Consider the following 57,671-nt stretch of genomic DNA (forward strand, 5'->3'; position numbering starts at 1 on the left):
CACTCCAGCCTCGGCTACCAAAGCCCCGCCACCTACGAGGACAACACCAACCTCCGACCGCTGACCGCGCTCAAGGTAGCTTGACGATCAACACATAGACCCTGTCCGCCGAATCGGGTCAAGCCCAAACCGCGTGGGGAGCTGGGGCACGGAGCTCGCCACAACTCCCCGCAGCGCACAGCACCGCAAACCGCGTGGGAAGCATGGGCACGAAACGCGCCCCAACTTCCCGCAGTTATGTGAGAACTGAGATGCCGCGAACGCCGCACGCAACACGCATAAATGCATGCTGCAGCGCAATCGCCGCCCGATAACCCGCTCCGAGCCGAGCGGACCCGGGACCCAGGCCGAGCCGAGCCCAGCCGAGCCCAGCCCAGCCGAGCCCAGCCGAGCCCAGCCCAGCCCAGCCCAGCCCAGCCCAGCCGAGCCCAGCCGAGCCCAGCCGAGCCCAGCCGAGCCCAGCCGGGACCGCAGCTGAGGCGGGGCGAAAGCCGCAACGCAGCCACAGCCACAGCCACAGCCGTGACCGGAGCCGGAACGCAGCCGGAGCCGGAGCCGGAGCCGGAGCCGGAGCCGGGATTAGGGGGCGGGGGGCCCGGGACAAGGCCCCCCGCAGGGAAGGGACGGCAGGCCAACTCTGCCTACTGGTCGCGATATTCCGGGGAGAACCGATCGGCGCCCGGGACAAGGCAGCCAGATCGGCGGGCGACCCCTCGGTCTCGCGACCGTCATCCGTTCTGTCTTGGAAAACGATGACACATGTCGCCGGTTACGCGGTTAAAACATGCAGTATTGTGCATGATTTTTCACCACTCCGGCGCACCGCGGACGAAAGGGCCGCCGGCGCGCACGCCGACGGCCCCCGGGAAGACTCAGGCCAACTTGCGAGCCAGATTCTCGTCCAGCGCGGTCATGAACTCGTCCGTGGTGAGCCACGGCGCGTCCTTCGAGATCAGCAGCGCCAGGTCCTTGGTCATCTGGCCGCCCTCGACGGTCTCCACGCAGACTCGCTCCAGCGTCTCGGCGAACTCGGTCACCGCGGGCGTCTCGTCGAGCACGCCGCGGTGCTTGAGGCCACCGGTCCAGGCGAAGATCGAGGCGATCGGGTTGGTCGAGGTCTTCTCGCCCTTCTGCCACTGCCGGTAGTGCCGGGTGACCGTGCCGTGCGCGGCCTCCGCCTCGACGGTCCGGCCGTCCGGGGTCATCAGCACCGAGGTCATCAGGCCCAGCGAGCCGAAGCCCTGGGCCACCGTGTCGGACTGCACGTCACCGTCGTAGTTCTTGCACGCCCAGACGTAGCCGCCCTCCCACTTCATCGCGGCCGCGACCATGTCGTCGATCAGCCGGTGCTCGTAGGTCAGGCCGGCCGCCTTGAAGTCCTCGGCGAACTCGGTCTCGAAGATCTCCGCGAACAGGTCCTTGAAGCGACCGTCGTACGCCTTGAGGATGGTGTTCTTCGTCGACAGGTAGACCGGGTAGTTCCGGGCCAGGCCGTAGCGGAACGACGCGCGGGCGAAGTCCCGGATCGAGGAGTCGAAGTTGTACATGCCCATGCCGATGCCGCCGGCCGGGAAGTCCGCGACGTGGAACTCGATCGGCTCGGAACCGTCGGTGGGCGTGAAGGTCATGGTGAACGACCCGGCCTTGGGCGCGACGAAGTCGGTGGCCTTGTACTGGTCGCCGTGCGCGTGCCGGCCGATGATGATCGGCTTGGTCCAGCCGGGCACCAGGCGGGGCACGTTCGACATGATGATCGGCTCGCGGAAGACCACGCCGCCGAGGATGTTGCGGATGGTGCCGTTCGGCGAGCGCCACATCTTCTTCAGGCCGAACTCGTCGACCCGCGCCTCGTCCGGCGTGATGGTCGCGCACTTCACGCCGACGCCGTGCTGCTTGATGGCGTTGGCCGCGTCGACGGTGACCTGGTCGTCGGTCTCGTCGCGGTGCTGGATCGACAGGTCGTAGTACTCGAGGGGTACGTCGAGGTAGGGCAGGATCAGCTGCTCACGGATCTGCTTCCAGATGATCCGGGTCATCTCGTCGCCGTCGAGCTCCACGACCGGATTGTTGACCTTGATTTTCGCCATTCGGCCGGCGCTCCCTTCCGCAGGACACATGCGTTAGCAGTACGAGCGTACTGCCCACGGGTGGAAGATCGCTCGCCGACCCTGATCGGCGTCGGCATTAGGCTCGGGTGATGCTGCGGAGAGCCCTGGGACCGCTGACCGTCACCGCTGTCCAGGACGCCGAGGGACCGTTCTTCGAGCCCCGCGAGCGCGCGTTCCCGGACGCCACCCCGGCGCAGTGGGCGGCGGCGGACGCGTTCGACCCGGCCGCGCGGACCGCGGACGGCCGCTGGTGGTTGCGCTTCCGGAGCTTCGCGATCCGGTACGCGGACGGCCCGGTCACGCTGGTCGACGCGGGCATCGGGCCGGCCGGCGCGCCGGCGAAGTCCTGGGCGCCGGTGCCGGGACGGCTGCCCGACGCGCTGGCCGAGGCTGGCATCGCGCCGGGCGACGTGGCCGCGATCGTGCTGACCCACCTGCACACCGACCACATCGGCTGGGCGATGCCGGCCACCACGCCGTTCCCGCAGGCCCGGGTGGTGGTGCCGAAGGCCGACCTGGCGGCGTTCGCCGCGGTGCGGGAGGCGGACCTGTTCGGCCCGTTGCGCGCGGCCGGACGGCTCGAGGTGACCGACGGCGAACGGGAGATCGCTTCGGGGGTACGGGTGCTGCCGACTCCCGGGCACACGCCGGGCCACCAGTGCGTGGTGGTGTCCGGGCCGGAGGGCCGCCTGGTGGTCACCGGGGACCTGCTGGTGCACGCGATCCAGCTGCTGCACCCGGAGCTGGGGTACGCGCACGACATGGACGCCGGGCGGGCCCGGGTCAGCCGGGCGTCGGTGCTGGCCGCGGGCGGCGAGCTGGCGGTGTCGCACCTGGGCACGCCGTTCCTGCGTACCGGACGGTGAAAGGCCGGGGCGCACGGCCCCGGCCTTCCGTCAGTGTCTGGTTCAGAGGTCGGCGACGTCCGCCTGCTTGGCGCGCACCGCCTCGGCGGCCTCCTTCAGGCCGGCCAGCTCGGTGTCGGTGAGCTTGTCCTCGACCACCTTCTTGATGCCGGTGGCGCCGATCTCCGCCTCGACGCCCAGGTAGACGCCGCTGATGCCGTATTCGCCGTCGACCCAGGCGCACACCGGCATGACCGCGCCGGAGTCCTCCGCGACGGCCTTGGCCATCCGGGCCGCGGCGGCCGACGGGGCGTAGTAGGCCGAACCGGTCTTGAGCAGCGCAACCACCTCGGCGCCGCCGTTGCGGGTGCGGACCACCAGTTCCTCGATCTTCTCGGCCGGGAGCAGGTCGGCGAGCGGCTTGCCGTCGACCGTGCAGCGCGACGGGACCGGGACCATGGTGTCGCCGTGCGAGCCGAGGGTGAGCGCCTTGACGCTCTTCACCGGGACCTCGAGGGTCTCGGCGATGAAGTTCGTGAAGCGCGCGGTGTCGAGGACGCCGGCCTGGCCGAAGACCCGGTTGCGCGGGAACTGGGTGGCGATCTGCGCGAGCGCGGTCATCTCGTCGACCGGGTTGGAGACGACGATGACGACGGCGTTGGGCGCGTACTTCGCCACGTTCTCCGCCACCTGGCGGACGATCTTGGCGTTGACCTCGAGCAGGTCCATCCGGCTCATCCCCGGCTTACGCGGCAGGCCGGCCGTGATCACCACGACGTCGGAGCCCTCGATCTGCTCGTAACCCTCGCCGTTCGGACCGGTGGTGACGCCGACGACCTTGGTCTCGAAGCCCTCGACCGGACGCGACTGGTTCATGTCCAGCGCCAGGCCCGCCGGCTTGCCGTCGATGATGTCGGTGAGCACCACGGTCTCGAAGATGTCGTACTCGGCGAGCCGCTGTGCGGTCGTGGAACCGTAGAAGCCGGCGCCTACGACGGTGACCTTCTTGCCCATAGCTATCCACTCCCAGTCGGTCTTTTCCGGACCGTATCAGTCGGGTAACGGCTGCCTGCCGCGCAGGGGTTCTTAACGCGAACTAAGCCACTCGGCGCGTTCCACCACGTTCGTCAGCAACATCGCCCGGGTCATCGGGCCGACGCCGCCGGGCACCGGCACCACCGCGCCGGCCACCTCGCGCACGTCGAGCGCGACGTCACCGGTGTAGCGGCCCTTGCCGTCGTCGCCGACCACCCGGGTGATGCCGACATCGACCACGGTGGCGCCGGGCTTGACCATGTCCGCGGTGACCAGCCCGGGTACGCCCACGGCCGCCACCACGATGTCCGCGCGGCGCAGGTGGGCGGCCAGGTCCCGGGTGCCGGTGTGGCAGAGCGTCACGGTGGCGTTCTCGGTACGGCGGGTGAGCAGCAGCCCCAGCGGCCGGCCCACCGTGGTGCCCCGGCCGACCACCGTCACCTCGGCGCCGTCCAGCGGGATGTCGTGGCGCCGCAGCAGGTGCACGATGCCCCGCGGGGTGCACGGCAGCGGGCCCGGATAGCCCAGCACCAGCCGGCCCAGGTTCACCGGGTGCAGCCCGTCGGCGTCCTTGTCCGGGTCGATCAGTTCGAGGATCCGCCCGGTGTCCAGGTGCTTCGGCAGCGGCAGCTGGACGATGTACCCGTGGCAGGACTCGTCCGCGTTCAGCTCGGCGATCACCGCCTCCAGCTGCTCCTGGGAGACGTCGGCCGGCAGGTCGCGCCGGATCGAGGCGATGCCGACCTCGGCGCAGTCCCGGTGCTTGCCCTCCACGTAGGCGTGCGAACCCGGGTCGTCACCGACCAGCACGGTGCCGAGGCCGGGCACGACACCCCGCTCGCCCAGTGCCTTGACCCGCGTACGCAGGTCTTCCTTCACCGCGGCCGCCGCGGCCTTACCGTCCAGGATCTTCGCCGTCACAGCTTTCTACCCCTCAACCTTGGCCCCGTACGCGGCGGCGAACAGCACCGCCTGCGGCACGTCGATCTTCGTTCCGGTGATGTCGATGTCCTTGAGCTGCACGCCGCCCAGGTCGGCACCGCGCAGGTCGGTGCCCTTGAGCTTGGCGTCGGCGAGCCGGGCGCCGAACAGGTCCGCGTCGCGCAGATCGGCCCGGGACAGGTCGGCCCCGGTCAGATCCGCCTCCCGCAGGCGCAGCCCGGCGAGCTTGGCGCCGGTCAGGTTCTGGCCGCGCAACGACACGAACCCCCAGTCGCCGCCGTCGATCGTCAACGGCCGCAGTCCACAGTCGAGGAACTGGGTGCCGGTGAGCTTGCAGCCGGTCAGCGTCGCGTCGAAGAAGGACGAGCGCTCGACGACCGACTGCAGGATCGCGCAGTTGTTCAGTTCGGCCGCGTTGAACCGGACGTTGCCGAAGCGGCAGTGCGTGAACGTGCAGCCGGTCAGCCGGGCCTCCGACCAGTCGACGTCGTGGAACGCGCAGTCCTCGTAGTGGACGCGGCCGACCTCGGCGAGCGCCCAGTCCTTGCCGGAGAACGTCTCGTTGTGCACCACCTGGTCGGCATCCACCACGCCACCGCCCGTCCCGTCAGTGATAGAAGTGCCGGGTCCCGGTGAGGTAGACCGTCAGCCCGGCCTTCTCCGCCGCCTCGATGATCAGGTTGTCGCGGATCGAGCCGCCCGGCTGCACGACCGCCTTGACGCCGGCCTCGATCAGCACCTCCAGCCCGTCCGGGAACGGGAAGAACGCGTCCGAGGCCGCGACGCTGCCCCGGGCCCGGTCGGCACCGGCCCGGCTCACCGCGAGGTGCGCGGCGTCCACCCGGTTGACCTGGCCCATGCCCACGCCCACGGTAGCGCCGTCCGAGGCCAGCAGGATGGCGTTGCTCTTCACGCTGCGGATCGCCCGCCAGGCGAACGCCAGGTCCCGCAGGTCGTCCGCGGTGGCCGGCGCGCCGGTGGCCAGCGTCCAGTTCGCCGGGTCGTCGCCGTCCGCGTCGATCCGGTCCGCCATCTGCACCAGCACGCCGCCGCCGACCTGCTTGAACTCGGCCGGTGCCGGGTTCCACGGCGGGGCCACCAGCACCCGCAGGTTCTTCTTCTCGCGCAGCACGTCGACGGCGCCGCTCGCGTACGACGGCGCCACGATCACCTCGGTGAAGATGTCCGCCACCTGCTGGGCCAGCTCCACGGTGACCGGCCGGTTGACCGCGATCACGCCGCCGAACGCCGACGTCGGGTCGCACGCGTGGGCCTTGCGGTGGGCGTCGGCGACGTCCGCGCCGACCGCGATGCCGCACGGGTTGGCGTGCTTGATGATCGCCACGCACGGGTCGGTGAAGTCGTTCGCGCTGCGCCAGGCGGCGTCCGCGTCCACGTAGTTGTTGTAGGACATCTCCTTGCCGTGCAACTGCTCGGCCTGGGCCAGCCCGGCCGGCGCGTTCGGGTCGGCGTACAACGCCGCCTGCTGGTGCGGGTTCTCGCCGTAGCGCAGCGCGGCGTCCCGCTTGAGCGCCAGCCCGGCGAACTCCGGCCAATCAGACGGTGCGAGCGTGGTCGCGCACCAGTTGGCGACCGCCACGTCGTACTTGGCGATGTCCGCGAAGGCGCGGGCCGCGAGCAGCTTGCGCTGCGTCAGCGTGAAACCGCCGTCCGCCAGGGCGTCCACGATCAGCGGGTACGCCGCCACGGACGTCACCACGGCCACCGACGGGTGGTTCTTGGCCGCCGCCCGGACCATCGCCGGGCCACCGATGTCGATCTGCTCGACGCACTCGTCCACGCTCGCGCCCGAGGCAACCGTCTCGGTGAACGGGTACAGGTTGCTGACCAGCAGGTCGAACGGCGCCACACCGAGTTCGGCGAGCTGCTCGGCATGGGCCGGCAGCCGGAGGTCGGCGAGCAGCCCGGCGTGCACCTTCGGGTGCAACGTCTTCACCCGGCCGTCCAGGCACTCGGGGAAGCCGGTCAGCTCCTCGACCCGGGTCACCGGCACGCCGGCCCGTTCCACGGTCGCCGCGGTCGAGCCGGTGGAGACCACCTCGACGCCGGCCGCGTGCAGCGCCCCGGCCAGCTCGACGAGGCCCGTCTTGTCGTACACGCTGAGCAGCGCCCGCTTGATCGGACGGCGGCCCTCGGCCTCGGAGGTCATGGGATACGTACCTTTCTGTCCTGGATGGTCCAGCCCTCTCGGACCAGCCGGCCGACGTACTCGACCAGCTGGGCGCGCTCGGCCACTTTGATGCGCTCGGTCAGCGACTCCTCCGTGTCGTCGTCGAGCACGGGAACGGTGACCTGCGCGATGATCGGGCCGGTGTCCACGCCCGCGTCGACGAAGAACAGCGTCGCACCGGCCACCTTCACGCCGTACGCGAGCGCGTCCCGGGGGCCGTGGATGCCGGGGAAGGACGGCAGCAGCGCGTTGTGCGTGTTCACGTACCGGTCGCCGAAGGCCGTCAGGAAGGTGTCGCCGACCAGCTTCAGGAAGCCGGCCGAGATGACCAGGTCGGGCTTGTGCTCGGCGACGTGGGCGGTGAGCGCGGCGTCCCAGTCGGCCCGGGTCGGATAGGCCTTCACCCGGTCCACGAACGTGGGCACCCCGGCGGCGGCGGCGCGGTCCAGCCCGGCGATGCCGTCACGGTCGGCGCCGACCGCGACGACGCGGGCACCGTATCCGGGGTCGGCGGTGGCGTCGAGGAGAGCCTGCAGGTTGCTGCCGGACCCGGAGAGCAGGACGACCAGGCGGGCGGGCGCGGGGTCGGTCACCTGAGCACCCTAACGCCCGGCCCCCGGACCCCGGCCGACGGGTCGCGACCAGCGCGCCGATGGTCAGCGGAATCGGCTGATCATCGGTTACGCTGCCGGTCCTTTCTTCTACTCAACGATGTTCGGTAATCACACGGAGGTACCTGACGTGACGACGCCACCGCCTTACTACGGTCCGCCCGCCGGCGGGCCGAGCGCTCCCCAGAACACCCAGGGCCTCGTGGCGCTGATTCTCGGCATCGCGTCGATCCCGCTGGCCTGCTGCCCCTACCTGGGCGTCCCGGTCGGCATCGCCGGCGCGATCCTCGGCTACCTCGGCCGGCAGAAGGCCGCACAGGGCCTCGCCACCAACCGCAGCCAGGCGCAGACCGGCCTGATCTGCGGCATCATCGGCGTCGTGCTGGGCATCCTGATCGTCATCCTGTCGTTCAGCCTGAGCGCGTTCGACTGGCAGACCTACATCAACGAGAACAGCAACTGAGTCCGCCGGCACCGCGGGTCGGGCGGGCAGCCGTCCGGTCCGCGGGTGCTCAGCGGCGCGGCGTGGCGCGGAACGCCCGGGCCGCGGCCGCGCCGACCGTCGCCGACACCGCGACCACCACGGCACCGGCCAGCATCACCTGCCAGGCCACCGGGCCCACCTGAGCCATCCGCCCGTCGCCGAGCGGGCCGCCGGAGATCCGGGCCAGCGCACCCAGCACCAGGCCCGCGACCGGCCCGGCGAGCAGCGCCGAACCGAGCACCCGCGACCAGGCCGGCCCGGCCACGTCAGCCTGCTGGGTGACCAGCCGGCGGGTCAGCATCCACCCGGCGAACATCCCGGCCGCCACCGGCACCGCCAGCAGGGCCGCGCCGGTCGCACCCATCGGGCCGTCCGGGAGTCCGGCCAGCAGCGGCAGCGTGGGCAACGGCCCGACGGTCACCTCGGTGACCCGGATCGAGGTGTCGGCACCCAGCGAGAAGCCCGGCCCGAGCAGGTAGGCGGCGGCCCACACCGCGCCGTTCGCGCCGTATGCGAGGCTGACCAGCGTGATGCCGGCCTGACCGACCACGCCGGTGCGGAACGCGGCGAACATGTCGGCGGCCTGACCGGCGCCGACCGCCACGGACAGCCCGGTGAACGCGGCGCCGGCCGCCAGCACGAGCAGTGCGGCCACCATCCCGGTCCGCAGCCCGTGCCGCGCCACCGGCGGGATCCGGTGTGCCAGCACCATCAGCGTGTCGGTGCTGCGCAGCGAGCCGATCAGCGCCCCGCCGGTCCCGATGATCAGGAGGTACACGGCGGCCCGGGACGGAACGACGGTGTGGCCGGGTCCGTTCACCACCATCGCGGTGGCCGTGCCGAGGGCCGCGTACCAGAGTCCGACCGCGCCCGCGACCAGCAGCGCGTCGCGGAACGAACCGCTGTGCCGGGCCCCGATCGCGCGGGTGACATGCAGGCCGGCGCGGATCAGGCGCCAGCCGATGAGCAGGCTGAGCAGCAGCGGCGGCAGGCCGAGCGGCCCGAGTGAGGTGCCCAGGGGTACGCCGTGACCGAGCAGCCAGCCGGCCAGTCCGGCCTCCGCGGCTCCGCCCAGGCCGCCGTCGCCCTCGAGCGTGCGGGCCAGGCCGACCGCCGCGGTGACCGGCAGGTAGGACAGGAGCGCCGCCCACAGCGTGGCGAACCCGGCCGCCACCGCGAGCGGGGCACGCCCGGACCGGTCCGCCGGCCGGCGCGGGCGGGACAGCTTGACGGTCTCCCGGTTGCCGGCCTGCGGATCGATCCGCACGGTGGCCCGGTCCGCCACGTCGATCCCCTGGGTCCGGTGCCGGGACACGTCCACCGGCACGGTCTCGCGGACGTCGTCCACCAGCAGATCGTCGTCGGCGCCGCCCGGGGCGGCCGCGGGCTCACCGGACCGGGCCCGCGCCACCCGCACGGTCTCGCGCGTGTCGGCAAGCCCCGTCGCCTCGGCGACCTCGAAGAGGTCCTCCGAGCCGTCGGGGCCGTCGGGACGGTCGGGAGTGATCGGCATCGAGCCCTACTTTTCCACGCCGGACCCCCGACAGCGACGTAGAAACGACGGCGCGCCGCCGAACGGAGCGGTAAACCCCGATCTGCGGCGCCCATCCATCTACCTGGCTCCCGCCCTCAACCGGGCGGGAGCGTTCCCTCCGGCCTGCTCAGCTCATGACCTCACGCATGAGCCGGGCGGTCTCGCTCGGGGTCTTGCCCACCTTGACGCCGGCGGCCTCCAGGGCCTCCTTCTTGGCGTCGGCGGTGCCGGCCGAACCGGAGATGATCGCCCCGGCGTGGCCCATGGTCTTCCCCGGCGGCGCGGTGAAGCCGGCGATGTAGCCGACCACCGGCTTGGTCACGTGCGCCTTGATGAACTCGGCCGCGCGCTCCTCGGCGTCGCCGCCGATCTCACCGATCATCACGATCGCGTCGGTGTCCGGGTCGTCCTGGAACGCCCTCAGCGCGTCGATGTGGGTGGTGCCGATGACCGGGTCGCCGCCGATGCCGACGCAGGTGGAGAAGCCGATGTCGCGCAGCTCGTACATCAGCTGGTAGGTCAGCGTGCCGCTCTTGCTGACCAGGCCGATCCGGCCGGCCGGGGTGATGTCGGCCGGGATGATCCCGGCGTTGGACGCGCCGGGCGAGGCGATGCCCGGGCAGTTCGGGCCGATGATCCGGGTCCGCTCGCCCTTGACCACGTTGTGCGCCCAGAACGCGGCCGAGTCCTGCACCGGTACGCCCTCGGTGATCACCACGGCGAGCGGGATCTCGGCGTCGATCGCCTCGAGCACCGCGGCCTTGGTGAACTGCGGCGGCACGAAGATGACCGTGACGTCCGCGCCGGTCTCCTTGATCGCGTCCGCGACGCCGGCGAAGACCGGCAGCTCGGTGCCGTCGAAGTCCACGGTCGTGCCGGCCTTGCGCGGGTTCACGCCGCCGACCACGTTGGTGCCCGCGGCGAGCATCCGGCGGGTGTGCTTCGAGCCTTCCGAGCCGGTCATGCCCTGGACGATGACCTTGGAGTCCTTGGTGAGCCAGATAGCCATGTCGTCACTTCCCCGCAGCCGCGAGCTCGGCGGCGCGCTCGGCCGCTCCGTCCATCGTGTCCACCCGCTCGACCAGCGGGTTCTTCGCCTCGTCCAGGATGGCCCGGCCGGCCTCGGCGTTGTTGCCGTCGAGGCGGACCACGAGCGGCTTGGTGACCGCCTCGCCGCGCTGCTCGAGAAGCGCCAGGGCCTGGATGATGCCGTTGGCGACCTCGTCGCAGGCGGTGATGCCGCCGAAGACGTTCACGAAGACCGACTTCACGGACGGGTCGGAGAGCACGATCTCGAGGCCGTTCGCCATCACCGCGGCACTGGCGCCGCCGCCGATGTCGAGGAAGTTGGCCGGCTTGACGCCGCCGTGGCCCTCGCCCGCGTACGCCACCACGTCCAGCGTCGACATGACCAGGCCGGCGCCGTTGCCGATGATGCCGACCTCGCCGTCCAGCTTGACGTAGTTGAGGTCCTTCGCCTTGGCGGCCTGCTCCAGCGGGTCGACCGCGGACTGGTCCACCAGCGCCTCGTGGTCGGGGTGCCGGAAACCGGCGTTCTCGTCCAGGGTGACCTTGGCGTCCAGGCAGAGCACCCGGCCGTCACCGACCTTGGCCAGCGGGTTCACCTCGACCAGCGTGGCGTCCTCGGCGATGAAGGTCTGCCACAGCTTCACCGCGATGTCGGCGACCTGGTCGGCCACCTCGGCGGGGAACTGCCCGGCGGCCGCGATCTCGTGGGCCTTGGCCCGGTCGACGCCGACGTTCGCGTCGATCGCGATCTTCGCGACCTTGTCCGGCTGCTCCTCGGCGACCTGCTCGATCTCCATGCCGCCGGCCACGCTGGCGATGCAGAGGTAGGTGCGGTTGGCGCGGTCCAGCAGGTAGGAGAAGTAGTACTCCTCCACGATGTCCGCGGTCTCGGCCAGCATCACCTTGTGCACGGTGTGGCCCTTGATGTCCATGCCGAGGATGTCGGTCGCCCGGGCCTCGGCCTCGTCGGCGTCCGCCGCCAGCTTGACGCCGCCCGCCTTGCCGCGGCCACCGACCTTGACCTGGGCCTTCACCACGACCCGGCCAACGACCCGCTCGGCGATCGCGCGCGCCTCCTGCGGGGTCTCGGCGACGCCGCCGCCCAGCACGGGCAACCCGTGCCGTTCGAACAGGTCGCGCCCCTGATACTCGAACAGGTCCACGTGTCTCCTTTCGCTCGCGACGCCCGGATCCCTTGCGTCCCGACCTGTGTCCGCGGCGCGGCATCCCGGCGCCGCCGGCGTGAGAGGAATGTCCGGTCGCCGCGCATGCGGGACGACCTCCATCGGAAGACTATCCACCGGGTGGGCGGCCACGCTGGCGCGGGTGCACGGTGTGCAAGACGGCACATGTACGCGCCGGTTCGAAAGATCTGACCAACCGCGTAACCGGCTCACCAGGGCGTCGTTGAGTGTGATGTCGGAGCGCTGAGCGCCCGGTGGAAGCGGCCGATGCCCTGTCGGTCGAGGGGTGGCGGCGGGGCATCGTGCATAGAGAGGCCGGACGTGTGAGGGGTGCGTCCGGCCTCTCCCTAATCAGCCGACCGGGGTCGCCACATTGGCGCGTACCCATTCGATGATGGACGCGGTGGTGGCTCCCGGAGTGAAAATCCGGGCCACCCCGAGCGTTTCCAATTCGGCGATGTCGTCGGCCGGAATGATGCCGCCGCCGAATACCACGATGTCCGCGGCGTCACGCTCAGCCAACAGCTCGATTACTCGGCGAAACAATGTCATGTGGGCGCCGGAGAGCACCGAGAGCCCGATCGCGTCGGCGTCCTCCTGGATCGCCGTCTCTACGATCTGCTCCGGGGTCTGGTGCAGGCCGGTGTAGACGACTTCCATGCCGGCGTCGCGCAACGCCCGGGCCACCACCTTCGCACCGCGGTCGTGGCCGTCCAGCCCCGGCTTCGCCACGACGACCCTGATCCGAGCCTGCATCTCGACGACCCTCCTCGACTGAAGCACCTGAACGAACGGTAACCCCCGGACCGCGCGCCGGGTAGCCGACTCCCCGATCCGTGCCAACTCACCGGAAACCGCGGGCGCATAAAGCAAGCACCGTTTAACGTATTCCACGTCACATGACTTTGCGTTTCCCGGCCAGTAACGGAGAGCAATCAACGAACCTCCACGGAAAAGGTAACGAATTCGGACATTCGCGCTCCAATGCCCATACGGAACTGTCAGGGAATTGGCGCTCCGACTTGTGACGCGCGGTGCGTTTCGTTACCGTGGCCCACGGCTGTCAACGGGTTAACCCCAGGAGACGGCTCGGCACACCACCGCTCACCCGCTGTCGCGGACCCGGTGGACCGCCGCCCGGAATGCCACTGACGGAGGGTTGTTCGTGCGCCAGCGCTTGTCGTCTGAGCCCGATCGCTATCGCGGCCGACGTCGCGTGCCTACCCCTCCCCGCAGCCGCTATGCCGCAGTCGGAGCGGCCGCCTTCGTCGGGGCCGGAGTCGTCGCCATCGGCGCCGCGTCCAACCTCCCGGACGTCAAGGCGGTCAGCCCTCAGGTCCTGCAGGATCTGGAGAACGCCGCGGTCAGCGACAGCCTGGCGGAGCGCGAGGCCGACTCGGACCGCGCCTCCCGTGGCGAGGAACGCGGCACGGAGGCCACCACCAAGATCTCCGACGAGCAGGCCGAGGCCGAGGCCTGGCTGCTCCCGCTGGACGAGTTCACCTTCACCTCGCCGTACGGCGTGCGGGTCGGCAAGCTGCACGCCGGCATCGACCTGGTGGCGCCGGAGGGCACGACGTACCAGGCGATCCACGCGGGCGAGGTGACCGCCGCCGGCTACAACGGGGCGTACGGCTACTCGCTCACGATCCGCCAGGACGACGGCACCGAGATCATCTACGCGCACTCGCGGCGCCTGCTCGTGCAGAAGGGCGACCAGGTCAAGGCCGGTCAGCCGATCGGTCAGGTCGGGAACACCGGCCACTCACTCGGCACCCACCTGCACATCGAGATCCACAAGGACGGCGAGCCCACCGACCCGGTTCCGCTGCTCCGCCAGCACGGCGTCGACGTCAAGCTCAAGATCGAATCGGTGTACGGCAACCTCGCCGCTTCCTGATCGCAACTTTTCCTCCCCGCCCGGTTGCAACTCGGGTGGATGTCCCGCATCACGCCTGTCGTCCCTCAAGGTTCGCAGGGCCGTGCCGACTCCTCATGGTGTCGAGCACCCGCCCCGCAGCCCCGGAGGGATCACTCCACCGTGCAGCATCGAGCCAAGCCCGGCCGTCACCGCCGAACGGAAGCGCTGCACCGCCACCGCGCCCCGCGCCGCCGCCCGGCTGACCAGTCGGCAGCCTCGCGCCCGGAGGCACCGACCCCGCGCTCCGCGCGTCCGGAGAACCAGGCCGCGGCCCGTTTCCTGCGGCTGGAGGACCGGCCCGCCCCGGGCCGGCACCGGGCACCCACCAAGCCGCTGGCCCCCGCCCTGCTCGGCGAGCGCGGCCGCCACGCCGTGATGACCGCCGCGCTGGTCGCCGGCGTCGGCGTCGTCGGCATGTCCAGCGCCGCGGCCGGCGCCCAGGCGAGCGGCTCCGGCATGTCCGTCTACGCCGCGACCGGGGCCACCGGCACGCCGGCCGCCTCCTCCGCGTCCACCGCCGAGGTCACCGCGGCGCGCGCCGTCGACCTCACCGTGCCCTACGACGCCGTCGACCTCACGCCGACCGGCAACGCCACCGGCTACACCCCGACCGGCTCGGCCACCGGAACGACCGGCCTCGACCTGACCGGCACCGGCTACGCCGCCGACGGTGCGATGCGGAACGGCACCGAGCTGGCCGGCCACGACGTCGCCCTGCCGTTCGCCGGGGCCAACCGGGCCGGCGTACGGGGCGCCCGCAAGGTCAAGCCCCCGCCGCCGCCACCCCCGATCGTCGTGGAGTGGGTGCACCCGATGGCCGAGGGCGCGGTGACCTCCTGCTTCGGGCCGCGCTGGGGCCGCCTGCACGCCGGCGTCGACCTGGCCACCACCAGCGGCACCCCGATCCACGCGGCCGGGGCCGGCGTCGTGGTGCGGGCCGGCGAGGCCGGCGGGTACGGCAACGCGGTGCTGATCGACCACGGGAACGGGTTCCTCACCCACTACGGCCACATGTCCGTCATCGGCGTCACCGCGGGCCAGCAGGTCGCGGTCGGCCAGGAGATCGGCAAGGAAGGCTCCACCGGCCACTCGACCGGGCCGCACCTGCACTTCGAGGTGCACGAGGGCAGCTACAAGAACCCGATCGAGCCGACCGCGTGGATGGCCGAGCGCGGCGTGGACCTGAACGGCTGCGCCAGCGACGAAGCCGGCACCGACGACCCCGGCCACGCGCACGACGAGGAGGACGAGCAGAAGGACGGAGAGAAGGACGGGGAGAAGGCGGCGGGCTAGATCTTCTCCAGCGGGGCGTGCCGCAGGACGAGCCACATCACCTGGTCACCGAAGTCGATCTGGGCCCGTGCGCCCGGCCCGTGCCCCTCCACCGTGACCACCCGGCCCAGCCCGTACCGCTGATGGTTGACCCGGTCGCCGGCCGAGACCTTCGGGGCCTGGCGCATCTCGCTCGCCGTGGTGAGCTTGCTGGCGTCCACGCCGAGACGTTCCGCGAGGCGCTGCGCCTTGGGCGTACCCCCGGCGAAGCCTCCGCCGCGCCCACGGTCGCCGCCACCGCGACCACCCACGCCCCCGCCGGTGCCGGACCAGGACGTGTACGACCCGGCGGTGCGCTCCCACCGGACCAGCTCGACGGGCAACTCGTCGGTGAACCGGGACGGCGGGTTGTACTGCGGCTGCCCCCACGCCGACCGGGTCACCGCCCGGGACAGGTAGAGCCGCTGGCGGGCCCGGGTGATTCCGACGTAGGCGAGGCGGCGCTCCTCCTCCAGCTCGGTGTTGTCGCCGAGCGCGCGCATGTGCGGGAAGACGCCGTCCTCCAGCCCGGTGAGGAACACCACCGGGAACTCCAGGCCCTTCGCGGTGTGCAGCGTCATCAACGTGACCACGCCCTGGTGCTCGGGGTCGTCGCTGGGCACCTGGTCGGCGTCGGCCACCAGGGCGACCTGCTCCAGGAAGCCGGCCAGGGTGGCGCCCGGCGCGCCCTCGTCGGCGGCCGTCGCCTCCACCCGTTCGGTGTACTCCCGGGCGACGCTCACGAGTTCCTGCAGGTTCTCCACCCGGCCCTGGTCCTGCGGGTCGATGCTCTCCTCCAACTCGGACAGCAGACCGGACCGCTGCAGCACCGCCTCGAGCACCTCCTCGGGCGGCGCGGTGCGGGTCAGCTCGCGCAGGTCGTCGAGCAGCGCGACGAACTCGGCGATGCTGTTGACCGCGCGGGTGGAGATGCCGGGCGCGTCCTTGGCGCGACGCAGCGCCTGCCCGAAGGACAGGCGGTCCCGGGTGGACAGTGCCTCGACGCAGGCCTCGGCGCGGTCCCCGATGCCGCGGCGCGGCGTGTTCAGCACGCGGCGGATGCTCACCGTGTCGTCGTCGTTCACGATCGCCCGCAGGTACGCCAGCGCGTCGCGGACCTCCTTGCGCTCGTAGAAGCGCACCCCACCGACCACCTTGTAGGGCAGGCCGACCCGGATGAACACCTCCTCGAACACCCGGGACTGGGCGTTGGTGCGGTAGAAGACCGCCACGTCGCCGGGGCGGACCTCCTCGTGGTCGCAGAGCCGGTCGATCTCCCGCGCCACCCAGTCCGCCTCGGCGTGCTCGGTGTCGGCCACGTACCCGACGATCTGCTCGCCGGCGCCCTGGTCGCTCCACAGTCTTTTCGGCTTGCGCGACGAGTTGCGGTCGATCACCGCGTTGGCCGCGGACAGGATGGTCTGGGTGGAGCGGTAGTTCTGCTCCAGCAGGATGGTGCGCGCGTCCGGATAGTCGCGCTCGAACTCCAGGATGTTGCGGATGGTGGCGCCGCGGAACGCGTAGATCGACTGGTCCGCGTCGCCCACCACGCACAGCTCGGCCGGCGGCGGGTCCGCGTCGGCCGGGCCGACCAGTTCCCGGACCAGGGTGTACTGCGCGTGGTTGGTGTCCTGGTACTCGTCCACCAGGACGTGCCGGAACCGCCGCCGGTAGGCCTCGGCCACGTGCGGGTGCGACTGCAGCAGGTGCACGGTCGACATGATGATGTCGTCGAAGTCCAGCGCGTGCGCCTCGCGCAGCCGGCGCTGATACAGCACGTACGCCTCGGCGAGGGCCCGCTCGTTGGGGCCCTTGGCGCGGTCGGCGAACTCCTCCGGCTCGACCAGCTCGTTCTTCAGGTTGGACACCTGGGCGGCCAGGCCGCGCGCCGGGTACCGCTTCGGGTCGAGGTCGAGCTCGCGGGTGACCAGCTGCATCAGGCGCCGCGAGTCGTCCGCGTCGTAGATGGAGAACGTGCTCTTCAGGCCGGCGTGCTCGTGCTCGGCCCGGAGGATGCGCACGCAGGCCGAGTGGAACGTGGACACCCACATCAGCCGGGCCCGCGGGCCGACCAGCGCGGCCACCCGCTCCTTCATCTCGCCGGCGGCCTTGTTGGTGAACGTGATGGCGATGATCTCGCCGGGGTGGACGTTCCGCTCGGCCAGCAGGTAGGCGATCCGGTGGGTGAGCACCCGGGTCTTGCCGGAACCGGCGCCGGCCACGATCAGCAACGGCGAGCCGGCATGGGTCACCGCGTCACGCTGCGGCCCGTTGAGCCCGGTCAGCAGCGACTCCGCGTCGATCCGGCGGGCGGGCGGGCGCCGCGGCGTGTCCCGGGCGGGCGGTGGCTGCACGGGCGGGACGCCGAACAGGGGCTGGGGGTGTTCCGGAAGGGCTCGCATCTCGGCGGCAAGTCTATGCCGCACCACCGACAACAATCGCTCCCGCGGTCGGGTGTGACAAAAGCGGACCAGGGGGTACGACGGGGCCGCCGCAATCTAGTTGTCATCCGGAATCGGTAGCGCTGACCAGCGTCGATACACCAGGCTGGATCTCGTTGGCTGGTCCCAAGACCCGATCGGGAGACCGAAGTATGAACCACCCCCGCCCTCGTGGCCGGGCCGTGCTGCGCCACCTCGCGGTACCCGCCCTCGCCCTGGCCGTCGTCGCCACCCTGCCGATGACCAGATCCGAATCCCCGGCGGCCGAGGCCACCGGGCCCGCGCCGGGCATGGCACCGGCCAGCGTCTCCTACGGCCTTCCGGGCCGCGCGACCGTCAAGGGCCAGTTCCTCAGCTACAACGACTTCCACGGCGCGATCGACCCGCCGGCCGGCAGCGGCGCGGCGGTCAACGGCACCCCGGCCGGCGGCGTCGAATACCTGGCCACCTGGCTGAAGCGGCTGCGCGCCGAGGCGGCCGCCGAGAAGCGCACCACGCTGACCGTCGGTGCCGGCGACCTGATCGGCGCAACGCCGCTGGTCAGCGCCGCGTTCCACGACGAGCCGACGATCGAGCTGATGAACGAGATCGGGTTGCAGGTCAGCTCCGTCGGCAACCACGAGTTCGACGAGGGCGTGGACGAGCTGATCCGGATGCAGCGCGGCGGCTGCCACCCGACCGACGGCTGCCAGGACGGCGACGGTTTCGGCGGTGCCGACTTCCGCTACCTGGCGGCGAACACCGTGCACAAGCGGACCGGCCTGCCGATCCTGCCGCCCATCGACATCCGCTTCGTCGGCGGCGTCCCGGTCGGTTTCGTCGGCCTCACGCTGGAAGGCACCCCGGAGATCGTCAACCCGGCGGGCATCAAGAACGTGCGCTTCACCGACGAGGTGCGGACCGCCAACAAGTGGAGCAACGTGCTCAAGCTGCTCGGCGTCAAGGCGCAGGTGCTGCTGGTGCACGAGGGCGGCGCCCAGGCGGTGTCGCCGACCCCCGGGGTGGACGACTGCAACGGCTTCACCGGTCCCATCGTGCCGATCGTGGCCGGTCTGAACCCCGAGTTCAGCCTGGTCGTCTCCGGCCACACCCACCGCTTCTACACCTGCACGCTGCCGAACCGCGGCGGCACCTCGGTGGTCACCAGCGCCGGCAACAACGGGCAGATCATCACCGACGTCGCCTACACGCTGGACCGCCGCAGCGGCCGGTTCGCCGAGGTGGACGCGCGCAACGTGATCGTCGAGAACGGCGTCCGGAACCCGGACGGCACCTGGCAGTCGCAGGGCGGCGTCTTCGTGAAGAACCCGGACCTGGTCGACCCGGCCGCCAAGAAGGTCGCCGACAAGTACCGCACCGCGGTCGCCCCGATCGCCAACCGGGTGGTCGGCGCGATCACCGGCGACATCGTCCGGGACGCCCGGCCCAACGGCGAGAGCCCGCTCGGCGACGTGATCGCGGACGCGCAGCTGGCGTACACCCAGGCCAACGGCGCGCAGATCGCGCTGATGAACCCGGGCGGCATCCGGGCCTCGCTGTCCATGGCGAGCACCGGCGGCGAGGCACCCGGCCAGGTGACGTACGGCGAGGCGTTCACCGTCCAGCCGTTCAACAACCTGGTGGTCACCCAGACGCTCACCGGTGCGCAGCTCTCCGACGTGCTGGAACAGCAGTTCGTCGGCTTCGGCGGGCAGGGCACGCAGCGCATCCTGCAGGTGTCGGCGGGCTTCACGTACACCTTCGACAAGACCGCGGCGGCCGGCTCGCGGGTCAGCAACCTGGCGCTGAACGGCACGCCGATCGACCCCGCCGCGACGTACCGGGTGACGACCAACGACTTCCTGGCCAACGGCGGCGACGGCTTCACCAACCTGACGCTGGGCACGGACCGGGCCACCGCGCCGGGCTTCGACGTCGACGCGCTGATCGCGTACCTCGGCGGGCCGAACCCGGTCGCGCCCGGCCCGGCGAACCGGATCACCGGCGTGGCGTGATTCCCACCGTTCGGGCCGTTTCCTTGCGGAGCGGCCCGCGGCGGGTACATACTCGCTTCGTGATCCCGCAGACGCGATTTTTTTACTACGGCACCGGCAGTCCGGCGACCGTAGGCCGCGTCTGAACGACAGACCTACATCAAGCCCCGGGCTGCCCAGCCCGGGGCTTGATGCTGCCCGGGCCGGGTCGACCGAGGCCTCAGCACCTGAGGAGCACGACATGACCGCCGATGTGATGGACCAGCCGACCGGTGCCGGCGAGGCCCCCGCCGCGGACGAGATCCGCGCGATGCGCGAGCGGATCGACGAGATCGACCAGGCCATCATCGACCTGTGGCTGGAACGGGCACGCCTGTCCCAGCAGGTCGGCAAGACCAGGATGGCCTCCGGCGGGACCCGGCTGGTGCTGTCCCGGGAGCGCGAGATCGTGGAGCGCTTCCGCACCGCACTGGGCGCGGACGGCACCCAGGTCGCCCTGATGATCCTGCGCGCCGGGCGCGGTCCGCTCTGACGACGGCACCGGGCCCGACCGAGCCGGAGCCGGCTGCTATCCGCTGTGCAGCACGTCGCGCACCTCCGCGAAATGGCATGCGCTCGGGTGCGGTGACCGGTCCCTGATCTGCAACGCCGGCTCCTGCTCCGCGCACACCTCCCGGGCCTTCCAGCAGCGGGTCCGGAACCGGCACCCGGACGGCGGGTCGGCCGGCGAGGGCACGTCGCCGGAGAGCACGATCTGGTCCCGCCGGCCGCGCAGGCGCGGGTCCGGGACCGGCACCGCGGACAGCAGGGCCTGCGTGTACGGGTGGGTCGGCTGCTCGTAGATCTCCCGGTCGTCGCCGATCTCCACGATCTTGCCGAGGTACATCACCGCGACCCGGTCGGAGATGTGCCGGACCACCGACAGGTCGTGCGCGATGAAGACGTACGACAGCCCGAACTCGTCCTGCAGCTGCTCGAGCAGGTTGATCACCTGGGCCTGGATGGACACGTCCAGCGCGGACACCGGTTCGTCGCAGACGATGATCTCCGGTTTCAGGGCGAGCGCCCGGGCGATGCCGATGCGCTGGCGCTGGCCGCCGGAGAACTGGTGCGGGTACCGGTTCGCGTGGTCGGGACTGAGCCCGACCGTGTCGAGCAGGTCCTGCACGGCCCGGAGGCGGCCGCGGCGCGGGACTACGTCCGGGTGGATGGCGAACGGTTCACCGACGATGTCGCCGACCGTCATCCGGGGATTCAGCGAGGTGTACGGGTCCTGCAGCACCATCTGGATGTGCCGCCGGGCCCGGCGGAGCGCGCCACCGGTCAGCGCGGCCATGTTCTGGCCCCGGACTCCGATCTCCCCGGCCGTCGGTTTCTCCAGGCCCACCAGCAGCTTGGCCAGTGTCGACTTGCCGCAGCCGGACTCCCCCACCACGCCCAGCGTCTCGCCGCGCCGCAGGTGCAGGTCCACGCCGTCGACCGCGCGCACCGCCCCGACCTTGGACCGGAAGTGTTTGACCAGCCCTCGGGTCTCCAGTACGACGTCGGCGCGGTCACTCATCGCCGACCACCTCTCTCCAGAAGTGGCACCGAGCGGTGCGGCCGGGGGCCACCGCGTACGGCGGGGGCGGGTCGTGCCGGCAGGCATCCTGCGCGTAGTCGCACCGGGGGTGGAACGGGCAGCCGGCCGGGATCGCGTCGAGTGCCGGCGGCAACCCGCGGATCACGTTGAGCTGCCCGCCCTTGTGGTCCAGGCGCGGGATCGATTCGAGCAGGGCCCGGGTGTACGGGTGCGCGGGGCGGGCGTAGATGTCGTGGACCGGTGCCTCCTCGACGACCTTGCCGGCGTACATCACCGCGATCCGGTCGGCGACGTCGGCCACCACGCCCATGTCATGGGTGATCAGGATCAGGCCCATGTTGCGCTGCCGCTGCTGCTCGGCCAGCAGCCCCATGATCTGGGCCTGCACGGTCACGTCCAGGGCCGTGGTGGGCTCGTCGGCGATCAGCACCTCGGGGTCCAGCGCCAGCGCCATGGCGATCATGACGCGCTGCCGCATGCCGCCGGAGAACTGGTGCGGGTAGTCCCCGATCCGGGCCTTCGCGAGCGGGATCTGCACCTGGTCGAGCAGCTCGACGGCACGCTTCCGGGCGTCCCGCCGGGACATGCCGCGGTGCACCCGGAACAGCTCGCCGAGCTGGAACCCGACGGTGTAGACCGGGTTGAGCGCGGACAGCGCGTCCTGGAAGATCATCGCGATCCGGTTGGCGCGCACCCGCCGGCGCTGCTCCTCCGGCAGCGGCAGCAGGTCCAGGCCGCGGTACCGGACCTCGCCGCCGGTGACGTGGCCGGGCGGGCTGTCCAGGATGCCCATGACGGCCTGCGCGGTCACCGACTTGCCGCACCCGGACTCACCGAGGATGGCGAGTGTCTCGCCGGGCGACACCCGGAAGTTCACGCCGTTGACGGCGTGCGCGACGCCGTACCGGGTGCGGAACTCCACGTGCAGGTCGGTCACCTCGAGGAGCGGGGCCGCCCGGTCCACGCCGGGGAGCACGTCCGTCTCCGCCCTGATCTCGGTCATCGGACGGTCACCGCAGCTTCGGGTCGAAGGCGTCGCGGATGGCGTCGCCGAGCATGATCACGGCCAGCACGGTCAGGGCCAGGAACACCGAGGGCCAGACCAGCGGGGCGGCCGCCGAGCGGACGAACCGGCCGGACTCGTTGATCGCGATGCCCCAGCTGATCGCGTCGCCCTGCAGGCCGATGCCGAGGAACGACAGCGTCGCCTCGGTGGCGATGTTGGCGCCCAGCAGGACGGTCAGCACCACGATGAACGGCGCCACGGAGTTCGGCAGGATGTGCCGCATCATCAGCCGGGCCGGGCCGGCACCGAGCATCCGGGCGGCGGCCACGTAGTCCTGGTTCTTCGCCGAGATCACCGAGGACCGGACGACCCGGGCCGCGGTGGTCCAGCCGAGCAGGCCGAGCGTGAGGACCACCGCCAGGACGCCGTCGTCGCTCGCGTTCTGCGACAGCCGCCGGGCCAGCACGATCGCGCCGAGCAGGAACGGGATGCCCAGCACGACGTCGACGACCCGGGACAGCACGGCGTCCGCCCAGCCGCCGAGGTAGCCGGCGGCGAGCCCGACGACCAGGCCGATCACACCGGCGATCAGCGTCGCCAGGATGCCCACGGTGATCGAGTTGCGGGCGCCGTACACGGTGCGGGCGTAGGTGTCGCAGCCCTGGAAGTCGTACCCGAAGAACGCCGTGCCGCTGGGGCCGTCGTACTGCCGGTCCAGCGTGCAGGCGCGCGGGTCGGCCGGGGTGAACAGCGCCGGGAACGCGGCCATCACCAGGAACAGCGCGACGAGCACGGCGGCGATCCAGAAGGTACGGCTGCGACGCAGGTCCCGCCACGCGTCCCCGGCCAGGCCACGGGGCCGGTCCGCCGCGGGCGCCGGGCCGGCGACGCCGGTCACCACCCCCGGGTCACGCATAGCGGATCCGCGGGTCGAGGGCGGCGTACAGCAGGTCGACCACCAGGTTCACCACCAGGAAGACGATCACCAGGATGCTGACGAACCCGACCACCAGCGGGCCGTCCTCGGTGGTGATGCCGCGGAACAGGTTGAAGCCGACGCCCGGAATGTTGAAGACGCCCTCGGTGACGATCGCGCCCGACATCAGGTTGCCGATGTCGACGCCGACCAGCGTGACCACCGGGATGAGCGAGTTGCGCAGCACGTGCACGCCGATCACCCGCCGGCCGGACAGGCCCTTGGCGCGCGCGGTACGGACGTAGTCGGCCCGCAGGTTCTCCGCGACCGCGGACCGGGTCACCCGCAGCTGGGTGGCGACCACCAGGCTGCCCAGGACGATGGCGGGCAGCAGCAGCGCCCACCACGAGGCGTCCCGGCCGGCGGTGGGCGGGAACCAGCCGAGCTGGACGCCGAAGACGAGCCGGGCCAGCGGGGCCAGCACCACGATCGGCAGGCACAGGATGACCAGCGTGAGCACCAGGGTGACGTTGTCGAAGGTGCCGGCCCGGCGGATGCCCGAGACGACCCCGGCGGTGATCGCCACGGTCGCCGCGATCACGATGGCCAGCAGGGCCAGCTTGATCGTCACCGGCCAGGCGTCGGCCATCATGTCCGAGATCCGCCGCCCGGTCAGCGAGGTGCCGAAGTCACCGGTCAGCAGACCCTCCATGTAGTACCGGTACTGCTGGAGGAACGGCTCGTCCAGGTGGTAGCGCTCGGTGAGGATCTGGCGTTGGCTGTCCGTGATGGGCCGGTCGCCGGCCAGCGCCTGCACCGGGTCGTCCTGATTGGCGAACATCAGCGCGTACACGATGAAGGTGGCGCCGAAGAAGGTGAGCACCATCTGCAGCAGGCGCCGCAGGATGTAGCGGAACATGGGGAGCGGCCTCTTCCGCGAAAGGTGGCGCCACGGTGTCAGCTTGCCGTGACGCCACCATGTCGGACGGTGTCTGCTACTTACCGGCCACGAGTTCGATCTTGTAGATGTCGACCTTGCGGAACAGGTCGACCGAAACGTTGGCCACCCGGTCGGAGAATCCGTACACATTCTGGCCGAAGCGCAGCGGGATCACCGGCATGTCGTCGGCGAGGATGTCCTCGGCCTGCTGCCACTTCTTGATCGCCTCCTGCGGCGTGCGCGCCGCGGAGCCCTGGGCCAGCAGGTTGTCGAACGCCGTGCTGCTGTAGCCGTAGTAGTTCGACGAGCCGGTGGTGCTGTACAGCGGCCCGAGGTAGCTCTCCATCAGCGGGTAGTCCATCACCCAGGCGAGGCGGATCAGCCCGACCGGCTCCCGCGCCTTGACCTTGGTGAGCATGTCGGAGAACTTCGGCTCGCCCACGCCGATGCAGTTGACCCCGAGCGCCGCCTTGAGCTGGTTGCACATCGCGTCCACCCACGCCTTGTGCGGGCCGTCCGTGTTGTACGTGATCCGGATCTCGGACGGGCCGCCGGCCTTGGTGTACAGCTGCTTCGCCTTGGCCGGGTCGTGCACGCAGAACTCGCCGCACGAGTTCGGCCGGTACCCGGTCACCACCGGAGACACGAACGACGTCGCGGGCGTCTCCGAGTCGAGGAAGATCTGCTTGGTCATCTCCTCGCGGTCGATCGCCATGGAGATGGCCCGGCGGACGTCGCGGTTCTGGAACTCCTTGAGGAAGGTCGGGAAGCCCACGAACTGGAACGACGAGTTCGGGCTCCGCTGCAGCCGGTCACCGAGGTCACCGGAGGCGGACGCGAGACTCTCCAACGGGATCTGCGTCTGCACGTCCACGTTACCCGCCACCAGGTCGGCGTACTGTGCCTGCTGGTCCTGATAGATCTTCCAGGTGATGCCGTTGACCTTGGGAGCGGTGCCCTTGAAGTCGGCGTACCTCTCGACCTTGATCTCCGAATCGTGCTCCCACTTGCCCTTCATCTTGAACGGGCCGTTACCGACCGGCGCGTCCTCGAAGCCCTCGGCGAGCACGCCCGGGGCGGAGAACGCGGCCTTGGGCAGCGGGTAGAACGAGTTGTAGCCCATCACGGCCTTCCAGCCGGCGAACGGCGCCGACAGCGTGACCGTGAACGTGGTGTCGTCGACCTTCTTCAGGCCGGTGAGGGTCTTGGCCTTGGGCGCCGGGGCCTTCTGCGGGCCCTCCTCGCCGTCCGGGTCCTTGGCCTGCAGGTCGACGAAGCCGTCGATCCGCGAGTAGAAGTACGAACCGCCCTGCCCGTTCGGCGCGTAGGCACCGTAGTTCCACGCGTCGATGTAGTTGTCCGCGGTGACCGGCTCCCCGTTGTGGAACGTGAACCCGGGCTTGAGCTTGACCGTCCAGACCTTGTTGTCGTCGGAGGTGATGGACTCCGCGGCCGTCTCGACCGGCTGCTTCTTCGCGTCGAACGTCACCAGCGGGTAGTACAGCGACGCCAGCACCTGGGAGCCGGCCGTCTCGGTGGTGTTCGACGGCACCAGGTGCTGCGGCTCCACGATGCCGATGACGACGCTGTCCGCGGAATCTTCGCTGTCGTCGGAACCGCCTCCGGTGCATCCGGCGGCCAACAGGGCGATGGCGGCCGCGCCGGCCGCCATCTTCCATGGGCGTTTCCCAAGCATGGGGAATGCCTCCTTCAGGGGCGCTCACGCGGGGGGTATGTGAGTAGCTGCCACTCTGGCACACCCAAACTGCGCGTCGATGACGCCGTTATCAAGCCGATATTCGGCCCATACCCGCCCACCGCGCCACCTGAGGAGTCAGACCAGCCTGCGGTCCGCGGCCCATCGGGACAGCTCGTACCGGTTGCTCATCTGCAGTTTCCGCAGCACGTTCGACACGTGCGTCTCGACCGTCTTGATCGAGATGTACAGCTCCTTGGCGATCTCCTTGTAGGCGTAACCGCGGGCCAGCAGGCGCAGCACCTCCCGCTCCCGGTTGGTGAGCTGGTCCAGCTCGGGGTCGGCGACCGGCACGTCCGGACGGGACGCGAAGGCGTCCAGCACGAACCCGGCCAGCCGCGGGCTGAAGACCGCGTCCCCGTCGGCCACCCGCTTGATCGCGGCGGCCAGTTCGTCCGGCGAGATGGTCTTGGTCACGTACCCCCGGGCCCCCGCCCGGATCAGGCCGATCACGTCCTCCGCCGCGTCGGAGACGGACAGTGCGAGGAAACGGACCTGCGGATGGGTACGCCGCATCGCCTCCAGCACCGCCCGCCCGCCGCCGTCCGGCATGTGCACGTCCAGCAGGACCACGTCCGGGGTGGCCGCGGAGATCCGTGCGACGGCCTCCGCCACCGTGCTCGCCTCGCCGATCACATCCACGTGCGCGCCCAGTTCGGCACGCACCCCGGCGCGGAACATCGCATGGTCGTCGACCAGGAACACGGTGAGCCGGCTGCTCTGCTGCACGGGCTCGGTCATCTCGTCGTCTCCTTCACCGCGCCGACGCTCTCCCGCATGGATGCGGGGAGGGTGAGGCGCACTTCGGTACCGTCACCGACGGCACTGCGGATCTCCGCGCGGCCGCCGTGACGTTGCATGCGGCCGATGATCGACCCTCGGACGCCGTGCCGCGAGTCCGCCACCGAGTCGATGTCGAATCCCTCGCCCCGGTCCCGGATGAACACGCTCAGCTCGTCCGATTCCACCTCGGCGTAGAGCGACACGGTCTGCACACCGGCGTGCCGGGCCGCGTTGACCAGCGCCTCCCGGGCCGCGGCGACCAGCGCACCGACCCGCTCGTCACACTGGGTGTCGCCGACCACGACCGTCTCCACGGTGATCGCATAGGTGTCCTCGACCTCGGCGGCGGCCTGCTCCAGCGCCGCGGCGAACCGCTCGGTCGGCGAGGCGGTCGGCTTGTACAGCCAGTTCCGCAGGCTGCGCTCCTGACCACGGGCGAGGCGCTGCACCTCTTTGATGTCGGTCGAGTTGCGCTGGATCAGGGCGAGCGTGTGCAGCACCTGATCGTGGATCATGGCGGCCAGTTCGGCCCGCTCCTGCTCGCGGATGCGTCCCTCCCGCTCGGCGCGCAGCTGGTTGAACGTGCGCCAGAGCAGCGGCGCCACCACCAGGCCGACGCCGAGCAGGCCGACGACCGCGAAGATGACGCCGTTGAAGATCGAGGTGATGCCCACCCGGGTGGGCGCGTACACCGCCAGGACCCCGATGAAACCGGTGGCGACCAGGACCCCGCCGCCGACGAACCGGAACACGAACGACCGGCGGTCACTCTCCGCGACCACCGCGGCGAGCCACGGTGCCTGCGGGGCCTCGCCGGCCACCTGGCCCCGGCGGGCCGGATCGGACTGGTGCCAGATCACCCCGGCGCCGACCGCGATGATCGCGATCAGCCAGCCCACCTGGCTGGCCGGGCCGTCGCCGAAGACCAGGCTCTGCAGCAGCACGACACCCAGGCCGATGGCCGCGAACGGCAGCAGCGCGGTCAGGTCGCGCCGGGCCGGCGGCTCGTCCGTGGGCACCTGCTGCGGCAGGACCGCCCAGAAGGCGGAATAGAGCATCAGGCCCAGACCACTGAATCCCAGGAGTACGACCAGAGCGATCCGAACCGCGATCACCGGCACACCGAGGTGATGCGCCAGGCCGGAGGCGACCCCGGCAACGATCCGGTGATCGCGCGGCCGGTACAGGCGACGCGGTGGCGCGGGCGTGGCGGCGGTAGTGATCGCACACCTCCTTCTGGTGTCTGTTCGATCGTCACACGTACGGGGGTCGGTTAGCCACGGGGGACTCCCCCGGGTCTGCGGTGCACCGATCTCAGGGTGGCCTCAGGGTCGGCGCCTGAGGCGGTTGAGGCTCCTCGACCACCAGTATCGAAGACATGAACGACGAAGCTGCCGAGTCCCGCGGACCGGCCACGACGGGTACCGGTCCGTCGCAGGACCGACCGGCGTCTTCCGTATCTTCCTCCGACGGCGCAACGGCGCCGGCCACCGAGCCGCCCACCGCGGCCCTTGAGCCGGACCCGGAGCCGCCCACCGCGGCCCTCGAGCCGGACCCGGAGCCGCCCACCGCGGCCCTCGAACCGGACCCCGAACCGCCCACCGCGGCCCTCGAACCGGACCCTGGGCTGCGCGCGGAGGCCACCGAGCCGATTCCGCCGGCCACCGGGCCGGCGCCGGAGCCCCTGACGGCGGAGACCGAGCCGCCCGCGCCGGATGCGCAAGATGCGCCGGGTGCCGGTGCCGCGGACGGGCCTCCGCCGCCGCCTCCGCCCGGTGCGGGTCCGACGCCGCCCGGTGGTGCGGTGCCTCCGGGCGGCGGGCAGGTTCCGCCCACTCCGCCGCCGTGGTTCGGTGGCGCGGACGGCGGGCCGACCTTCGCCAAGGAGAACCTGATCCGCCCCACCCGGGGCCGCTACGTCGCGGGTGTCTGTGCCGCGCTCGGCCGGGCCACCAACACTGACCCGGTGCTGTGGCGGGTGCTGCTGGCCGTGATGGGCTTCTTCGGCGGCGTCGGCGTACTCATCTACCTGATCGGCTGGCTGGTCATCCCGGCCGAGAACGACACCGCGTCACCGATCGAGTCTCTGCTCGGCCGCGGCCGTTCCGCCATGGCGCCCTTCTCCATCGTGCTGCTGGCCGGCGCGGCGGTGCTGACCTTCGCGTTCGTGGTCAACGACGGCTTCCGCGCGGCACTGCTCGCCGCGGCCGTGCTGATCGGTGCCACGCTGCTGCTCAAGCGCAACGCCGGGTCGGCCAACGCCTACCCGCCGGGCGGCCCGACGACCCACCCGGCCGGGACGCCCACCGCCGGCACCTCCGGCTTCGCGGCGGCCGGCACCTCGGGCTTCCCCGCGGCCAGCACCTCGGGCTTCTCCGCGGCCGGCGCCTCCGCTGCTCCGCCAAGTGGGCCCTCCGCCTCCCCGGCCGACCGGACGCACCCGGCCCAGCCGTCGTCGTCCGCCGATCCGACGGCCGCGTTCGCCACGACCCCGGCCGATCCGGCAACTACGTTCGGCACGACGGCCACCCACCCGACGGCCGCGTTCGGCACGACCCCCGCCGACCCGACGGCTGCGTTCGGCACGACCCCCGCCGATCCGACGGCTGCGTTCGGCACGACCCCCGCCGATCCGACGGCCGGGTTCGGCACGACCGCCACCGATCCGACGGCCGCCACCGCGTCGGCCGGGAAGCCGGTCACCGCACCGCTGCCGCCACTGGCGCCGGAGCCGCCCATGCCGTCCACCGCGGGCGCGGGCACTCCCCCGCTGGCCCCGCGACCGCCGTCGTTCCCCCCGCCGAAGGGCGGGTACCGGGCACCGTTCGCCCCGCACGGGCCGTGGGCCGGCGCGACGCTGCAGTTCCCGGCGCCACGGCCGCGACCGCCGAAGCCACCCAAGCCGCCCCGGGAGAAGTCCAAGCTCGGCCGGATCACGTTCTTCGGCGTGGTGATGGTGCTCGGGGTGCTGGCCATGGTCGACACCGCCGGGTTCAGCATGCCGGTCTCCGCGTACTTCGCGGCCGCCCTCGCCACCGTGTCGCTCGGGCTGATCGTCGGCGCCTGGTTCGGCCGGGCCCGCGGCCTGATCGCCCTCGCCCTGGTGGCGGCGTTCGGGTTGGGCATCTCGTCCGGCGTCGAGCGCTTCGGCGGCCAGATCACCAACAGCGTGTACCGCCCGCAGACCGTCCCCGCGGTCGCCGACCGCTACGACTTCACGCTCGGCAACGTCACCCTGGACCTGCGCAAGGTCGACTTCACCGGGGCGCAGCAGGAGACCTACGTGGAGATGCGGGCCGGTCAGGTCAAGGTGCTGCTGCCGGAGAACGTCGACACCACCGCGGACGTACGGATGAACAACGGCCGGGCGTACGTCTTCGGCCGGGAGTCCGACGGCCGGAGCATCGACGGCCAGACGCTGACCGACCTGGGCGCCGACGGCGCCGGTGGCGGCTCACTGCACCTGATCATCGAAATGAACGCAGGCAACGTGGAGGTCATCCGATGAGGCCGCACCGTACCGACGGGGTTTCTCTCAGTTTCGGTCTGATCTTCCTGCTGGTGGCGGCCTGGTGGGCGGCGGCACAGGTGGTCACGCTGCGGCTCCCCGCGCTGGGCTGGCTGATCGCCGGCGTGCTGATCCTGTTCGGCACGGTCGGCCTGCTCGGCGCGATCCAGTCCGGGCGGCGCGAGCAGGTACGCCCACCGGTGCCGGCCGAGGCGGCCGTGACCACGCCCGGGGACCTGCCGCCCGAGATGCACGCGGACATCGTGCGCGAACTGCTCGACGATCCGGCCACCCGGTTCGCCCAGGACCACCCGGCGGCCGGCCCGGAGACCTGGCCGGCGCCGCCCGAGCCCAGGCCGCACCGCGACTGACACCGCGACGCGCCGCCCGCTGTCCCCCACCGTCGAGTGGGTGCAGCGGGCGGCGCAATATGCTCGGTGACGTTCCCGTTCACCGATCGCCGCGAGGAGCCCACCCGCCCATGACGCCGTTTCCCGCCGTGTCCACGGCACCCGTGGCCGGTATCGGCCCCGGTGCCGCCCGCGCGCTGACCGCAGAGTTCGCCCGGCACAACGCGGCCACCACGGCGCTGGTGATCGGTGCCGACCACGCCTCCGCCGTCGTGGCCGCCGCCATCGAGTCGCTGCTGCCGGGTGACCGGCTCACCCTGGTGCCCGGCGAGCGCAGCACCGCCGACCTGCTCCGCGACCACATCACCGGGCTGGGCAGCTGGATCGCCGACCGGGTCCGGATCGTCGACACGCTGGCCGAGGCCGACCCGGCCGACGTGGTCGTGGTCGGCGAGCCGCAGACCGGCACCGCCGAGGACGTCCGCGCGGTCCTCGACGGCCTGAGCAAGTACCTGACCGACGGCGCCGTGGTCTCGGTGGCCACGCCCGCCGTACCCGGGCGCACCGGCGGCGCGGCGGCCGAGCTGTTCCGGCAGAGCGCACTGTTCGGCGTCGGGTCCGACCTGGTGGTCCGCAACTCCCCGCCGATGCGCGTCCACAAGCTGCGCTTCACCACCGCGGACACCGCCGTGGCGGCCACCCTGGCACCGGCGTACCGGCCGTCCAGCGTGCCGGTGACCCGCACCATGCACATCGACTCCAACGGTGTGGCCGCCGCCGGCATCGCGCTCGGGCTGGCCGCGGTCGCCCGGCGGGCCCGCCCGCAGTCCCGGCTGTGGCTGATCCCGGCACTGGCCGCGGCGCCGATCGCGGCGTTCTTCCGGGACCCGGAACGGGACGTGCCGACCGATCCGACCGCCGTGGTGGCGGCCAGTGACGGACGGGTGCTGTCGGTGGAACGGATGCACGACGAGCGCTTCGGCCCCGGCGAGTTCCTGCGGATCGCGGTCTTCCTGTCGGTCCTCGACGTGCACGTGAACCGGACGCCGGTGGCCGGCCGGGTGACCGACTACTTCGTCGAGGACGGCGGCTACGCGAACGCGATGACCGCGGCGGCGGAGCACAACGTGGCCGCGTACACCGTGTTGGACACCGACCACGGCACCGTGGTGGTGGCGCAGCGTACCGGACTGATCGCACGCCGCATCGTGCAGCGCACGCCGGTGGGCACGCTGGTCGCCCGCGGCGAGCGGATGGGGCTGATCCGGTTCGGCTCCCGAACCGACGTCTACCTGCCCGCCGACCGCGCCGACGCCGAGGTCACCGTCGGCGACCGCGTTCTCGGCGCCGCCTCCGTCATTGCCCGCTGGCGCTGACCCGCGCCCCGCTCCGTGCCCCCGGGCGCCGCGTGACGAGCGGCGCCCGGTGGAGCGGGGTCAGGGGCGGCGGAGACGTAGCCAGAGGAAGGGGCCGCTGATCAGGTAGGCCGCGACCACGGCTACGAAGGTCAGACGGGCGTCCACCAGGGCGCCGACGACCGGGAGCAACCACAGCCACGGCGGCAGCTTCACGATCCGGGCCAGCTTCGCGTACGGGAAGCTGGACACCATGGCGAACGCGAGCAGCGCCACGCCGCCCAGCAACGCCAGGCCGGGGATCGGCAGGTCGATCAGGACACCGAGGGCGAGCACCGCGGCGACCATCGTGGTGGGCACGCCGCAGAAGAACTTGCCGTCCTTGGGCGAGACGTTGAAACGGGCCAGCCGGATCGCGGCGCAGCCGGCCACCATGATGCAGGCCACCGCGGCGGCCGGGGTGGGCACGGTGTGCGCCAGTGAGGCGTACACGACGACCGGCGCGGCCAGGCCGAACGAGCACATGTCGGCGAGCGAGTCCATCTGGGCGCCGAACGGGCTGGAGACGCCGAGCCGTCGGGCCAGGGCACCGTCCAGGCCGTCGAACGCCACGCAGGCCACCAGGCAGGCGGCGGCGTAGCGGACGTCGCCCTGCATGGCCAGGAAGATGGCCAGCAGGCCCAGCCCGAGACTGGCCAGCGTGCAGGCGTTGACCAGCGCGAACCCGGCACGGCGGCGCATCGTGTGGGCGCCCGGCAGCAGCGCGTCGCCGGTCTCCTCGATCACCACCACCGGCGGCGGTGCGGGAACGTGGCTGCTCCCGGTGATCGCGAGCGTGCGGGCGCGTCCGAACTCGGCGCCGGTGTAGATGACTTCGGCCTGGGTGGCGGTGGCGGCCCGGCCGGCATCACCGGCGCGCCGTCCCACTCGCACCAACAGGGCCTGCCGCGCGGCGGTACCGCCGCGGCGAAGCCGGCCTGCCCAACGACGCCCGGCGGGACGGGGACTATCCGTCGTACGACGCCGGCGCCACGGGGTTCTCGGCACGTGCTCCTCCATCTTGGGGTCGTCTGCCCACCGACTCATAGTGGCGGGGTGGTGCCATCGCCCGTCTGCTCGTACGGACCGCCGCGCCTGCGGCATTTTGGCGGGTTACACCATTGCACAGCCGACCAGCCTTGGCGAGAGACCGACGACCGTCTTGTGCAACGACGCCCTCCGCCTCTTTCATCCTCCGGGCGGACGGGATGGCCCGACTTCAGGCGCTCCCTGTGACGAGTCTAACTGACCTTCTCCGCTGCCCACCCCTCTACGGCGGACCGGGCCACCTCGGTCAGCGGCAACGCGGCGGCCTCCGCGGGGGTGAACCAGCCCGCTTCGGCGGTCGAGCCGCCGGCCGCCTCGGTCACCACCGCGGGAGTCGGCGCCTCCACCCGGACCCGGAACATCGCCCGGACCACGTGCCAGTCGACGGGTACGCCCTCCGGGCCACGGGCGGCCGGGTCGTGCCGGTGCGAGATGCCGATCAGACCGGTCACCCGGCCGCGCTGGGACGTCTCCTCGACGAGTTCCCGGGCGAGGGCGTCCTCCGGGGCTTCGCCGTGGTCGGTACCGCCGCCGGGCAGATGCCAGCGGCCGGCGCCCGGGTAGCCGGTGGCGATGCGGGTGAGCAGGATGCGCCCGGCCGGGTCGGTGGCCACGGCGTAGGCACCGAAGCGCTGAACCCTGGTGGGCTTTTCGGGGCGGATGTCCGGTTCGCCGTCGAAGTCCTCCGGTTCCGGGGCGGCCCGGCCCAGGATGCGGGCGGTGAACGGCATCAGCGGCCGGTCGCCGTCGCCCGGTTCGGCGCGGGGCCCGGCCGTGGCCGTGACTGAAGCGCCCAGGTCGGTGCGGGGCCCGGCGGTGGCCGTGACTGAAGCGCCCGGGTCGGTGCGGGGCCCGGCGGTGGCCGTGGCTGAAGCGTCCGGGTCGGTGCGGGGCCCGGCCGTGGCCGTACCGTCCGGGCCGGCGGCCACCGCCACCCATTCCACCCGATCGGTGGTGCCGTCCGGCTCGGGGCGCAGCGTGCCGCCGTCCACGACCACGTCGTAGATGATCCGGTCGGTGTGCTCCAGCGCCCCGGAACTGGGCAGCCGCGCCACGTCGGCGATGACCGCGCGCAGACCCGCGACGCGTACCCGGAGGCCGGTCTCCTCGGCGAACTCCCGGACCACCGCGTCGTCGGGGTGCTCACCCTGTTCCACGCCGCCGCCGGGCAGGCCCCACCGGCCGGGGAACTCGGAGGCGGCGGAGTTGCGGGCGAGCAGCACCCGGCCGTCGGCGTCCCGGCACAGTCCGTAGGCACCGACTCGTCTGATCTTCACTCCGGCTAGGTTAGCCGCGCCGCTTTCAGTGCTTCGGCGGTCACCTCGGTGAGCTGCTCGGCGGGGAGTTCAGTGACGTCCTTGAGCGCCATCCAGCGCGCCTCGGAGGTGGAGCCACCGACGTCGCCGACCGCCACCTCGGTGGGCGCGTCCACGACCACCCGGTAGAACGCCCGGACCCCGTGCCAGTCGATCGGGTAGCCCTCCGGGCCGAGCGACGCCGCGTCCCGGTGGCTCGCCACGCCCAGCAGCTCGACCAGGCGGCCCTGCTGGCCGGTCTCCTCGACCAGCTCCCGGATGAGCGCGGTGCCGGGCTGCTCGCCGTAGTCGGTGCCGCCGCCGGGCAGGTGCCAGCAGCCGGCCCCGGGGTAGCCCGGCGCGATCCGGGTGAGCAGCAGGTTGTCCTGCGGGTCGGTGGCGATGGCGTACGCGGCGAAGCGCTGGGCCCGGTGCAGCCCGTCCGGGCCGGGGTAGGCGTAGAACGAGGGGAAGTCCGGTGCCTCCTCGGGCCGCAGGTCGGCGGAGGCGGCGGAGAGTCCCAGGGCGGCCGCGGTGAACGGGCGCAGTTTGAGTTGTTCCGCCTCGGCGAGGGTGTGCCAGCGGGCCAGGTCGGTGGGGTGGCCGACGCGGTCGACGAGCGTGCCGCCGCGCACCGACACCTGGTAGATCAGGCGGTCGGTGTGGATGGTCACGCCGCGGTGCGGCAGCGACCGCATGTCGGCCAGCACGTCGTGCAGCCCGGTGACGGCGACGGAGAGGCCGGTCTCCGCGGCGGTTTCCCGGACGACCGTGTGGTTGGGGTCTTCGCCGTGGTCGACGGCGCCACCGGGCAGCGACCAGACACCCGGGGTGCCGGAGCGGGTCGAGGCCCGGACCAGCAGGACGCGGCCGTCGCCATCGGTGCAGACGGCGTACGCGGCGATCCTGCGGAGCGGTTCCAGTGCGGGGGTCACGGGCGGCATTCTGCCCGGATTATGTTACCTCCGGAAAACGTCTGTCGGATTCCTGACAGGGCGATAGCTGTCTGTAATTGCAGTTCAGGGCATAGATGCCCACTATCGGCCCTAGATCCATCACAGTGAGTAAGGGACCGGAATCAGGGTCGTATCCGGGCACTTCCCGAGGCGGCTAGGCACCGCACCGACCCACTCTTGAGTCATGACTGAGCCCACCGTCGCCCCGTACAAGCAACTCCGCCGGCCCACCGACGACCGCATCATCGCGGGGGTCTGCAGCGGCCTCGGACGCTACCTCGGCGTCGACCCGGTGCTGATCCGCGTCGGGTTGGCCGTCCTCACGATCCTCACCTGGGGCACCGCGCTGCTCGCGTACCCGGTCATGTGGTTCCTCATGCCCGAGGAGCCGCGGCCGGCGGCGCCGGTGTATCCGGACCCCGCCGACCCCACCTGGGGACAGCCGCCGACGGCGTGACCTACTCCCACTCGATGGTGCCCGGCGGCTTGCTGGTCACGTCGAGCACGACCCGGTTGACCTCGGGCACCTCGTTGGTGATGCGGGTGGAGATCCGGGCGATGACGTCATACGGCAGCCGCGACCAGTCGGCCGTCATGGCGTCCTCGCTGGAGACCGGCCGCAGCACCACCGGGTGCCCGTAGGTCCGGCCGTCGCCCTGCACGCCGACGCTGCGCACGTCGGCCAGCAGCACCACCGGGAACTGCCAGACGTCGCGGTCCAGACCGGCCGCGGTCAACTCCTCGCGGGCGATCAGGTCGGCCGCGCGCAGCACGTCGAGGCGGTGCCGGTCGACCGCGCCGATGATCCGGATGGCCAGGCCGGGACCCGGGAACGGGTGGCGCTGCACCATCTCCTCGGGCAGGCCCAGCTCGGCGCCGAGCGCGCGTACCTCGTCCTTGAACAGCGTCCGCAGCGGCTCGACCAGCGCGAACTGCAGGTCGTCCGGGAGGCCGCCGACGTTGTGGTGGCTCTTGATGTTGGCGGTGCCGGTGCCGCCGCCGGACTCCACCACGTCCGGGTAGAGCGTGCCCTGCACCAGGAACTCGACGTGCCGCTCGGCGTCCACCTCGCGGGCCGCGGCCTCGAACACCCGGATGAACTCCCGGCCGATGATCTTCCGCTTCTGCTCCGGGTCCTCGACACCGGCCAGCGCGGTCAGGAACCGGTCCTCCGCCTCGACCACCTTGAGGCGGATGCCGGTGGCCGCCACGTAGTCCTTCTCCACCTGCTCGGCCTCGCCGGCCCGCAGCAGGCCGTGGTCGACGAAGACGCAGGTGAGCTGGTCGCCGACCGCCTTGTGCACCAGCGCCGCGGCGACCGCCGAGTCGACGCCCCCGGACAGGCCGCAGATGACCTGCTTGTCGCCGACCCGGGCGCGGATCGCCGCCACCTGGTCCTCGATGATGTTGGTGGGTGTCCAGGTGGGTGCCAGGCCGGCGATGTCGTACAGGAAGCGCTGGAGCATCTCCTGGCCCTGCCGGGTGTGCGCCACCTCGGGGTGGAACTGCACGCCGGCCCGGCGGGCGGTCAGGTTTTCGAACGCGGCGACCGGCGCGCCCGCCGACGACGCGGTCACCGCGAAGCCCTCCGGCGCCGCCGTCACGCTGTCCCCGTGGCTCATCCAGACCGGCAGGTCGGCGGGCAGCTCGCGGAGCAGCGTGCCGGCCTGGGTGGTCAGGACGGTACGGCCGTACTCCCGCGCGCCGGTGTGCGCCACGGTGCCGCCGAGGGCCTGGGCCATCGCCTGGAAGCCGTAGCAGATGCCGAACACCGGCACGTCGCTGTCGAACAGGCCGGCGTCCAGGCCGGGGGCACCCGGCTCGTACACACTGGACGGTCCGCCGGACAGGATGATCGCCGCCGGGTTCTTGGCCAGCATCTCGGCCACCGGCATCGAATGCGGCACGATCTCCGAATACACCCGGGCCTCGCGCACCCGCCGGGCGATCAGCTGGGCGTACTGAGCGCCGAAATCGACAACGAGCACGGGCCGAGGAGTGGTCATGGCGGAAAAGTTTAGCGAGGTCAGCGGTACCAGGTCCGGGCCGGGGTGGTACGCACGTTGCCGGCCGAGTCGTACGCCCGGACCTGCACGGTCAGCGCCGGGCCGTGCCGCCAGGTCTGCACCGGGAACTGCCGCAGCGCGCCCGCGGACCGCTGCGTCACCCGGCCGTCGACGACCAGTTCCATCCGGCTGATCCCGGACGGGTCGGCGGCGCGGGCGGTGACGTACAGCGTTCGGCGCACCCCCCGGGTGCCGTGCGGGCGCCCGGCGAGGACGGCCACCGCCGGTGCGTCGTTGTCCACCCGGACGGTCCGCCGCACCAGCGTCACCCGGCCCGCGGCGTCCTGGGCGCGCAGCGTCAGCACGACCGGTCCGCGCAGGCCCCGGCTGTCCCACCGGAACGAGTACGGCGCCACGGTGTCCGTGCCGACCAGCCGGCCGCCCGCCGCCAGGTCCACTCTGGCCACCCGGACGTCGTCGGTGACCCGGCCGGCGACCGGGACGACGCCGCGGACCAGCGCGGCGGCCACCGGGTACGAGATCCCGGCGACCGGCGGCGACGTGTCGGACCGGGCCGCGACGGAGGTCCGCCACGCGGCCAGTGCGGCGGGCGCGTCCACCCGGCCCGAGGCGGCGGACACCCAGCCCCCGGCGATGGCGGTGGCCGACGTGGTCAGCGCGCGGCGGACGTCGGCCGGGGCCGGCGCCGGGGTCTGCGCGGCGATCAGCGCCGCCACGCCGGCCGCGAACGGGGTGGCCGACGAGGTACCGCAGAACGAGCCGACCGCTCCGCTCAGCCCTTGCGCCGGGTTGCAGCCGGGCGCGGCCAGGTCGACCCAGCCGCTGCCGTAGTTGGACCAGGAGTAGCGGGCGTCGGTCTTGGTGGACGCGCCGACAGCCAGCACGCTGGGGATGGCGGCCGGGTAGTGCGGGGCGGAACTCCCGTCGTTGCCGGCCGCCGCGACCACCAGCGCACCCTTGGCGACGGCGTAGGCCACCGCGTCGGTCAGCAACCGGCTGTCCGAGGACCCGCCGAGCGACAGGTTGACGATGTCGGCGCCCCGGTCGGCCGCGTACCGGATGCCCTGGGCGATGCCGCTGTACGAGCCGCTGCCGTTCGCGCCCAGCACCTTCACCGGCAGGATCGTGCAGGACCAGCAGACGCCCGCGACGCCCACCCCGTTGTCACCGGTGGCGGCGAGCACGCCCGCGGTCATCGTGCCGTGCCCGTTGTCGTCGTTCGCGTCGGCGTCGCCGTTGACGAAGTCGTACCCCGGCAGCAGCCGAGGGGCCAGATCGGGCAGCGGGCGTACGCCGGTGTCCAGCACCGCGACGGTGACGCCGCTCGCGCCCCGGGTGGTGGCCCAGGCCCGGTCGACGCCGGCCCGGGCGATCCCCCACTGCGACGCGTACGACGGATCGTCCGGGGTCACCAGGGCCATCCGGGCGACGTGGTCCGGCTCGACGTAGGCGACGACCGGGTCGGCACGCAGTTCCGCGACGGCGGCGGCGACCTGACCGGCCGGCACGTCCACCGCGACCGCGCCGGGCAGCTGCTCGGCGTGCACCACGTCGACGTGCTCGGCCAGGTCGCCGACCACGTCGGTGGCCGACCGCAGGCCCACCACGAGCGACACCGGGGCCTCGTCGGCCCGGGCGGCGGCGGGCAGCACCGGCGCGCAGGCACCCGCCAGCATCAGCACCGTCAACGCCCGTACGAATACCCGCATCGTCCCGCCTCCCCCGAAGCGCGACGGCCCGCCCGGCCGACGCCCACCTACCCTCGACGGGCGGTGGAGCGCGGCGCGGCGCGGGCCGGTAGCGCTTCGGTTGCGGTGGACCCGGTCAGCGGGTCCAGTTGCGGGTGCTGGAGTACTTCACGTTGCCGGCCTGGTCGTACGCCCGGACCTGCACCTTCATGCTCCGCGGCTGGCTCGACGCCGCGAACGAGAACTGGTACGGCGACGTCTTGTCGGTGGCCACCTTCCGGCCACTGATGATCAGCTCGGTGCGGTTGACCCCGTAGAAGTCGGAGGCGGACGCCTTGACCGTCACGGTGCCCCGGACCCGGGCGTTGTTCGCCGGCGCGCTGGTGATCTTCACGGACGGCGCCAGGTTGTCCACCACGATCGAGCGGTTGTAGGAGCCCCGGTTGCCGGCCCGGTCGTAGACGTAGACGGTCAGCGCCACCGTGCCGTTGTTCTGCCGGGTGGTGTCCAGCTTCAGCTCGTACGGCGCGGTCGTGTCCTGGCTGACGTACTTGCCGTAGGCGTACAGGTCGACGTTGCGGATGCCCGAGCCGCCGGTGTCGGCCACGCCGGTCGGCTTGACCGTGATGGTGCCGCGGGTCTTGGCGCCCGAGGCCGGCGACGCACCGGTGACGGTGGGCGCCAGGCGGTCGGTGGTGGCGGTCAGCGACGCGGGCGCGTCGACGATGCCGGCGCTCACCCAGGAACCGATCTTGCGAGCCTTGCCGGTGAGCGCGTTCGCCAGCGAGTAGCCGGTGTAGCTGGGGTTGCGGGTCTTCACCAGCGCGCCGACGCCGGCCACGATCGGAGCGGCGAACGACGTGCCCTCGGCTACCGAGTAGCTGCCGCGGTTGGTCATCGACGTGACGATGCCCGGGGCGGCGACGTCCACCCAGTTGGTGGTGGAGGAGTTGCGGTTGGTGAAGTACGCCGGCGCATCCGAACCGGAGGCGGTGGCACCGACCGAGACCACTCCCGCATACCCCGCCGGATACACCGGGGCAGTGCTGTTCTCGTTGCCGGCCGCGGCCACCACCAGGACGCCCTTGAGGTTGGCGTACGCGACCGCGTCGGCCTCGACCTTGCTCCAGTCTCCGCCCAGCGACAGGTTGATGATCTTCGCGCCGTTGCGGGTGGCGTACACGATGCCCTCGGCGATGTCGCTCGCGTAGCCGCGCCCGGCTGAATTGAGGACCTTGACCGGCAGGATCTTGCAGGACCAGCACACGCCGGCCATGCCGCTTCCGTTGTTGCCGCGGGCGGCGATCAGCGAGGCCACCCGGGTGCCGTGACCCGCGTCGTCGGCGGCGTTGCTGTCGTTGTTGTAGAAGTCGTAGCCGGGCAGCACCGCGCCGGCCAGGTCGCCGGTGGCGGTCACCCCGGAGTCCACCACCGCGACGGTGACCGCGGAACCCGTGGTGGTGTCCCACGCGGCCGGCACGTTGACGTCGCTGAACTCGGTCTGGTTGCCGGCCGTGTACTGCGGGTCGTTCGGCGTCACGTCGAACGCTTCGACCTGCTGGTCCACCTCGACATAGGCGACGTTCGGATCGGCCCGCAGAGCCGTGATGGCCTGATCCCGGCGATCGCTGGGCACCTCGGCGGTCTTCGCCCGGAGTTCGTCCAGCTGCGCGCGGCCGGAGCTGCTCGGTGCCGCCCAGCGGGTGCCGAACCTCGACACGGCGCGGGCGGGCGCCTGCTGGTCGGCGCCGGCCTTCAGGCCCACGACGATCCGCACCGCTCCCGGCTCGATCACCTCGGCCACCGCCCAGGTGGTCACGCTCGTCATCGCCACCACGACGGCCGCCGCGGCCGCACCCACCAGCTTCTTCACGCACACACTCCCCGTTTGACGCGCCCGCCGGAGGCGAAACGCGCGGGTCAGCGTACGGCCACCCCGCCCGGAAACGGGGACACAGTTTCACGTATCGAGATCATCGGTCATTGAGCTGGGAATTCCGTTCACCTAGTGTTCCGGTGTGCGGAACACACGGGTGGTCTGGACGATCGCCGCCATCGCGGCCGTCCTGGTTCTCACCGGCGCGGGCATCGCGCTGGCCCTCGCCCAGCGGACCGACCCGCCGGTGGCCGCCCCGGCACCGGCCACCCCGCCGGCCACGCCGCCGCCCACCTCGGCCAGCCCGGAGCCGCCGGCCGGCGCCGACATCACCGGCCCGCTCGACCTGCTCATCGTCGGGGTGGACACCCGGGTCAGCATCCCGGACTGGGAACCGCACGCGGACGCCATCATGCTGCTGCACGTCGACGCCGACCTGAAGTCCGGCTACCTGTACTCGCTCCCCCGCGACCTGCGGGTGAACGTGCCGGCGTTCCCGAAGGCCGGCTTCCGCGGCGGGCGCTACAAGATCACCGAGGCGATGAGCCGCGGCTCCCGGGTACCCGGGTCCAACCGGCCCAGCGCCGCACAGGGCTACGAACTGCTCGAGCAGGCCGTCTCCGACTACACCGGCATCGAGACCTTCCACGCCGGCGCGGTGCTCACGTTCAACGGCCTGAGCCGGCTGACCGACGCGCTCGGCGGCGTGACCCTGCGCATCGACCAGAAGGTGGTCTCGCAGCACCGGCGACCGGACGGCACGATGCGCACGATGCGCTCGGGCGGCGGCGGGTACACCGGCCCGCAGGCCACCTACCTGCCCGGGACGCGGACGCTGAAGGGCTGGCAGGCGATCGACTACGCGCGGCAGCGCTACACCCCCGGCGGCGACTACACCCGGCAACGGCACCAGCGCCAGCTGGTCGAGGCGCTGCTCACCCGGGTCGGCACGGCCGGTCTGGCGACCGATCCGGCGAAACTGCAGTCGGTGCTCACCGCGCTCGGCGACACGCTGCTCTACGTGGGTGGCCGCAACCCCATCGAGTACGCGTACGCGCTGCGCAACCTGAGCCCCGCGGACCTCACCCTGGTCGGCCTGCCCGGCGCGTCGATCGGCAGCGGCGGCGGGTACGCCGGTGAACAACTGACGTCGGTCGGCCGTGGCTTCCTGCGCGCGGTGGCGCAGGGCCGGCCGGAGACGTACCTGGCGGATCACCCGGAACTGGTCCACCGCTGACGGCCGGGTACGCGGCGGCTGCGTCACGCATCTGACCTCAGCCGCCCTGTTGCACCGTCAGGCTTTGGCACTGGGCTCGAAGCAGGGCCAGAGCACGCTCGGACACGGCCAGCCCTTGGCCGCGCACGTACGAGACGTCAGCCGCCGGGTCGTCGCCGACGATGAGGCGAATCAATTCGGGCGCAATCGCGCCATCCTCGATGCCGAACGCGCCGTCACCGAAGTAGCCACGGGCCGCACCGGTGGTGTAGCCGGTGAGCCCCGCGGCCGCCATCGCCGCGACGAGCTCGGGGCTGGCGACCAGTTCCGGCGGACGGCCGGCCAGCGCGTCCGGCGCCCACGACAGTTCAACGCTGAGCACGCCGTCCTCCTCGCCGGACAGGTCCCAGGCCGGGTCCGGATCGATCTCGTACCGGCGCGCCTCGCCGCTCGGACTCGGGCCTGAGTTCACGGACGTGGTGGCTGGGTCGTGCCGAACAACCAGGCCTGGAACAGCGAGTCGAGATCCTTGCCGGATTCCTTCTCCGCGGCCGCGATGAACTCCGTGGTCGTCACGTTGCCGTTGCGCTGCTCGGCCGGCCACGACTTGAGCAGCCGGAAGAACGCCTCGTCGCCGATCGTCTTGCGCAGCGCGTGCACGGTCATCGCGCCGCGCTGGTAGACGGACTGGCTGAAGATGCCCTCCGGACCCGGATCGCCCGGCGGCTCGGACCAGTCGAACGAGGCGTACCGGCGGGCGAAGTTCTGCTCCGCCGTCGTGGCGCCCTCGTGCTCCTGCCACAGCCACTCCGCGTAGCTGGCGAAGCCCTCGTTCAGCCAGATGTCCTTCCAGCGCTCCAGCGCCACGCTGTCGCCGAACCACTGGTGGGCCAGTTCGTGCGCGACCACCGTGGTCTGCGTGCCGCTCCGGAAGAACGTGTTGCCGTACACCGGCCGTGACTGGGTCTCCAGCGCGTAGCCGACCCGGTCGTCGTCCAGCACGATGCCGCCGTAGGCGTCGAACGGGTACGGCCCGAACCGGGTGGCCAGGAAGTCCGCCACCTCGCCGGTACGGGCCATCGAGCGGGCCGCCGGACCGTCCGCGGGCAACGACTCCGGAATCGCGATGACCATCGGCTTGCCGGCGTGCGTGCTGGTGGAGACGCGGTACTGGCCGATCGCGACGGTCGCCAGGTAGCTCGCCATCGGCGCCTTCTCGGTCCAGGTCCAGGTGGTCCAGCCGGCGTCGGTGGTCCGCTCGCCCGGCACCCCGTTGCTGATCGCCTCGACGCCCGCCGGCACCGTCATGGCCAGCGCGAACGTGGCCTTGTCGGCCGGGTGGTCGTTCACCGGGAACCAGGTGCTGGCGGACTCCGGCTCGCCGAGCGCGAACGCGCCGTCGTCGGTACGCAACCAGCCGCCGACCCCCAGCTCCTCGTTGCGTAACGCCTCCGGGCGGCCGGAGTACTCGATCACCGCGGTGAACGCGGTCCCGCGGGTGATCCCGGCGGCCGGCGTGATCACCAGTTCGTTGCCGTCCGCGGTGGCGCGCGCCGCCCGCCCGTCGACCGTGACCTTGCCGGCGACCAGGTGCGCGAGGTCGAGGTTGAACCGGGACAGGTCCTGGGTTGCGGTGGCCGTGACGGTGGCGCTGCCCCGCAACTGGCCGGACTTCGGGTCGTACCGCAGCTTCAGGTCGTACCCGCCGACGTCGTACCCGCCGTTGCCGTACTTCGGGAAGTACGGGTCGCCGATGCCCTCGGCGCCGGGCCGGAAGTCCGGCGGCGGCCCGGAACTGGGCGGCGCGGCCGGCGGCGCACCGTCGGAGGTGCAGCCGCCCGCCAGCAACGCCACGGCCGCGACCCGTGCCCAGTGATATCGGTGTCCCCTCACACCAACCGACACTACGTCGCAGTCCCGATCAGGAGCCGCCCACCGCGCACTGCCGGGCGGCCCATGCGCGGTAGGCGATCGGACGGTCGGTGATGATCTCGTCGACCGGCATCGCGGCCATCCGCGGCCAGTCGGCCTCCTGGTTGACCGTCCAGGCGTACAGCCGGATGCCGCCGGCCCGCCACTCGGTCGCCCGGCTCGCGCTGATCGCCGAGTACGACTTGAGGAACGCGTCGCCGTACTCCCGGATCTGGTCCGCGTGCAGGTAGCCCGCGGTGTGCAGCAGGCCGGTCCGGGCGCCCGGGACGTGGTCCCGGGCGGCCAGCACGACGTCCCGGCTGAACGACATGATCAGCACCGCGTCGCGGCCCACCGACCGGTCGATCTCGTCGGCCACCGCGCGCCACTGCTCGGCGGTCGGCGTCACCTTCAGCTCGGTGAGCACGAACGCCTCGTGGGCGACGGCCTCCGCGTACACCTCGCGCAGCGTCGGGACGTACTGCCCGTCGTCGGTCGGGATGCCGCGGTTGCCGGCGTCCAGTTGCGCCACCGGGCCGCTCAGCGGACTGACCCGGTCGACCGTCGCGTCGTGCAGCACCACCGGCGTGCCCCGGACGTCGAAGTGCACGTCCAGCTCCCAGGTGGTGACGCCGGCCGCGCCGGCCGCCCGGAACGCGCCGACCGTGTTCTCCATCGCCCGCTCGGTGCCGCCGCGGTGCGCCACCACCGCCGGCGCCGGCGCACACGGCGCCGGTGCCTCGACGGACGGTGGTACGACGGACCACCCGGAGAGCGCGAGACCGGCGGCGAGGAACGCGACGACCGGCGCGCTCCGCCGGATCACGGCGTGCCCGCGACCCGGGACAGCGTGGTCACCGAGCCGGCGTTCGGCTCACCGGTGGCGGCCTCACCGGGGCTGCCCACGATGGCGTCCGCCTTGCCGTCCTTGTTCAGATCACCCAGCACCAGCCCGGCGGCGAACCGGTCGTCTGCCTCGTCGGTGCCGTACACGTCCTGCTGACGGATCATCTGCAGCGCCGTCAGCGCCTTCGGCCGGGCGGTGCTGACCGCGCCGCCGGCGTAGGCGTACAGCACGCCCGCGTTGCCGTTGCGTCCCGGCGCGCCGATCAGCAGGTCGGCGTACCCGTCCGCGTTGACGTCGCCGGTCGCGAACGCGCTGCCGTACAGGTCACCGGTCCGGTTGGGGTTGTTGGCGAAATCCGTCCCGGCCAGGCCGAAGGCGGCGCCGTGCGCGGTGTTGCCGCCCGGGAGGACGGTCACGGTGCCGGACTGCGGGTCGGCGTTCGGCGCCTCGCCGGGAATGCCGATCGCCACGTCGCCCCAGCCGTCCTTGTTGAAGTCGCCGACCGCCACCGCGGCACCGAAGCGGTCCCCGGTCTCGTTCGCCCCGCCGTTGCCGGCCTGGTTCGGGCCGACGCCGCCGGAGGTCACCGGGCCGTTGGCCGACCCGGGGATGATGAAGATCGCGCCGCCCTGCGGGTCCTCGCCCGGGGCCTCACCGGGCGCGCCGACCACCAGATCGGCGTGCACCGTGCCGGTCTTCGGGCCGAGGACGTTGCCGGCCGCCACCGAGGCGCCGAACAGGTCGCCGGCCTCGTTCGCGCCGCCGGCCGACGACTGGTTCACGAACCAGGCCTTGACCAGCCCGGACGCGCTGCCCTTGAGGACGGTCACCTCGCCGCTGCGCTTGCTGTCGATCACCTTGCCGGGTGTGCCGATCGCCAGGTCGGTGTAGCCGTCCGCGTTGAAGTCGCCGGCGGCCAGGCTCTTGCCGAACTCGTCCCCGGCGCCGTCGGTGCGGCCGATGTCGTTCTGGTCGAAGCCCTTGGCCTGGTCCAGGCCGTTGGCCGACCCGGAGAACACCGCGATCGCGCCGGCCTTGATCGTGCCGACCACCTCGCCCGGGGTGCCGATCGCCAGGTCGGCGTAGCCGTCCTTGTTGAAGTCGCCGGTGGCGAGCGCCGAGCCGAACCGGTCACCGGCCTCGTCCGCGGCGTTCCACCGGCTCTGCAGCAGCCGCTTGCCCGCAGCCGGTCCGTTCCGGCCGCCGGCGAACACGGTCACCGTGCCGGACGGCACGTCGTTCGCCGCTCCGGTGGTGTCCGCCGGGGCGCCGACCGCGACGTCCAGGAAACCGTCCTTGTTGAAGTCGGCGGTCGCGACCGCGGTGCCGAATCCGGCGTTGGCCACCGGCGCGACGCCGGCGTCCGTCGGGGTCAGCGTGAGCTGGTCGAACGGGTCCGCCGAGGCGGCCGGCAGGGTCAGCGCGGGCACCGGCTGGGCCACCACCGCGGCGGTCGTGTCGGACGAGCCGATGCAGCCCTTCTGCCCGGCCAGGCGGGCCACCGCCACCAGTTCGGCGCGGTTCTCGCCCAGGTCGCGGACCAGCGGCGCGCCGGCGTCGCCGCGGCACAGCCCGGCCGAGCCGGCCGGCGCCAGGTCGAGGCGGTCACCGGCGGCCTCCTCCACGGCGAACGTGGCGGCGTGCGGCTCGGTCGGGACCCAGGTGTCCGCGGTGCGCCCGAAGCCCACCGCGGTCAGCGCGTCGCCGGCCGCCGCGGCGGCCGTGGCACGCGGGATCGCGGCCGTCGTCACCGGCCGGGTCAGGATCGCCAGGGATAGGTTCGGTGCGGCGTCGGGCCGAACGTCCACCACCTTGACGGCGGCGCCGGACCGGAAGACCGCGGTGATCGCGGACGTCGAGCCGGCCACGCACTCCCGGGCGGTGAGCACCGCCCGCGGTCCGATCAGGACACCGGTGCAGGACCGGGCATCGGCCGCACCCGGCGTGCCGATCTGCAGCCGGGTGACGAAGTCGTACGCCGTGGGCGCGACCGGTCCACCGGCGGCGCGGGCGGCGGTGCCACCGGTCGCGCTCACCAGTACGGCGAGAACACAGACCGAGGCAGGACGAAGCAGTCGGGACAGTCCCCGTGACATCAAAGTTCCCCCGTGGAATCGTGCCGCTCGACCCCCGTGCCGAGTCGGACGGAGCGATGCTACTCGATTCCACGGGACCGGCGTGATCCCGGTCGACGGTGGACGCTCAGCGGTCCAGGACCAGGGCCACCTTCTGGAACTCCTTGACGTCGCGGTAGCCACACTTGGCCATCGCCCGCCGCAGTCCGCCGAACAGGTTGAGCTGGCCGTCGGGGCGGTCGGCCGGGCCGTACAGCAGTTCCTCGAGGGTGCCGTCCGGCTCGCCGGCGATGCAGAAACCGCCGCGCGGCAGGCTCGGGTGGCTGGCCGCCGAGTGCCACCAGGCACCGCCGGCCGGCGCGCCCTCGGCCAGCGACAGCGGCTCGCCCAGCATCACCGCGTCGGCACCGCAGCCGATCGCCTTGGCGATGTCGCCGGAGGTGGAGATGCCGCCGTCCGCGATCAGGTGGACGTACCGGCCGCCGGTCTCGTCCAGGTAGTCCCGCCGCGCCGCCGCGGCGTCCGCGATCGCGGTCGCCATCGGCACCCGGATGCCGAGCACCGTGTCGGTGGTGGCCCACTCGTCCGCGCCGACGCCCACGATCACGCCGGCCGCACCGGTACGCATCAGGTGCAACGCGGTCTTGTAGTCGGTGCACCCGCCGACGATGACCGGCAGGTCCAGGTCGGCGATGAACTCCTTGAGGTTGAGCGGCTCGTCCGTGGTGGACACGTGCTCCGCGCTGACCAGCGTGCCCTGGATGACGAGCAGGTCGACGCCCGCGTCCAGGATCACCGGGGCCAGCGCCAGGGTGTGCTGCGGCGACACCCGGACGGCGACCGTGACGCCGCCGTCCCGGACCGCGCGCACCCGCTCCGCGATCAGCTCGGGGCGGATCGGCTCGGCGTACACCTCCTGCAACCGCCGGGTGGCGTCCGCCTCCTCGTCCAGCGAGGCCAGCTCCTCGAGAACCTTGGTGGGGTCCTCGTACCGGGTCCACAGTCCCTCGGCGTTGAGCACGCCCAGGCCGCCGAGGCGGCCCAGCGCGATCGCCGACTCCGGACTCATGGTGGCGTCGGACGGATGCGCGACGCAGGGGATCTTGAAGGGGTACGCGTCGACGCGCCACTCGGTGGACACGTCGTCGACGTCGCGGGTGCGCCGGCTCGGCACGATCGCGATGTCGTCGAGGTGATACCCCCGCTGCGCGGTCTTGCCCAGCCCGATCTCGACCACGTCACGCATGTCCTGACCTCATTTATGAGTTAACGGGAGTGATAGTTCGGTGCCTCGACGGTCATCTGGATGTCGTGCGGGTGGCTCTCCTTCAGACCTGCCGCGGTAATCCTGATGAGCTGGCCCTTGGCCTGCAAGTCCGGGATGGTCTCGGCACCGGCGTAACCCATCGCCAGGCGCACCCCGCCGACCAGCTGGGCCACCACCCGCGACAGCGGGCCACGGTAGGGCACCTGGCCCTCGACGCCCTCCGGCACCAGCTTCTCCTCCGGCACGTCGTGCTGGAAGTAGCGGTCCTTGGAGTAGGACTTGGCCTGGCCACGCGACTGCATGGCGCCGAGCGACCCCATCCCGCGGTACGACTTGTACTGCTTGCCGTTCATGAAGATCAGGTCGCCCGGGCTCTCCTCGGAGCCGGCCAGCAGCCCGCCCAGCATCACCGTCTCGGCGCCCGCCACCAGCGCCTTGGCGATGTCGCCGCTGTACTGGATGCCGCCGTCCGCGATCACCGGCACGCCGGCCGCCTGGCACGCCCGGGTGGCTTCCATGATGGCGGTGATCTGCGGTACGCCGACGCCCGCCACGATCCGCGTGGTGCAGATGGCACCGGGCCCCACGCCGACCTTCACCGCGTCCGCGCCGGCCTCGGCCATCGCCTTGGCGCCCGCGTAGGTCGCCACGTTCCCGCCGACGATGTCCGTGCCGGTGTCCCGCTTGAGCCGGGCGATCATGTCCAGCACCTGGCGCTGATGACCGTGCGAGGTGTCCACGATGATCACGTCGACACCCGCGTCGATCAGGCCCCGGGCCCGCTTGTACGCGTCGTCGCCGACACCCACCGCGGCGGCCACCCGGAGCCGGCCCTGCGGGTCCTTGGTCGCGTTCGGGTACTGCTCGCTCTTGGTGAAGTCCTTCACCGTGATCAGCCCGCGCAGCCGGCCGTTGTCGTCGACCAGCGGCAGCTTCTCCACCTTGTGCCGCTGCAGCAGCGCGAGCGCCTCGTCCTTGGTGACGCCGACCGCCGCGGTGATCAGCGGCATCCGCGTCATCACCTCGCGGACCTTGGCGCTGTCGTCGGTCACGAACCGCATGTCGCGGTTCGTGACGATGCCGACCAGCACACCCTCGGCGTCCACCACCGGCACGCCGGAGATCCGGTACTTCCCGCAGAGCGCGTCGACCTGCCGCAGGGTGTCGTCCGGGCTGCAGGTGATCGGGTTGGTGATCATGCCGGACTCGGAGCGCTTCACGAGGTCGACCTGGGCCGCCTGGTCCTCCGGGGACAGGTTGCGGTGCAGGACCCCGATGCCGCCCTCACGGGCCATGGCGATCGCCATCCGGGCCTCGGTGACGGTGTCCATCGCGGCCGACAGCAGCGGAATCGACAGCTCGATGTTGCGGGTCAACCGCGTGATGGTGTTGACCCGGCTCGGGACGACATCCGATTCGCCCGGCTGGAGAAGAACGTCATCAAAGGTCAGGCCGAGCGGAACCGAGCGCGCCGATTCAATGTCCACGGATCATCCCCAAGAGAGAAGGCGAGTGTCTCATCCTACCCATCGCGCGAGTCCGCTCCGCGGGGCGGACACCACGTGCGGGCCAGCACACACGCGCCCGACATGAGTACGGTATGGGGGTGCAGGAAGAACCGATCGACCCGTTCACCGGCGACCCCGCCGACCCGGCCGCGGAACTCGACGACGCCGACGACGACGTCGAGAGCGACCCGCTGACCGAGGCCGAGCGGCAGGACGTGCTCGAGGACCTCTCCGACCTGGAGATCTACCAGGCGTTGCTGAGTCCGACGGGCATCCGTGGGCTGGTCATCGAGTGCGAGGACTGCCACGAGCCGCACTACTTCGACTGGGATCTGCTGCGCGGCAACCTGCGCCACCTACTCACCTCGGGGCGCCCCCGGGTCCACGAGCCGGCCTACGACCCGGACCCCGACCATTACGTAACGTGGGAGTACGCCCGCGGCTACGCCGACGGCGTTCACGACACCCTGACCGAAGGCACCGACGACGACCCCTCCTGAGCGCAGTGCCCCGGCGGGCAGCGATCGACGTCCGCGCGGCCGTAGCCGCAGATCTCATCGGCAGCGGCGATTCTTGGAGCGAAATGGCCCGCCCGGGGGCAGGGCGCCTCCAAGACCTGCCTACGGCGCCAAGATTTTCGTCGGCGACTTGCACACCCGGACATCACGGAGCTTGCGGCCCGCCGTGCTCCGCCAGGTGCCCGCGCGACTCCCCGACCACCACGCGTGTGCCGCAAGGGCGCGCCCCGCACCCAAACCCCCCACACCGCTCCCCCGACCGCCGCGCGTGTGACGCAAAGGCGCGCCCCGCACCCAAACCCCACACACCGCTCCCCCACCACCACGCGTGTGCCGCAAAGGCGCGCCCCGCACCCAAACCCCCCACACCGCTCCCCCCACCACCACGCGTGTGCCGCAAAGGCGCGCCCCGCACCCAAACCCCACACACCGCTCCCCCACCACCACGCGTGTGCCGCAAAGGCGCGCCCCGCACCCAAACCCCACACACGGCCACGGGGCGTGTGACGCCGGGGCGCGCTCCGCGCCCGTCGCGTCGACCGGGGCGACCGGCCGGCGGAAACGGCGCGGGCGGCCCCGGTCACCCGGAACCGCCCGCCACCACCATCCAGCCAAGCGCCAACCCATCCAGCCAAGCGCCAACCCGGCCGGCTAAGCGCCAACCCATCCAGCCAAGCGCCAACCCGGCCGGCTAAGCGACCAATCCGGCCCGGAAGCCCGCCGCCACCGCGTGTGCCCGGTCCCGCGCACCCAGCTTGCGGAACAGCCGCCGGGCGTGCGTCTTCACGGTGTCCTCGGACACGAACAGCTCGCGCCCGATCTCGGCGTTGCTCTTGCCGTCCGCCATTCCGCGCAGCACCTGCAACTCACGTTCGGTGAGAGTGAGGCGCCGCCCGGCGGGTGCGCCCTCGGCCACCCCCACGCCGGTGCCGTCGTTGCCCGGCCAGACCATCGGTCGGCCGGTCGCCGGGTCCAGCGGCGCGTCTCCGCGCTGGGCCGGGACCATCGGCGAGTTGGGCAGCATGGCCGGCACGGTCCCGCTGTTCGGGGAGCCCATGCCGAGGCCGTCGCGGTGCAGCCCGCGGGCGGCGGCCGAGTTGGTGTTGCGGGCGCCGCCGGCCACGGTGGCCGGTTGCGCGTTGGCGCCGTTGATCGGCATGCCCGGTTGCGGGCGGACCGGTAGCAACAGCAGTAGTAGGGCTTTGGCGACCACGCTGACCAGGTCGTGTTCGACGCCGCGGATGACGCCTCGGGCACCGGCGGCGACTGCCGCGGCGGCGACCCGGGGGTCTTCGGCACCGAACAGGACGAGCTGTGCCTGCGGGGCGCGAGCGAGGACGCGCCGGGTGAAACCGACGCTGTCGGGACGGGTCACGGCGGTGTCGGCCAGCACGACCTCGGCCGGACGTTCAGCCAGACGGATCATGGCCTCGGTCTCGCTGACCGCCGTCCGCACGACGCCGGTCATGCCGAGCCGGGCCGCGGTGGACGCGACGGTTTGGGCCGCCAGCGGGGTACGGACGCACACGAGGACGGTACGCACAGTGATCCTCCTTCTCTCTCAGAGGAGATCACGCGAGGGCCGCAGCATTACGCGCTTTAGATGGAAAAAACAGGAAAGATCGGAACGGGTTACGGGGGCGATGCAAGAAGGCTCACGAAGACATCGACATCTCGCGTGTGAGGCGGCGACCGCGGGGGTACACCCGGCGCAGGCCGGTGACCGGTCCCGAAATGACAACACTCCGCGGTGCCGCGCGGGAGGAGGGTGTTGATGTCGAACGTTCGCAGACTGCCCGGGCCCATCGCCGACCTTTGGGATTGGCAGCGACTCGGCCTGTGCAGGGGGCGGGACAGCGCCCAGTTCTTCCACCCCGACGGCGAGCGCGGGTCGTCCCGCAACCGCCGCGAGGCGAAGGCCAAGAGTGTCTGCGGCGCCTGCCCGGTTCGGGCGGAATGCGCCGCGCACGCTCTCGCGGTCCGTGAGCCGTACGGGGTCTGGGGAGGTTTCAGCGAAGCGGAGCGGCTGCGGCTGCTCGCGGTCGGCTGGGAGGACCTTGCCGACCGGCATCACGGACGCGTCGACCTTGCCCGGCTCGAGGCACGCCTCGGCCGACCCCACAAGTCCGCGGTACCGGCACAACGGCAGGTACCGGCGGCCTGACGCCGCCCGACACGCGGAATCACCACACAGCTCGCGGCGCGGCCCAGATGCTCCGGCCGCGCCGTTCTGTTCAGCGGTTCATCAACCGCATCGGTGGACATGCAAGCCACCGTAGGAGCGAATCTCCGCCCGAAGTCGGACGCGCAGTGCGGCTTCGGCGACCGCCCCTACCGACCCCGGCGCGCCGACTACTCAATCGTGACGTCGATGGTGTGCCGGCCCGTCGCACCGTCCGGAGCGGGCGGCGCGGTCCGGTCGGTCTGCGTCGCACCGGTGGTGTCGGTGGCCCGTACCCGCAAGGTGTGCCGGCCCGGCGTGGCGGGCCACGACCAGGACCACTGCCGCCAGGTGTCGGTCGACACCGTGCCGGCGAGCGTGGCGGCCTGCCAGGGGCCGTCGTCCACCTGCACCTCCACCCGGGCGATCCCGCGGTGCTGCGCCCAGGCCACGCCGGCCACCGTCACCGCACCGGCCCGCCGGCCGGCACCGTCGCGCGGGGTGTCGATCCGGGACTGGGTCTTGATCGGTGCCTGCGCGGACCAGCCCCGCGGCACCCAGTACGCGTCGAAGTCGGCGAACCGGGTCAGCTCGATCTCGGTGATCCACTTGCACGCCGATACGTAGCCGTACAGCCCCGGCACCACCATCCGCGCCGGGAACCCGTGCTCCACCGGCAGCGGCGCACCGTTCATGCCGACCGCGAGCAGCGCGTCCCGCCCGTCCCGCAGCTGCGCGGTGGGGCTGCCACAGGTCCAGCCGTCGATCGAGCGCTGCACCACCTGGTCCGCGTCCGGCAGCGGGTCGGCCTCGTCCAGCAACGCCTTGATCGGCGTGCCCAGCCAGAGCGCGTTGCCGATCAGGTCGCCGCCCACCTCGTTCGACACGCAGGCCAGCGTCACGTACCGCTCGACCATCGGCCGCCGCAACAGCTGATCCCAGGTGAGCGTGATCGGGTTGCGGACCAGGCCGTGGATGCGCAGCTCCCAGCCGGCCGGGTCGATCTGAGGTGGGTACAGCGAGGTGTCGATCCGGTAGAAATCCGCGTTGGACGTCACATAGGCCACCGCACCCGGCGCCTGCGCGTTCGCCGGCGTCACGGGCGCCTGCCGCACCGCCGGCGGCAACACCACCGCCGCACGCGCCGCGGCCACCGCCCGGCGCGAGGTGAGCAGCCGCCCGCCGACGCCGCCGACCGCGGCCACCCCAGCCGCGATCCCCAGGACCTGGAGAAACCGCCGCCGGCTCGGCACGACAAGATCCCCACCACCGGGGTACGCCGATTCGGGGCCCCCGACCGCCGCCTGAGTCCCGCCTTCCCCCGGACCGTCCGCCCTGGCACCCGCCCGCCGGCCTCCGGCAGCACCGACCCCCGACTCCGCCAATGCATCCGGCATCGCAGAAGTGCCCGACACTCCGGCAACTCCCGCCACTCCGGACACAGCCGGCACTCCGGCAACTCCCGCCACTCCGGACGCAGCCGGCACTCCGGACGCAGACGGCTCGACCGGCGCACTCGCGCCCGCCGATGAATCCGGCATCACGGAGGCGCCCGGCGCACCGGCCAGGGCCGACGGGACGGGCCGGGTGCGGGCGCCGGCCAGCGACAGCAGATAGCCCAGCACCGGGACCGCGACCGCCGCGCCCACCACCGACGGCAACGCGGTCAGCGGTCCGGCGTCGTGCCGGGTCACCGCGGCGGCCACCCCGATCAGCCCGAACAGGGCGATGCCCGCGAGCGCCAGCCGCCACGACCGCCGGGCCACCAGGCCGAGCAGCCAGGCGTACCCGGCGAGCAGGATGGCCGTACCCGTGATCAGTGCGGTTTTGTCATGCACCCCGAACACCGCGATCCCGGCGTCCTTCACCGGCGCCGGCACCGAGTCGACGACCACCCCGCCGACCGCGAGCAGCGGTGCGGAGAGCGGGCCGGTCCAGACCGCGACGACTTCGGCGAGCCCCAGCGCGACCGCGGCGGCCGCGACACCGGACAGGCCGGCACGGACGGAAAGTTTCACCGTCCCATCGTGCACCCGCGAGCGCGGAACCGACCTTACGGCGTGGTTACCGGTGGCCGGAGCGGTGGCAGCGCGGACACCAGCGCGTCGAGCAGGTCCACCCCGGTGCGCCGGGGACGCGGGCCGGGTAGGTCGGGCATCCCGTCGGCGGGCAGGTCCCAGATCACCCGTCCGGGGTCGAGCCGGTCCAGGGCGGCGTACCACTGCCGGAGGGGTTCGCGCAGTTGCACGTGGGTGGCGAAGTTGCGCCGCCGCCGGGTCGGGTCCTGGTCGCGCCGGCGCTGGAGGGTCTCCACGTCCGGCAGGCCGACCAGCACCGCGTCGGCCAGGCCCAGCTGTCCGGCCTCGAACGCGACCCGGGCGACGGCGAGTTCCCGGTCGAACAGGGCCCGCGGCGCCAGCCCGAGCGCCGCCATCCCCCACGCGTAGTGCAGCCGCACCGGATCGGTGTCACAGAACGCGACGCCGTCCCGGCACTCCTGCTCCTGCGCCTCGGCCCAGCGCCGGATCCCGACCCGGACCCAGTGCCGGGCCAGCGCCTGCCCGTCGGCCGGTTCCGCGCCGGTCGGCACCTGCTCGGCCACGAACCGGCCCACCTGCCGCCGGCACCACGACGTCTTCCCGGCGGCGCTCGGGCCCTCGACGACGACGATCAACCCACGTCCTCCGTCCGGAATGGATCAGCGGCGCCCACCCGTCGCGCCGCAGCACGAGCCTTGCATCCCGGCCACCGGGCCGGACATCCGGCCCCGGGCCGGCCGCTCAGCAGAGCGGGTCCTCCAGCAGGTGCTCGAACGCCAGTTCGGCGGCGCCGATCAGGGCGGCGTCGGATCCGAGTTCGGGGGTACGCAGGCGGATGTGCTCGCGGCAGGCGGGCAGCGCCACCGAGTTCAGCCGGCTGCGGATCTGCGCGGCGGCGACCAGGTAGATGTCGCGGAGCGTGCCGCCGAAGATGACGGTCTCCGGGTTGAAGATGTTGACCAGGTTGCCGACGCCGAAGCCGAGCCAGTCCCCCACCTGGCGGACCGCGTGCTGGGCGGTACGGTCGCCGCGCATCGCCGCCTCGACCACGTCCAGCACCGCCTCGCGCCCGGTGCGGTCCTCCCGCCCGGCCAGCCGGAGCAGCGCGTTCTCGCCCACCTCGGTCTCCCAGCAGCCGCGGGACCCGCAGCTGCACGGCCGGCCCTGCGGGTTGACCACCATGTGGCCGACCTCGCCGCCGTACCCGCCGTGGCCGCTGACCCGCCGCCCGCCGGTGACGATGCCGCCGCCGACGCCCACGTCGCCGTACAGGTAGATGACGTTGTCGCAGCCCACCGCGGCGCCCCGGCTGTGCTCCACCATGGCGGACACGTCCGCGACGTTGCCGACGGTGAGGCGGCCGACGTCCGTACCCATCTGCTGGCTGAGTTCGGCGGTGAGGGCCTCACCGACCGGCTCGTCGACCCAGCCGATGGTCGGCGCGAGGCGGACCACGCCGTCGTCCCGGCGTACCATCCCGGCGACCGCGAGGCCGCCGCCGATGCAGCGGGCCGCATCCGGCGCGTCCTTGCGCATGTCCCGGATGAACGTCGCCAGCGGCTGCACCGCGTCGACGACCTGCATGCCGCGCGGGCGGTCGGTCTCCCGGCGGTCCTGGATGTGCCCGCCCAGGCCGACCCGGGCCACCCGCAGGCGGTCCACCTCGATGCTGATGCCGTACGCGTAGACCATCGACGATTCGGGCCGGACGACCAGCGAGGGTCGCCCGGCCCGGCCGGTCTCGCCCGGCGCCTGTTCGTGGACCAGCCCGGCGGTGGTGAGTTCCGCGGTGAGGGCCCCGATGGTGCTGCGGTTCAGGCCGAGCCGGTTGGTGAGTTCCGCCCGGGAGGTGGCGCCGTGGACGTGCACGTACCGCAGCAGGGTCCCGAGGTTGTGCCGGCGTACCTCCTCCGGACTGGGGCCGGCCCGCATCAGCGGGCCGTCCCCATACCCAGGGCCTCGTCCATCATGTGCCGGTGGCGGCCGCTCTGCGCCGGGACAGCGCGTCCACGCTGGCGGCGATCAGCAGGATCAGACCGGTGAAGATGTACTTGACACCCGAGCTGTAGCCCATCAGCACCATGCCGTTGTCGATGACCGCGACCACGGCACCGCCGATCACCGCGTTGACCACCTTGCCCTTGCCGCCGAAGAGGCTGGTGCCACCGATCACGGCCGCGCCCACCGCGTAGAGCAGGACGTTGCTGCCGCCGGTGTTCGGGTCGACCGAGTTGGCCCGGCTGACCGCCAGGATGCCGCCGATGGCCGCCATGAACGAGCCGATCACGAACACCGAGATGCGGATCCGGTCCACCGGGATACCGGCGCGCCGGGCCGCCTCGGCGTTGCCGCCGACCGCGTACACGTGCCGGCCGTAGGTCGTCCGGCTCAGCACGAACGTCCACAGGACCAGGAAGAACGCGATGATGGGTACGACGATCGGCACGCCCTTGACCGAGATGATCACCGGGTTGATGCTGCGCTCCTGGGTGAGCAGCGCGGTCGCCACCAGCAGCACCAGGGCCAGTCCGCCGATCCGCAGCGCGACGATGCCCACCGGGTCGGTGGTCAGGCCGCGGGCCGCCCGGCTGCGGATGCGGTTGAGCTGGAGCGCCGCGTACGCGACGACCGAGCCGATGGCCAGCACCCAGCTCCACAGCACGGACATGTTGCTGTTGGCGAGCTTGAGCACGAACGGGTCGCGGACCGACACGTTGATGCCGCCGCTGAGCAGCACCAGCAGGATGCCCTGGAAGGCGAGGAACGCGGCGAGCGTCACCACGAACGACGGGATGCCCACCTTGGCGACCAGGAAGCCCAGCACGAAGCCGATGACCAGGCCGGTGATCAACGCGGCCGGGACGGCGGTGTACCAGTCCCAGCCGTGGTTGGTCAGCAGGATCGCCATGACCGCGCCGCACACGCCACTGGCGAAGCCGGCGGACAGGTCGATCTCGCCGAGCAGCAGCACGAAGACCAGGCCCATGGCGATGAGGATGACCTGGGCGCCCTGGGAGAACAGGTTGGCGAAGTTGAGCGTGCTCAGGAACGTGTCCTGGCGGGCCGCGCCGAAGATCAGGCACAGCACGACGAGGCCGAGGATGGCCGGCAGCGCGCCGAGGTCGCCGCCGCGGACCCGTCCCCAGTAGTCGTTGACGTGGCTGGCCACGGTCGGCTTCTGCACCTTGACCGCACCGGCCGAGGGAGTGGTGGCGGTTGTGCTCATCGTTCGTCTCCCGCGGGCGTGATGTCGACGAAGTCGTTCGGGGTCTCGGGCGGCAGGCCGAGGTTGCCGCTGCGCCCGGCGGTGATCAGCTCGACGACCTGGGAGTGGGTCACGTCGGCGGTCTTCACCTGGGCGGCCATCCGGCCCAGGTAGAGCGCGGCGATCCGGTC

49 protein-coding genes (1 of these 49 running past the window's edge) are annotated in these 57,671 nt (G+C 72.0%); 13 read left to right on the forward strand and 36 right to left on the reverse strand.

Annotation, left to right across the window (positions count from 1 at the left end; genetic code table 11):
• Positions 1–872 precede the first annotated feature (872 nt).
• Positions 873–2,087, reverse strand: a complete 1,215-nt coding sequence (locus LDL48_RS37825; protein ID WP_225259981.1) for an NADP-dependent isocitrate dehydrogenase — start codon at positions 2,085–2,087, stop codon at positions 873–875.
• Positions 2,088–2,197: 110 nt separating this feature from the next.
• Here LDL48_RS37825 and LDL48_RS37830 point away from each other — a divergent pair, with 110 nt between their 5' ends.
• The gene (locus LDL48_RS37830; RefSeq protein ID WP_225259982.1) at positions 2,198–2,974 is read left to right on the forward strand and encodes an MBL fold metallo-hydrolase; all 777 of its coding nucleotides are present in this window, start codon (positions 2,198–2,200) and stop codon (positions 2,972–2,974) included.
• Positions 2,975–3,016: 42 nt separating this feature from the next.
• Here the strand turns inward: LDL48_RS37830 and mdh are convergent, their stop codons facing one another.
• From mdh to purN, 5 genes are all read right to left on the reverse strand, one after another.
• Entirely contained in the window at positions 3,017–3,967 is a 951-nt protein-coding gene (gene mdh, locus LDL48_RS37835) for a malate dehydrogenase (protein ID WP_225259983.1), read from the reverse strand.
• Between the two features lie 72 nt (positions 3,968–4,039).
• Positions 4,040–4,909 carry a bifunctional methylenetetrahydrofolate dehydrogenase/methenyltetrahydrofolate cyclohydrolase gene (locus tag LDL48_RS37840; RefSeq protein WP_225259984.1) on the reverse strand — a complete coding sequence of 290 codons (870 nt, stop codon included), beginning with the start codon at positions 4,907–4,909 and terminating at the stop codon, positions 4,040–4,042.
• Between the two features lie 6 nt (positions 4,910–4,915).
• Positions 4,916–5,518 (reverse strand): pentapeptide repeat-containing protein, encoded by a 603-nt coding sequence (locus tag LDL48_RS44835; protein WP_225259985.1) that lies wholly within the window; start codon positions 5,516–5,518, stop codon positions 4,916–4,918.
• A gap of 19 nt (positions 5,519–5,537) precedes the next feature.
• The gene (purH, locus tag LDL48_RS37850) at positions 5,538–7,100 is read right to left on the reverse strand and encodes a bifunctional phosphoribosylaminoimidazolecarboxamide formyltransferase/IMP cyclohydrolase (protein ID WP_225259986.1); all 1,563 of its coding nucleotides are present in this window, start codon (positions 7,098–7,100) and stop codon (positions 5,538–5,540) included.
• Positions 7,097–7,714, reverse strand: a complete 618-nt coding sequence (gene purN, locus LDL48_RS37855) for a phosphoribosylglycinamide formyltransferase (RefSeq protein ID WP_225259987.1) — start codon at positions 7,712–7,714, stop codon at positions 7,097–7,099. Before purN ends, purH begins: the two co-directional genes overlap by 4 nt.
• 148 nt (positions 7,715–7,862) lie before the next feature.
• Here purN and LDL48_RS37860 point away from each other — a divergent pair, with 148 nt between their 5' ends.
• The gene (locus LDL48_RS37860) at positions 7,863–8,195 is read left to right on the forward strand and encodes a DUF4190 domain-containing protein (RefSeq protein ID WP_225259988.1); all 333 of its coding nucleotides are present in this window, start codon (positions 7,863–7,865) and stop codon (positions 8,193–8,195) included.
• Between the two features lie 49 nt (positions 8,196–8,244).
• On the opposite strand, the gene LDL48_RS37865 is transcribed toward LDL48_RS37860, so the two are convergent.
• From LDL48_RS37865 to icmB, 4 genes are all read right to left on the reverse strand, one after another.
• Entirely contained in the window at positions 8,245–9,729 is a 1,485-nt protein-coding gene (locus tag LDL48_RS37865) for a cell division protein PerM (RefSeq protein WP_225259989.1), read from the reverse strand.
• Positions 9,730–9,877: 148 nt separating this feature from the next.
• On the reverse strand, positions 9,878–10,759 hold the full coding sequence (sucD, locus tag LDL48_RS37870; RefSeq protein ID WP_225259990.1) for a succinate--CoA ligase subunit alpha: 882 nt from the start codon (positions 10,757–10,759) through the stop codon (positions 9,878–9,880).
• Positions 10,760–10,763: 4 nt separating this feature from the next.
• Positions 10,764–11,942: an ADP-forming succinate--CoA ligase subunit beta gene (gene sucC, locus LDL48_RS37875; protein ID WP_225259991.1), complete on the reverse strand. Its 1,179-nt coding sequence runs from the start codon at positions 11,940–11,942 to the stop codon at positions 10,764–10,766.
• A gap of 372 nt (positions 11,943–12,314) precedes the next feature.
• Entirely contained in the window at positions 12,315–12,719 is a 405-nt protein-coding gene (gene icmB / locus LDL48_RS37880) for a coenzyme B12-dependent isobutyryl CoA mutase small subunit (protein WP_225259992.1), read from the reverse strand.
• Between the two features lie 409 nt (positions 12,720–13,128).
• On the opposite strand from icmB, the gene LDL48_RS37885 reads away from it, so the two are divergent.
• Both LDL48_RS37885 and LDL48_RS44840 read left to right on the forward strand, forming a co-directional pair.
• Positions 13,129–13,863 (forward strand): M23 family metallopeptidase, encoded by a 735-nt coding sequence (locus LDL48_RS37885; RefSeq protein WP_225259993.1) that lies wholly within the window; start codon positions 13,129–13,131, stop codon positions 13,861–13,863.
• Positions 13,864–14,004: 141 nt separating this feature from the next.
• A complete protein-coding gene (locus tag LDL48_RS44840) occupies positions 14,005–15,177 on the forward strand; it encodes a M23 family metallopeptidase (protein WP_225259994.1) in 1,173 nt (390 codons plus the stop codon).
• On the opposite strand, the gene pcrA is transcribed toward LDL48_RS44840, so the two are convergent.
• Entirely contained in the window at positions 15,174–17,597 is a 2,424-nt protein-coding gene (gene pcrA / locus LDL48_RS37895; RefSeq protein ID WP_225259995.1) for a DNA helicase PcrA, read from the reverse strand. The genes LDL48_RS44840 and pcrA overlap by 4 nt on opposite strands.
• Before the next feature lie 191 nt (positions 17,598–17,788).
• Here pcrA and LDL48_RS37900 point away from each other — a divergent pair, with 191 nt between their 5' ends.
• The gene (locus LDL48_RS37900; protein ID WP_225259996.1) at positions 17,789–19,630 is read left to right on the forward strand and encodes a bifunctional metallophosphatase/5'-nucleotidase; all 1,842 of its coding nucleotides are present in this window, start codon (positions 17,789–17,791) and stop codon (positions 19,628–19,630) included.
• 220 nt (positions 19,631–19,850) lie between these two features.
• A complete protein-coding gene (locus LDL48_RS37905; RefSeq protein ID WP_225259997.1) occupies positions 19,851–20,141 on the forward strand; it encodes a chorismate mutase in 291 nt (96 codons plus the stop codon).
• A 36-nt stretch (positions 20,142–20,177) separates the two neighbouring features.
• Here LDL48_RS37905 and LDL48_RS37910 read toward each other — a convergent pair whose 3' ends face one another.
• The 7 genes from LDL48_RS37910 to LDL48_RS37940 form a co-directional block, all read right to left on the reverse strand.
• Positions 20,178–21,170, reverse strand: a complete 993-nt coding sequence (locus LDL48_RS37910; protein ID WP_225259998.1) for an ABC transporter ATP-binding protein — start codon at positions 21,168–21,170, stop codon at positions 20,178–20,180.
• Positions 21,163–22,194 carry an ABC transporter ATP-binding protein gene (locus LDL48_RS37915; protein WP_225259999.1) on the reverse strand — a complete coding sequence of 344 codons (1,032 nt, stop codon included), beginning with the start codon at positions 22,192–22,194 and terminating at the stop codon, positions 21,163–21,165. Before LDL48_RS37915 ends, LDL48_RS37910 begins: the two co-directional genes overlap by 8 nt.
• A gap of 7 nt (positions 22,195–22,201) precedes the next feature.
• Positions 22,202–23,113, reverse strand: a complete 912-nt coding sequence (locus LDL48_RS37920) for an ABC transporter permease (protein ID WP_225260000.1) — start codon at positions 23,111–23,113, stop codon at positions 22,202–22,204.
• The gene (locus LDL48_RS37925) at positions 23,106–24,032 is read right to left on the reverse strand and encodes an ABC transporter permease (protein WP_225260001.1); all 927 of its coding nucleotides are present in this window, start codon (positions 24,030–24,032) and stop codon (positions 23,106–23,108) included. The genes LDL48_RS37920 and LDL48_RS37925 overlap by 8 nt, the downstream gene beginning before the upstream one ends.
• A gap of 76 nt (positions 24,033–24,108) precedes the next feature.
• On the reverse strand, positions 24,109–25,749 hold the full coding sequence (locus LDL48_RS37930) for a peptide ABC transporter substrate-binding protein (protein ID WP_372472282.1): 1,641 nt from the start codon (positions 25,747–25,749) through the stop codon (positions 24,109–24,111).
• Between the two features lie 138 nt (positions 25,750–25,887).
• Complete coding sequence (locus LDL48_RS37935; RefSeq protein WP_225260002.1) at positions 25,888–26,550, reverse strand: response regulator; 663 nt, start codon at positions 26,548–26,550, stop codon at positions 25,888–25,890.
• A complete protein-coding gene (locus LDL48_RS37940; RefSeq protein WP_225260046.1) occupies positions 26,547–27,815 on the reverse strand; it encodes an ATP-binding protein in 1,269 nt (422 codons plus the stop codon). Before LDL48_RS37940 ends, LDL48_RS37935 begins: the two co-directional genes overlap by 4 nt.
• A gap of 155 nt (positions 27,816–27,970) precedes the next feature.
• Here LDL48_RS37940 and LDL48_RS44325 point away from each other — a divergent pair, with 155 nt between their 5' ends.
• The 3 genes from LDL48_RS44325 to LDL48_RS37960 all read left to right on the forward strand — a co-directional run bounded on the left by LDL48_RS44325 (position 27,971) and on the right by LDL48_RS37960 (position 31,826).
• Positions 27,971–30,100 carry a PspC domain-containing protein gene (locus LDL48_RS44325; RefSeq protein WP_272493134.1) on the forward strand — a complete coding sequence of 710 codons (2,130 nt, stop codon included), beginning with the start codon at positions 27,971–27,973 and terminating at the stop codon, positions 30,098–30,100.
• Entirely contained in the window at positions 30,097–30,471 is a 375-nt protein-coding gene (locus LDL48_RS37955) for a hypothetical protein (protein ID WP_225260003.1), read from the forward strand. Before LDL48_RS44325 ends, LDL48_RS37955 begins: the two co-directional genes overlap by 4 nt.
• A gap of 110 nt (positions 30,472–30,581) precedes the next feature.
• Positions 30,582–31,826 carry a phosphatidylserine decarboxylase gene (locus LDL48_RS37960; RefSeq protein ID WP_225260004.1) on the forward strand — a complete coding sequence of 415 codons (1,245 nt, stop codon included), beginning with the start codon at positions 30,582–30,584 and terminating at the stop codon, positions 31,824–31,826.
• 60 nt (positions 31,827–31,886) lie between these two features.
• Here the strand turns inward: LDL48_RS37960 and LDL48_RS37965 are convergent, their stop codons facing one another.
• The 3 genes from LDL48_RS37965 to LDL48_RS37975 all read right to left on the reverse strand — a co-directional run bounded on the left by LDL48_RS37965 (position 31,887) and on the right by LDL48_RS37975 (position 35,121).
• On the reverse strand, positions 31,887–32,852 hold the full coding sequence (locus LDL48_RS37965; protein ID WP_225260005.1) for a CDP-alcohol phosphatidyltransferase family protein: 966 nt from the start codon (positions 32,850–32,852) through the stop codon (positions 31,887–31,889).
• Between the two features lie 233 nt (positions 32,853–33,085).
• Complete coding sequence (locus LDL48_RS37970; RefSeq protein ID WP_225260006.1) at positions 33,086–34,168, reverse strand: NUDIX hydrolase; 1,083 nt, start codon at positions 34,166–34,168, stop codon at positions 33,086–33,088.
• 5 nt (positions 34,169–34,173) lie between these two features.
• The gene (locus LDL48_RS37975; protein ID WP_225260007.1) at positions 34,174–35,121 is read right to left on the reverse strand and encodes an NUDIX domain-containing protein; all 948 of its coding nucleotides are present in this window, start codon (positions 35,119–35,121) and stop codon (positions 34,174–34,176) included.
• A gap of 205 nt (positions 35,122–35,326) precedes the next feature.
• Between LDL48_RS37975 and LDL48_RS37980 the strand changes: the two genes are divergently transcribed.
• Positions 35,327–35,599 (forward strand): PspC domain-containing protein, encoded by a 273-nt coding sequence (locus LDL48_RS37980; RefSeq protein ID WP_225260008.1) that lies wholly within the window; start codon positions 35,327–35,329, stop codon positions 35,597–35,599.
• A gap of 1 nt (position 35,600) precedes the next feature.
• Here the strand turns inward: LDL48_RS37980 and guaA are convergent, their stop codons facing one another.
• The 3 genes from guaA to LDL48_RS37995 all read right to left on the reverse strand — a co-directional run bounded on the left by guaA (position 35,601) and on the right by LDL48_RS37995 (position 40,730).
• Positions 35,601–37,148: a glutamine-hydrolyzing GMP synthase gene (guaA, locus tag LDL48_RS37985; protein WP_225260009.1), complete on the reverse strand. Its 1,548-nt coding sequence runs from the start codon at positions 37,146–37,148 to the stop codon at positions 35,601–35,603.
• Between the two features lie 20 nt (positions 37,149–37,168).
• Positions 37,169–38,878, reverse strand: coding sequence for a S8 family serine peptidase (locus tag LDL48_RS37990; RefSeq protein ID WP_225260010.1), 1,710 nt, complete (start codon positions 38,876–38,878; stop codon positions 37,169–37,171).
• A gap of 115 nt (positions 38,879–38,993) precedes the next feature.
• The gene (locus tag LDL48_RS37995) at positions 38,994–40,730 is read right to left on the reverse strand and encodes a S8 family serine peptidase (protein WP_225260011.1); all 1,737 of its coding nucleotides are present in this window, start codon (positions 40,728–40,730) and stop codon (positions 38,994–38,996) included.
• A 145-nt stretch (positions 40,731–40,875) separates the two neighbouring features.
• On the opposite strand from LDL48_RS37995, the gene LDL48_RS38000 reads away from it, so the two are divergent.
• A complete protein-coding gene (locus LDL48_RS38000; protein ID WP_225260012.1) occupies positions 40,876–41,970 on the forward strand; it encodes an LCP family protein in 1,095 nt (364 codons plus the stop codon).
• Positions 41,971–42,007: 37 nt separating this feature from the next.
• On the opposite strand, the gene LDL48_RS38005 is transcribed toward LDL48_RS38000, so the two are convergent.
• From LDL48_RS38005 to guaB, 6 genes are all read right to left on the reverse strand, one after another.
• Positions 42,008–42,331, reverse strand: coding sequence for a hypothetical protein (locus LDL48_RS38005; RefSeq protein ID WP_225260013.1), 324 nt, complete (start codon positions 42,329–42,331; stop codon positions 42,008–42,010).
• 86 nt (positions 42,332–42,417) lie between these two features.
• Positions 42,418–43,842, reverse strand: a complete 1,425-nt coding sequence (locus LDL48_RS38010) for a M1 family metallopeptidase (RefSeq protein ID WP_372472283.1) — start codon at positions 43,840–43,842, stop codon at positions 42,418–42,420.
• Positions 43,843–43,870: 28 nt separating this feature from the next.
• Positions 43,871–44,686 (reverse strand): glycerophosphodiester phosphodiesterase, encoded by an 816-nt coding sequence (locus tag LDL48_RS38015; RefSeq protein ID WP_225260014.1) that lies wholly within the window; start codon positions 44,684–44,686, stop codon positions 43,871–43,873.
• Positions 44,683–46,743 carry an FG-GAP repeat protein gene (locus LDL48_RS38020; protein WP_225260015.1) on the reverse strand — a complete coding sequence of 687 codons (2,061 nt, stop codon included), beginning with the start codon at positions 46,741–46,743 and terminating at the stop codon, positions 44,683–44,685. The genes LDL48_RS38015 and LDL48_RS38020 overlap by 4 nt, the downstream gene beginning before the upstream one ends.
• A 166-nt stretch (positions 46,744–46,909) precedes the next feature.
• Entirely contained in the window at positions 46,910–48,028 is a 1,119-nt protein-coding gene (locus LDL48_RS38025; protein WP_225260016.1) for a GuaB3 family IMP dehydrogenase-related protein, read from the reverse strand.
• A gap of 20 nt (positions 48,029–48,048) precedes the next feature.
• A complete protein-coding gene (gene guaB, locus LDL48_RS38030) occupies positions 48,049–49,536 on the reverse strand; it encodes an IMP dehydrogenase (RefSeq protein ID WP_225260017.1) in 1,488 nt (495 codons plus the stop codon).
• Positions 49,537–49,655: 119 nt separating this feature from the next.
• Between guaB and LDL48_RS38035 the strand changes: the two genes are divergently transcribed.
• Positions 49,656–50,057 (forward strand): DUF5319 domain-containing protein, encoded by a 402-nt coding sequence (locus LDL48_RS38035; RefSeq protein ID WP_225260018.1) that lies wholly within the window; start codon positions 49,656–49,658, stop codon positions 50,055–50,057.
• Positions 50,058–50,766: 709 nt separating this feature from the next.
• Here the strand turns inward: LDL48_RS38035 and LDL48_RS38040 are convergent.
• Positions 50,767–51,618 carry a response regulator transcription factor gene (locus tag LDL48_RS38040; protein WP_225260019.1) on the reverse strand — a complete coding sequence of 284 codons (852 nt, stop codon included), beginning with the start codon at positions 51,616–51,618 and terminating at the stop codon, positions 50,767–50,769.
• Between the two features lie 231 nt (positions 51,619–51,849).
• Between LDL48_RS38040 and LDL48_RS38045 the strand changes: the two genes are divergently transcribed.
• Positions 51,850–52,239: a WhiB family transcriptional regulator gene (locus LDL48_RS38045; protein ID WP_225260020.1), complete on the forward strand. Its 390-nt coding sequence runs from the start codon at positions 51,850–51,852 to the stop codon at positions 52,237–52,239.
• A 188-nt stretch (positions 52,240–52,427) separates the two neighbouring features.
• Here the strand turns inward: LDL48_RS38045 and LDL48_RS38050 are convergent, their stop codons facing one another.
• The 5 genes from LDL48_RS38050 to LDL48_RS38070 form a co-directional block, all read right to left on the reverse strand.
• Positions 52,428–54,254 (reverse strand): molybdopterin-dependent oxidoreductase, encoded by a 1,827-nt coding sequence (locus tag LDL48_RS38050; protein ID WP_225260021.1) that lies wholly within the window; start codon positions 54,252–54,254, stop codon positions 52,428–52,430.
• 35 nt (positions 54,255–54,289) lie between these two features.
• A complete protein-coding gene (locus tag LDL48_RS38055; protein ID WP_225260022.1) occupies positions 54,290–54,910 on the reverse strand; it encodes a hypothetical protein in 621 nt (206 codons plus the stop codon).
• Between the two features lie 106 nt (positions 54,911–55,016).
• Entirely contained in the window at positions 55,017–56,207 is a 1,191-nt protein-coding gene (locus LDL48_RS38060) for an ROK family transcriptional regulator (RefSeq protein ID WP_225260023.1), read from the reverse strand.
• A gap of 34 nt (positions 56,208–56,241) precedes the next feature.
• A complete protein-coding gene (locus LDL48_RS38065; RefSeq protein ID WP_225260024.1) occupies positions 56,242–57,501 on the reverse strand; it encodes a sugar ABC transporter permease in 1,260 nt (419 codons plus the stop codon).
• Positions 57,498–57,671, reverse strand: partial view of an ATP-binding cassette domain-containing protein gene (locus LDL48_RS38070; protein WP_225260025.1) — the final stretch only. 633 nt of this gene lie beyond the right edge of the window; the window shows 174 of its 807 coding nt (coding positions 634–807); its start codon lies beyond the right edge, outside the window; its stop codon occupies positions 57,498–57,500. The genes LDL48_RS38065 and LDL48_RS38070 overlap by 4 nt, the downstream gene beginning before the upstream one ends.

The sequence above is a fragment of the Jidongwangia harbinensis genome, from assembly GCF_020216025.1.
In the GTDB taxonomy this organism is placed as follows: domain Bacteria; phylum Actinomycetota; class Actinomycetes; order Mycobacteriales; family Micromonosporaceae; genus Actinoplanes; species Actinoplanes harbinensis.

Excerpts from the sequence above, each read along its gene's own strand:
- LDL48_RS44325 (WP_272493134.1), top strand. The coding sequence starts at position 27,971 with ATGAACGACGAAGCTGCCGAGTCCCGCGGACCGGCCACGACGGGTACC.
- LDL48_RS38045 (WP_225260020.1), top strand. The coding sequence starts at position 51,850 with ATGTCGAACGTTCGCAGACTGCCCGGGCCCATCGCCGACCTTTGGGAT.
- LDL48_RS38060 (WP_225260023.1), bottom strand. The coding sequence starts at position 56,207 with ATGCGGGCCGGCCCCAGTCCGGAGGAGGTACGCCGGCACAACCTCGGG.
- LDL48_RS37920 (WP_225260000.1), bottom strand. The coding sequence starts at position 23,113 with ATGCGTGACCCGGGGGTGGTGACCGGCGTCGCCGGCCCGGCGCCCGCG.
- LDL48_RS37900 (WP_225259996.1), top strand. The coding sequence starts at position 17,789 with ATGAACCACCCCCGCCCTCGTGGCCGGGCCGTGCTGCGCCACCTCGCG.
- LDL48_RS37865 (WP_225259989.1), bottom strand. The coding sequence starts at position 9,729 with ATGCCGATCACTCCCGACCGTCCCGACGGCCCCGACGGCTCGGAGGAC.
- LDL48_RS38025 (WP_225260016.1), bottom strand. The coding sequence starts at position 48,028 with ATGCGTGACGTGGTCGAGATCGGGCTGGGCAAGACCGCGCAGCGGGGG.
- LDL48_RS37930 (WP_372472282.1), bottom strand. The coding sequence starts at position 25,749 with ATGCTTGGGAAACGCCCATGGAAGATGGCGGCCGGCGCGGCCGCCATC.
- LDL48_RS37925 (WP_225260001.1), bottom strand. The coding sequence starts at position 24,032 with ATGTTCCGCTACATCCTGCGGCGCCTGCTGCAGATGGTGCTCACCTTC.
- LDL48_RS37960 (WP_225260004.1), top strand. The coding sequence starts at position 30,582 with ATGACGCCGTTTCCCGCCGTGTCCACGGCACCCGTGGCCGGTATCGGC.
- LDL48_RS37955 (WP_225260003.1), top strand. The coding sequence starts at position 30,097 with ATGAGGCCGCACCGTACCGACGGGGTTTCTCTCAGTTTCGGTCTGATC.
- purH (WP_225259986.1), bottom strand. The coding sequence starts at position 7,100 with ATGACCTCCGAGGCCGAGGGCCGCCGTCCGATCAAGCGGGCGCTGCTC.
- LDL48_RS37830 (WP_225259982.1), top strand. The coding sequence starts at position 2,198 with ATGCTGCGGAGAGCCCTGGGACCGCTGACCGTCACCGCTGTCCAGGAC.
- LDL48_RS37915 (WP_225259999.1), bottom strand. The coding sequence starts at position 22,194 with ATGACCGAGATCAGGGCGGAGACGGACGTGCTCCCCGGCGTGGACCGG.
- LDL48_RS37980 (WP_225260008.1), top strand. The coding sequence starts at position 35,327 with ATGACTGAGCCCACCGTCGCCCCGTACAAGCAACTCCGCCGGCCCACC.
- LDL48_RS37935 (WP_225260002.1), bottom strand. The coding sequence starts at position 26,550 with ATGACCGAGCCCGTGCAGCAGAGCAGCCGGCTCACCGTGTTCCTGGTC.
- LDL48_RS37910 (WP_225259998.1), bottom strand. The coding sequence starts at position 21,170 with ATGAGTGACCGCGCCGACGTCGTACTGGAGACCCGAGGGCTGGTCAAA.
- LDL48_RS38065 (WP_225260024.1), bottom strand. The coding sequence starts at position 57,501 with ATGAGCACAACCGCCACCACTCCCTCGGCCGGTGCGGTCAAGGTGCAG.
- LDL48_RS37905 (WP_225259997.1), top strand. The coding sequence starts at position 19,851 with ATGACCGCCGATGTGATGGACCAGCCGACCGGTGCCGGCGAGGCCCCC.
- LDL48_RS37825 (WP_225259981.1), bottom strand. The coding sequence starts at position 2,087 with ATGGCGAAAATCAAGGTCAACAATCCGGTCGTGGAGCTCGACGGCGAC.
- icmB (WP_225259992.1), bottom strand. The coding sequence starts at position 12,719 with ATGCAGGCTCGGATCAGGGTCGTCGTGGCGAAGCCGGGGCTGGACGGC.
- mdh (WP_225259983.1), bottom strand. The coding sequence starts at position 3,967 with ATGGGCAAGAAGGTCACCGTCGTAGGCGCCGGCTTCTACGGTTCCACG.
- guaA (WP_225260009.1), bottom strand. The coding sequence starts at position 37,148 with ATGACCACTCCTCGGCCCGTGCTCGTTGTCGATTTCGGCGCTCAGTAC.
- sucD (WP_225259990.1), bottom strand. The coding sequence starts at position 10,759 with ATGGCTATCTGGCTCACCAAGGACTCCAAGGTCATCGTCCAGGGCATG.
- LDL48_RS37990 (WP_225260010.1), bottom strand. The coding sequence starts at position 38,878 with ATGCGGGTATTCGTACGGGCGTTGACGGTGCTGATGCTGGCGGGTGCC.
- pcrA (WP_225259995.1), bottom strand. The coding sequence starts at position 17,597 with ATGCGAGCCCTTCCGGAACACCCCCAGCCCCTGTTCGGCGTCCCGCCC.